This is a genomic window from Actinoallomurus sp. CA-150999, assembly GCF_050942425.1.
Taxonomy (GTDB): domain Bacteria; phylum Actinomycetota; class Actinomycetes; order Streptosporangiales; family Streptosporangiaceae; genus Actinoallomurus.
The window spans coordinates 11,690,388-11,745,757 of record NZ_CP192063.1; the positions used below are offsets into that span (position 1 = coordinate 11,690,388).

Consider the following 55,370-nt stretch of genomic DNA (forward strand, 5'->3'; position numbering starts at 1 on the left):
CCCCAGGGGTGGGGACGTCCATGCCGGTCGGTCGTCGCCGACCGGCGGCCGGCTCAGTCCTTCTTGACCGGCCAGCTCATCGTGATCTCGACACCGGAGGGAGTCGACGTGATGTCCACGTCGTCGGCCAGCCCCGCGATGACGGCGAATCCCAGGTTGAGGTCGCCGTTCAGCTCCACGAGGTCCACCGACGACCCCGGGACGCCGCTGCCCGCCGGATCGTCGTCGGGCACACGGTCGGTCACGACCACCTCGAACCGATCCGCGCCGTCCCGCAGCTCCACCCGTACGGGCTCCTCCGGACACTGCTGGCGATGAGCCTCCACCGCACGGGAGCAGGCCTCGCCGACCGCCAATCGCACCTCGTCGAGCAACGTCTCTTCGACCCCGCCCCGCCGGGCGACGGCGGTCGCGATCAACCGGGCGGTGCGTACGTGGGCCGGCAAGGGGCTGAACGTGAGCTCGACGGTGGCTGTCTCGGGCGCCATCCCGGCCCTACTTCTGCTTCTTGCGGTGCTCTCGCGCGTCGTCGACCGAGTCGAAGATGCCGAAGACCTTGGTCAGGCCGGTGATCCGGAAAATCTTCAGGATGCGCTCCTGCGTGCAGACGAGCTCCAGCGAGCCGTCGTGCGCCCGAACCCGCTTGAGCCCGCCGACCAGCACCCCGAGGCCGGTGGAGTCGAGGAACTCGACCTTCTCCATGTCGACGAGGAGGTGGTACTTGCCCTTGTTCACCAGGTCGATGAGCTTTTCGCGGAGTTTCGGCGCGGTGTAGACGTCGATCTCTCCCTCCACGTTGATGACGGTGAGGTCATCGTCGGTGGTGTAGTCGTTCACCTTCAGGTCCACAGATCCTCCTGCGCCGTGCCGCGTATGGAAGTCGGGGCCATGGAACCCCGCCGTGATTCAACCACGCTCCGCCATCGTGTCTACACGAAATCACCACACAGGGCGACCCTGCCCAGCGTGACGCGCCCGCGCGTGCAGGGGGTAGCACGGATGACGGTCCATGCGTTGTGCCCAGGATGCCAGACTGGAAACCTCCGCATGGCGGACCACTTTCAACCGAAGGGGTGACGCAGGCCATAGAAACGGACTCCGCACTCCCCTCTGATGACGGCACCTCGGCGGCCAACGGCTCGCGAGGACGAGCTCCCTTGATCCTGCGCCGCCTGCGCGACGACCCGCGCCGCCACGGCCGCATCACCCACGTCCAGAACGTTCCCGCAGGTGAAGGCCGCACCGCCGCCTGGCCCACCTGGGTGCCACCGCTCCTGGTCGAGCGCCTGCGCCTGGCCGGCGTCGAGCGGCCCTGGGAGCACCAGGCGCGGGCGGCCGAGCTCGCGCACGACGGCCGGTCTGTGATCATCGCCACGGGGACCGCCTCGGGCAAGTCGCTGGCCTATCTCATGCCCGCTCTGGAGGCCGTGTTCGGCGGCGGCTCCGTGCTGTATCTCGCGCCGACCAAGGCCCTGGCCGCCGACCAGCTCCGCTCGCTGCGCGGCCTCAAGCTCGCCCAGCTGCGCGCCGCGACGTTCGACGGCGACACCCCGGCCGACGAGCGCACCTGGGTCCGCCAGTTCGCCGACTACATCCTCACCAACCCCGACATGCTGCACCGCACGGTCCTGCCCGGCCACGCGCGCTGGGCCCCGTACCTTCGGCGACTCCGCTACGTCATCGTCGACGAGGCGCACGGCTACCGCGGCGTGTTCGGCTCCCACGTCGCCCAGATCCTCCGGCGGCTGCGGCGCGTCTGCGCCCGGTACGGCACCGAGCCGGTGTTCATCCTCGCGTCGGCGACCGCCTCGGACCCGGGCGCGTCGGCCTCCCGGCTCACCGGCGTCGACGTCGCGGAGGTGGCCGAGGACGCCTCGCCGCGCGGCGCGACGTCGTTCGCGCTGTGGGAGCCGCCGCTGACCGAGCTGCGCGGCGAGCACGGCGCCCCCGTACGCCGCACGGCCACGGCCGAGGCCGCCGACCTCCTCGCCGACCTCGTCATCGAGGACGTGCAGACCCTGGCCTTCGTACGCTCGCGGCGCGGCGCGGAGGCGGTCGCGCTCGGCGCCAAACGGGCCCTCGCCGAGGTCGCCCCGGACCTGCCCGCCCGCGTCGCCGCGTACCGGGCCGGATACCTGCCCGAGGAGCGACGGGCGCTGGAGAAGGCCCTGCGATCCCGGGAGCTCGTCGGGCTCGCCTCCACCAACGCCCTCGAACTCGGCGTCGACGTCTCCGGACTCGACTCGGTGATCATTTGCGGCTGGCCCGGCACCCGCGCGTCGCTGTGGCAGCAGGCGGGCCGCGCCGGCCGCTCCGGCCAGGACGCCCTCGCGGTCCTGATCGCCCGCGACGACCCCCTCGACACCTACCTCGTGCACCACCCGTCGGCGATCTTCGGCACGCCCGTCGAGGCGACCGTCCTCGACCCCGACAACCCGTACGTCCTGGCCCCGCACCTCTGCGCCGCCGCCGCCGAACTCCCGCTCACCGAGAAGGACCTGCCGCTGTTCGGCCCGTCGGTCAAGGACCTCCTGCCCGACCTCGTACGCCGCGGGCTCCTGCGGCACCGCCCCACCGGGTGGTACTGGACCAAGCGCGAGCGCGCCACCGACCTGGCCGACATCCGCGGCGCCGGCGGCCCGCCCGTCCAGGTCGTCGAGGCCGCCACCGGACGCCTCCTCGGCACCGTCGACGAGCCATCCGCGCACACCACCGTCCACCAGGGCGCCGTCTACCTCCACCAGGGCGAGTCGTACGTCGTCCAGACCCTCGATCTGGAGGACTCGGTGGCGCTGGTCGAGGCCGCCGACCCCGACTACACGACCACCGCCCGCGACGTCACCGACATCTCCATCCTGGAGACCCTCCGGTCGACGTCCTGGGGCGAGGCGACCCTGTGCTTCGGCACCGTCGAGGTGACCCAGCAGGTCGTCTCGTACCAGATGCGCCGCCTCGCGAGCGGTGAGGTCCTCGGCGAACGCCCCCTCGAGCTGCCGCCCCGTACGCTCCGCACCCGCGCGGTCTGGTGGACACTGCCCGACGAGGCGCTGCGGGTCCTGGGCGACGCCGACGTCGGCGGCTCCGCGCACGCCGCCGAGCACGCCTCCATCGGCCTGCTGCCGCTGTTCGCGACCTGCGACCGCTGGGACATCGGCGGCGTCTCCACGGCGCTCCATCCGGACACCGGCCGGATGACGGTGTTCGTGTACGACGGCCACGACGGCGGCGCGGGCTTCGCCGAACGCGGCTACGAACAGGCCGGACGCTGGCTGCGCTCGACCCGCGAGGCCATCGCCGACTGTGAGTGCGACCACGGCTGCCCGTCCTGCATCCAGTCGCCCAAGTGCGGTAACGGCAACGATCCCCTGGACAAGCAAGGCGCGCTCGACCTACTCGACGCCCTGCTGAAGCAGGCGCCCTCCCGCTGATCACGCGGCCTGTCCCACGCTCCGGGGAGCCCGGCGGCGTCGTTCGCTCATGCGCTGTCGGGTGGACGCTCTGTGACCGCTGTGGCAGTGGTGGCCCCTGTTGAAGCCGTCCACTTCCCGCTAACTTGGCCAATCCGACAAATCGCCGATGGCACCGGTATGCCGCCAAGAGACGTGGCTCGCGCCCCGGGGTCATGGGAGAGGAGACGTATCGATGGTCATCCTGGGAATCGTGCTGGCCGCCGCGGCGGTGGCCGTAGGCATCGGCGTCATCGCCGGGAACTCGTCATCCGCCTCGATCGAAATCTTCGGCAAACACGTACCAGGCGTGCAGACCGACGGGCAGGTCTTCGCCGCGGGCGTGCTCGTCGCGTTCGTGTTCCTGATCGGCATGGCGCTGGCCTTCCTGACGATGGGCCGCGCCATGCGAGCACGCCGCGAGATCCGCGACCTGCGGGACCGGCACCGCGAGTCGCTCAGCACGCTGGAGATGGAGAAGCAGCAGCTGCAGCGCGAACTGGCCCGCGCCCGCAGCACCACCGGCGGCCCCGCGACGACGGCCAACGACATCCCTGTCGCCGGCGTCCAGCGGTCCAACCGCGACCCGGTCTCCTCCTTCTTCGACCGCACCGAGTGACCGCCCCGCCCCGTACGACGGCGGGGTGATCCCCTCGGTCATCGCGAGTCTCCCCCCAGGTGTACAACGGGCGCATGGACCCCAAAGCGCACGCCGACGGAACGAACAGGCGCAACGCGGTCGTGGTCGGTGGTGGAATCGGCGGGCTGGCGGCCGCCGTCGCGCTGATCCGCTGCGGATGGCAGGTGGAGGTCCTCGAACGCGCCCCCGCCTTCGAGGAGGTCGGCGCGGGACTGTCCCTGTGGCCCAACGGGGTACGTGCCCTGGACGCGCTGGGCCTGGGCGAGAACGTTCGCAGGCGGGCCATGACGGAGACCGAAGTGGGCATCCGGAACGCCTCCGGCCGCTGGCTGGCCCGAACCGACGTACGCGAACTGGGACGCCGATACGGTCCGGTCGTCGCCGTGCATCGCGCCGATCTGACCGAGGTCCTACGCCAGGCCGTGCCCACCGCCGCGCTCCGCATGAACGCCGAAGTCACCGGCGTCGAGGCCACAGCTTCCTCGGTCGAGGTCCGGCACACGGCAGGGGTGTCGCGAGCCGACCTGCTGGTGGGCGCCGACGGAATCCGAAGCGTCGTCCGCCAGTCCCTCTGGCCCGGCCATCGCGCACCCCGCTATGCCGGATACACGGCCTGGCGCCTGATCGTCGATACGGGAGGTCATCCGTCGACGGTCGGCGAGACCTGGGGACGCGGCCAACGAGCGGGAATCGTGCCACTCGCCGACGGCAGCACCTACTTCTTCGGCGCCGCGAACGCTCCCGAGGGGCAGCGCAGCCCCGACGGCGAGCTGGCGGAGATGCGGCGGCGTTTCAACGGCTGGCACGCACCGATCCCCGAACTCCTCGCCGCCGCCTCCGCGGACGCGGTGATGCGTCACGACATCTACGCACTGCCGGCATTGCGCACCTTCGTCCATGGCCGCACCGCCCTGCTCGGCGACGCCGCGCACGCCATGACTCCGGACCTGGGGCAGGGCGCCAACCAGGCTCTGGAGGACGCCGTCACGCTGGCCGCGATGCTCGCCGCACATCCGGACGTGGAGCCCGCTCTCGCCGCCTATGACCGGCAGCGCCGCGCCCGAGCGCAGATGATCGCCCGCCGCTCCCGCCTGATGGGAAGGGTCGCGCAATGGAGTTGGCAGCCCGCCGCCTTCCTGCGGGAACGGGCCCTGCGCCTAAGCCCGCCCTCTTCCCTGCTGGCGGCGCTCGCTCCGGCGATCTCCTGGCAACCGCCGGCTCTGGAGCCCGCGAACCGTCCCTCGTGAAGCCGGTACCGCGCCCGCCCCACCGCACGCGCGCGTGGCGACGGACGAGGTCGTCCGTCTGAGGTCAGCTCCGGCGCCGCCGCCCACGGTAGCCGCGGCGGGCGGGAGCAGCCTCCCGGTGGCTGGCTTCCTGCCGGGCGTCCCCGCGGTCCACGGCGCGATCCGGTGCCACCTCGGCGTTCTTACGCGGGTCCGCGGCGGCTTCCGCAGCCGGAGCAGCAGCGTTGGAATCACCCGTCCCGGCGTCTCGGGCGTCACCGGCCGCTCCGGGCAGGTCGGCGCCCGTGGCGAGCTCGGTCACCGGCGCCCTTCGCCGCTTCCGACCGGCCGGTGCCCCACCACGCGGCGACTTCCCACCGGCACGACCGGCCGGACCGGTCTGCGCGACGCGGGCATCCGCTGCCAGTCGCTGACGGCGGGACCACATGCCGAAGTGCGCGGACAGCAGCAGGAGCACCAACGCGGCCGCGATGCTCTGACCCCACTTGATCGGAGTGGTCGCGGAGACGTTTTCCGCCCGCACCTGCTTGGTGTTCGGAGCGGCGATCTGCGGATCCGGCGTCGGGTACTGGAATCCCGCCCCCGAGCCATTTGGACCCAACGACGGAAGGTTGAACGGCGAGTTGCTGTTCAGCGACGGTGTCGGGACGCCGCCGGCGCCGATCCCGGTGCCACCGGGCAGTGTCGGGCCCGCCCCCGGAACCACCGTGTTGCCGCCGGACTTCGGCGTCTTGCCCGGCGTCGTCTTGTGATGCGTCGGCTTGGGCTTCGGCGACGCCGACCGGGCGTTCACCGAGAACCCGCTCGTGTCATACGTGCAGGTGGTGAGATTTCCGATCACGGCCAGCGTGAAGTATCCGGCCTCGGGGACCTTTACGTCTCCCTCGATGACACCGTCGGAGAGGCTCGGACCCACCTGCCGGTCCAAACCCGGCCCCGAAATCTGAAGATGCGCCTTCGCCAGCATCCCGCTGACCGTGGCACTCACATGGACGCTCGAGCCCGCGGTAACGGACTCGGGCGGCTGGGTGATCGACGCGTGCGCGAAGAGCCAGCAGGGACTGTCGGCGTGCACGGGGCCGCTCGTCCCGAAGGCGATGGCGGCTGCGGTCAGCGGAGTCATCAGGGCGACTGCGGCGGCCTTGGCGACCTTCCTCACGACGTCGTCCCTTCCTCGACAGCTCTTCCGTCCCACCGGCTCGGAACACCGGAGGCAACGCTCATCCCTTGATCGAAACGCCGGACGGGAAGAGCGTCACAGCCGTTCCGAGTGACTCTAGGGGTTTCTGAAGCCGATGGTGGTAATTGTTCGCAGCAGCTTATCGGACAGTATCTCCAATAGAGTCACAGATCCATACCGATGCCCCACTTTGCGTGGGACATCGGTATGCATCCCATGTGACGTATCAACGAGCCAAGCCGCCTCCGGTCACGCCCTTCCCCAGCGGATCAGGTTTCGGCACGCCACCGCCGTCCACCGGGCCGGCGCGGGCCCGGGCGGTGGCGGTCAGCCGACCCAATCGCGGCAACGACCTGACCTGGGAAGTGACGATGACCTCCGCGACCGAGCCATGGACCTCACACTGGTGGAGCCGCGCCTGAGAATCGCGCGCCACTCGTGCCGCGAGCAGGCAGGCGCGCTCAGATCCTTCGGCCACGTGTGCGGCCGCCGCGAGGGCCGCGAGATCGGCGGCGGCGTGCGCACGATGCCGAGCGGCGCGCGCTCCGCCCACGGCCATCGCCATGGCGGCCACCGTCCAGACGGCCCCGATCAGCGCGACCGTCCACACCGTGCCCGAACCTCGGTCACCGGGTTCCGTTTCCACGGACCGGCATGCGCTCTCGATCGTCCTGCACGTCACCCGCACCGATGCCGACACCATTTCCCGCAGCACCTCCGCTCCGCCCCGACCCGGCTACACGCCCACCCTCTCCGCCCCCTGCCCCTCTCCGCCCCTGCCCCTTTCCACCTCCATCCCTGTCCGACCTCCCATCCCTCTCCCGCCTTCCGCTCCCTCTCCCGCCTTCCGCGAGTCACCGGTCAGCTCGATCGCAACGATCCGGTAGCCGACCTCGCGGGCGGCGCGCGCGGCGTTGGCGACCGGGATGGTCGGCTCCCAGGTGATGAGGCATATCCCTCTCGAGACGTCGCGTCCCCCTCAGCACTCCGGCGTCGTCTCGCTCTGCCCTCGCTCTGCCCTCGCTCGCGCCCACCTTGCGGGTCGCCGAGCGGTCCGCGGCGGGCCAGGTGAAGGCCGTGGGCAGGCTGATCTCGGTGAACAACGGGTCGTTCCCGCCGTACGAAATCGCCGGTTCGGACGGGAAGACGCTGACCGGCGCGTCGGCCGATGCGCGACGCCGATGCCGGCGGCCTCAGCCGCGGGTGGCCGACGTCTGGGTGCCTCCTTCCGGCTCGGTGGCGGTGGCGACCTGCGCTCGCAGCTTCAGGGGTGGGAAGAGGCTCCGCACCGGAGGGCTCACCGTTGCCCGTACGACCACGCGGGTGATGCGAGAGTCCCGATGGATCCAGACGCTCGCGCCTGAAGGAGCCGCGCTCCGAGCGGCGGCCCGGACCTCGCTCATCGGCTCTCCTCGGGCTGCGGCACGGGCACCGGCTCTCGCGGCATCCACACATGCGACCTGGGCCGCCGCGGCGCTCACTCCCCACATCGCGGTCGCGAGGATGAGGACGAGCGCAGGGAAGGCGACCGCCGTCTCGGCGGTCACCGATCCTCGGTCGCTATCGGACGCGACGAGGCCGCATCGCCCCACCGGACCACCGGGCGGTGCGGTGCGGGCCGTGTGGCCCGCATCCGCCGTGCCCGCTCGGTGTCGGATCGGTGTCCCGCCTGGACCACCAGAGCCTCCAGCGACCGCCGCAGCCGAAATCCGGGCACCCGTCGGCGCATCGTTCCCCGCGCCATCTCGTTCGGCTACGGCCGGACCGGACTCGGCGACACGCCCACGCCCCATCGCGGCGCTCCCGAATCCGGTCACCGCCCCCACTCCGATGAGCGTGAGGCCCGAAGGCACGCGTGCGCCCCGCCCCCGCCGATCGTCGCTCCGCATGGCAGTCGGTCAACCGACGAGGTTGAGTGCCCGATGGATGATCGCTAAGAGCATTCGCCGGACTTCGGGACTGGTCACGATCTTGAACAGCAGACCGGCGAAAGCGGCGGCCGCCACCGTGCCAACGGCGTATTCGGCGGTGGACATGCCGTCGTCGCTCCCATGGCGACGCCAACGGCTACTCAGCGCAGAGATCATGCGCATGTGATCCTCCTGTTCGAATGATGGACGCGAGAACGTCCCGGCATCAGCGTCGCGGAATGCTCAGAGACCGACCACCCCAGAACACCGTTCTGTGGAAAACCCACTCCAGCGTCGGCGTGCTCCTGGAGATGCAGCGGCGAGTGCCGACAATCGTGCCGACTCGTGACTGCCGCCCTTGGTCGAGGTGCCGGCGGTCGGTGGGCTTTGTGTCGGAGCTCCTATTCACGCTGCCAGCCATGGATCTTGAGCTTTCGGGGCGACGCGCACTGGTGACGGCGAGCAGTGGTGGTATCGGCGCGGTGGTGGCTCAGCGGCTTGCTCACGAGAGCTGTGCGGTGCTCGTGCACGGCCGTGACGCCGCGCGGGCAACGGCGGTCTCCGACGAGGTGCGCGCTGCGGGTGGTGAGGCCGAGGTGGTGCTGGGCGACCTCACCGACGACGAGGCCGCTGTGGAGGTGGCCGCGCGGGCCCGTTCCTGGGGCGTGGACGTACTCGTGAACAATGCAGGGCCGTTCGTCGAGCACGACTGGGACACCGTCGAGCCGTCGGCGTGGCTGGACGCGATGAACGGCAACCTCGTCTCGGCGGTACGGCTGATTCACGCGCTCATCCCATCGATGCGCGTGTTGAGCGCGGCCAGCAGGTCGACCACCTCGGTGCCGCGCACGTCGCCCAGCAATCCAGCCCCAGCCGCACTCGGGGCATCACGGCGGCTGCGCCACCCCACACGTCAACGCCCCCGCCGACGTACCCGCCCGGCTCAGGGGAGGAGCAACGTGGCCGCGATACCGGCGACGGCAGGGACGATGCCCAGCAGGATGAATGCCGGCAAGAAGCACAGGCCGAGCGGGGCGACCGCTCGGACCCCCGCGGCCCTCGCTCGTTTCGCGGCGGCCACCCGTGCGACGCGCCGCTGGTCCCGCGCCAGACGGGCGAGAGTGGCCGCGAGGGGTGCGCCCCCGGACGCGGCGCGGGCCGCCGCACGCCCCAGAGGCGCCAGCACGGGGTCCTGGGCGAGCGCCAGCCACTCCGCGGCGGGGTCCGCACCGAGTCGGATACGGGCGGCCACGCGAGCCAGTTCGGTGCCGAGCGGTCCGCCGACCGCATCGGCCACGGCCTCGACCGACTCGTGCCACGCGCCGCCGCCCCGAAGGCACGCCGCCAGTAGATCGATCGCGATGGGCAGTTCGGCGACGACGCGACCTCGGCGTTCGCGAGCCGCCTTCGGCTCCAGCCGCGCGAGAAAGCGCATGAGCCCCACCGCGACCAGGACGCCCGCCACCCAGCCCACCGGACCTCCCAGCAGCAGCGCGAACGCGATGCCCGCCAGCACGCTCGCCCCGAGCATGAGGCGATCATTTCTCCGCCCTTCGCTCGTGTCCGAGCGACCCTCGGCCGGTCTACCGTGCCCGCCGACGGCCGTCGAGCCGTCCACCAGGCTCCTCATGCGGCCCGCGACCGTTCCAGAACGGCCCCAGGGCGACTGATGAGAGCGGCGTGTGGTCGATCCACGAGAACGGCGCGTGGCCACGCCCGTAGGGCTCACAAGCGGCCATGAGCGGCTCTCGGTCCGCGCCGTCTCGGCCGCTGTCTCGGCGGGCCGACGCCCACCGGCGAACAGCCTGCCGAGTCGCTTACCCGCCGGATCTCCCGAGACGGCGATGAAACCCGCGAGGCCGGCGCAGCCGATGACGGTCAACTCGAGGAACATCGATGGCCCCTTCTCACAGTTCGGGTGCGCTCCGCTTCGGCTTCGACCAGGGAACTCCGACAGGCGGCGTGTCCGAGGACGGTCGCCGGTGCCGCAAGGAAGACCCGGCACCGGCAGGAGCGGTCATGGCCGCGCGCTCCGGAAGGCAGACGTCCGTGCCCCACGCAAGACCCGCCACCCGCAGAAGCCGTCCTAGCCGCGCGCTCCAGAAGGCGGTCGTCGGTGTCCTGCGGAGTCCGACGACGAGAGCCTCGGAACACGCCGCGATGCACGCCCGCACGAGCGGCCTGGCCGACACATGGCCGCCGACGAGCACGACGCGCTCCGAATCGGCCGCCGCGTCGTCGCCCGGCTCGACTGGCGCAAGGAGAGTCGCGAACCGCTGCCCGTGAAGACTCGGCACCGGCAGGAGCCGTCGTGGCGGCGTGTCCGAAGGCGGTCGTCCGCGCCCTGCGGAAGACCCGCCGCCGGTCGGGAGCGGTCCTAACGGCGTGTGCTCGGGCCGGGCAGAACCAGCCGCCCTCGGCGCGCGTCGGGCTCCACCGGCGGATCGGGCAGAGCCGCACGCCGGTGGCGCGGGTCGGGCTCCCTCGGCGGGTCGGGCTCCGTCGCGTCACCGGAGCTCCTCGGCGGCGGTGGCCAGGCGCTTGGTCCACCAGAGGCCGAGGATGTCCAGGGCGACGCCGAATCCGAGGCACAGCGCTCCGGGGATCGTGCCGAACAGGAAGGCGAACGGTCGGGCGCCCAGGGCGACGGCCATGAGCAGGCCGAGAAGGGGTAGCCCGGCTAGCAGCCGGGCCGTCGCGCGCGGGCCGGCGAGTTGGAGGGCGACCTCCTCCCGGTGTTCCTGCTCGTCGCGGAGCGCCGCGGCGAGGCCGTCGATGACGCGGGCGAGCATCCCGCCACGGTCGACCCCGATGCGCCAGCAGCCGGCGAGCAGGCGGAGTCCCTCGCAGCCAGGGGTCTCGGCCGCTCGTTCGAGGCACGCGGCGACGTCGTCACCCGACCGGGCGGCGTCCATGACGGATTCGAGCCGGGGAAGGGACTGTCCCTCGGCGGCAGCGGACAGCGCGGCTCCGGGTGGGCGTCCGGCCGCGAGTTCGGCTGCGATCCCGTCGCACAGCTCGACGATCGCGGCTCGCCGTGCCGCGAGGTCGCGTCGCCCGCCGGAGAGCACGGCGCGCAGGTGGAGCATCCGGTCGATCAGGCGGGGACCGGAGGCCCGCTCGGACGCCGCCCCGGACCGCGCCGGCATGATCGAGGTCAGCCGGAGCGCGGCGGGCGGGGGCAGCGACAGGATCCAGACGCCGGCGGACACGCACGCCACGGCCAGGAGGGCGATCACGGCGACGGATCGCCGAGCCGGGCGGCCAGAGCCGGGGCACCGAGGCCCTCGTGGATCGCGCCGTCGGCCCCGTAGGAGACGGCCGGGACCACCTCCACGAGGCCGTCCGGGCGCCGCTGGAACACGCAGATCTCGGCCACCCGGCGCCGCCCGCCGGGTGCCTCGCGAACGAGGTGCACGACGACGTCGAGGGCCGCGGCGAGCTGACTGTGCACGGCCTCTCGGCTCAGCCCGGCCGCGCACGCGAGGGCCTCGAGCCGCGCGGGAACGTCGGCGGGGGCGTTGGCGTGCAGGGTGGCGCAGCCGCCCTCATGCCCCGTGTTGAGGGCGGCCAGCAGGTCGACGACCTCGGCGCCGCGCACTTCGCCCACCACGAGGCGGTCCGGTCGCATCCGCAGGGCCTGGCGGACGAGGTCGTGGAGGGTGACGCCGCCGGCTCCCTCGATGTTCGGCGGGCGGGTCTCCAGGCCCACGACGTGCGGGTGCGCGGGCCGCAGCTCCGCGGAGTCCTCCACGAGGACCAGGCGCTCGCCCGGATCGGCCAGCGACAGCAGCGCCGACATGACCGTCGTCTTCCCCGTGCCCGTGCCGCCGGTGATGAGGAAGGCCAGTCGGGCGGTGACCAGGGCGTCCAGTAGGTGGGCTCCTTCCGGGGGTACGGCCCTGGCGGAGACGAGCTCGGCGAGGGTGAAGGCCCGGCGCCTCGGGAGGCGCAGCGACAGCGTGGTGCCCCCGGAGGCGATCGGTGGCAGCACCGCGTGCAGCCGGATCCCGCCGGGCAGTCGGGCGTCGGCGTATGGGGCGGTGTCGTCGAGCCGTCGGCCGGCCGCGGCGGCGAGCCGCTGGGCCAGTCGGCGCACCGCGGCGTCGTCGGGGAACCGCACGCGGGTCAGGCGCAGACCCGCGCCCGTGTCGACCCAGACCTCGCCCGGGCCGTTGACCAGGACGTCGGTCACCTCGGGGGCGCGGAGCAGAGGCTCGAGACGGCCCGCGCCCACCAGGTCGGCCCGGACCTCGTCGGCGAGGGACAGCACCTCCGTGTCGCCGAGCATCCGCTCTTCCGCTCTCAGTGCCGCCGCCACGTGCGCGGCGGTCGGGGCCACGCCCGTCCCGACGAGCCGCCCGCGGACGGCCTCGGTCAGATCGCTCATGACGCCCTCCCATTCGTGATCGCTGTGCGGACCGTTCGAGGCCGGGCGGCCCGAAGGTGCGGGTCCCGGCCGGGGAGACCTAGGGCCTGTCTCGAAGTCCCCGTCCGTAGCGAGCGGCGTCCAGGTGGTGCCTCGCAAGGCGGAGGTGGGAAGCAGCCCGGTGTTGGCCGGCGACTCTTCCCCGGGCCCCGCGGAATCGCGGCGGCCGGCGAAGCCGTCCCTGCGCGTTTCCGCAGGGTGGGGCGGCAACACCGCGAGGCGCCGCCTGAGCACCGCGCAGGAGGACCTCCGGAGAGAAGTCCTGGGGCCGACCCGCTCCGAGACAGCGGGAGCGGCCGATGAGACGCGGTCGGAACCGGGCGTCGCCGACGACCACCCAGTCGTTTCCGCCGCGGGCGGGTCCCAGGCGGCCGCGTCGGCCGGCCGTCGGTGGGGGGCCGGGCGGCGGTCACCCGGTCGCCGTCGAATTGAGCCGTCTGCACATCGCCGCCGCGGGCGGGCGAGGCGCCGAGGTGCCGCCCCGGGGTCGGCGGCGCCCATCAGCGGGCCTCTCCGCGCAGCGGCCGGTCGTGCGCCAGGTCGGTGAGGAAGCGACGGCAGAACCCGTCGAGTGCACCGCCCCTCCCCGGACGGTCGCCCCGCTCGATCGCGCTCGCCAGTCGCCGGTCCGTGGACACGACGCCGGCCAGGGGCAGGCGCAGCGACTCGGCGATGACGGCAGGCTTCAGACCGCCGGGCGCGGGACCGCGGACGACGACCCGAAGGTCGCGTGAGTAGGCGCGGGCCAGCCCGGCGACCCGGTCGGCCGCGACGGTGGCGCGCACCTCCGCGGGGACGACGAGCAGCGTGGTGTCGGCGGAGGCCAGGACCTCCGCGCTCGCGTCGGTGACCTGCCGGGGAAGATCCGCGACCACGAGGTCGTAGCCGCGGACCGCCGCGTCGAGCACCGATCGCATCGTCTCGGCCGAGACCGGCTCGGCCGCCCCGCGATGCCACGAGAGCACGGCCAGCCCGTCGCGCGCCGGCAGGGAGTCGTGGAGCGCGGCGGTGCTCAACCGCCCCTGCCGGTCGGCGTAGTCGGACCACCTGGCCCCGGGCGTCCCCTCCGCGCCCAGGACCAGGTCGATGCCGCCGCCGAGCGGATCCCCGTCGAGGAGCAGCGTGCGAAGGCGGCACCGCGCGGCGACGCCGGCCAGTGCCGCGGCCAGGACGCTCGCGCCCGCCCCGCCGCGCCCGCCCAGGACGCCGACCACGGCCGCCCGCCCGCCGACCGGCTCCGAGGCCGCCGCCATCTGGTCGACCAGCCAGGTCTCGGCCTCGGGCAGGGCCACCACCTGCTGCGCCCCGATGTCCACGGCGAACCGGTAGACGTCGTCGCCGTCGGTCTCGACCGTGGTCAGGATCACGCCCGGCCGCCGCTCAGGGGACCACCGGGCCAGATCCGCGGCTAAGTCGGCGCCGACCACGACGAGCGCGGCGTCGCGCCAGGCGGCCCGGGCACCCGCCGGGTCGGCGGCGAGCCGGGTCTCGACGTCCGCCGCCGCGGCCAGGCGCAGCAGGTCGTCGACGAGCACGGAATCGGCAGAGGCGATCAGCACGATGGCGGACATGGCATCTCCTCGCTTTCGCGAGGTCAACGATGCGCCCGTGACTGTCGGCGCCGAAAGAACCCCTCCCCAACCTGTGGATAACTCCGTCGCCGACGGTTCCGGCGGGAGACGAAATGGCTGGGGATACGAGACGACCCCCGCCGGGGGGGAGAGCGGGGGTCGCCGGACGGTCCGGCTCCGGGGGGGTAGAGCCGGTCCCGTTTCCCGGGAGGTCTCGAAGGTCAAGTCGCGGCCAGGCACTCGTCAGTGGACGTTAAACCCGGCGACCCCCAGTGTATGCAGATTCAACATAATGTCGCCCGATCACTCGGTGTTCCGTCGAAGTGGCGACCAATTCGTGATCATTGGCCGACCGCCCATAACGGGAGTATTCGGGCGTTTCCCACGTGGGGGGTACGTCGAGAACGCCTTCCGCGAGTGGCTGCAGCGTAGCGGAAGCAGACGAGATCGTTCTGCGCTCGGGCACGCTTGATTGATACAGAGGTAGATCACACTGCGTGATCTTTTCTCTGTCGCCGAAGCGATGTCCGAACACCGCAGCCAATGTCGTATTTACCCAGTCGATCTCTTGTGCGGGTTCGCTGGTCCACCCTCGAAGATCTTCTCGCGCACCTCGGCTCGGCGAATCGAGGGCTTGCCAACTGGGCTAATTCGGCGTAGACAGGTTGCACGGACCAAGTGTCCGAGCACGGCAGCCGGGCACCCACGCGCGACCAGCCGCGGGAGGCGCGTCGAGACGGGCTTGACCCGATCCGACGATCAGAGGTGCACGCTTGGTAACCCGGTGTGACGTGTCGGCGACGGCGTTCCTCCGGGAGCGCCGTTCGCTTTGTGCCGATCCGTTCACTCTGCGCCATCCGCTCGCCCCCCGTGCCACCGCGCCGATATCGATTACGGGCCGTCCATCGACCCGTCGGCGCCCGTACACGGGTTACCGGAGCGTCTGAACACTCTCACCCGACAACGGCGCGGAGATCACCCCTCGCGTCCTGACACCGCCTTGACGGACGGCCGACTCCGAGCCTCCCCGCGCCTTCTCCGACGACGGGTAAAGGGCGCCGAGCCCGAAAAGCGAAGGGCGCGGCCTCCCGTCGACCGGAGCACCGGCCGCGCCCGTCGACACCCGCGCCCCGCCGACCGCAAAGCACCGTCTCAACCGCGAGGCGCCGTCTCCGACCCCAAGTCGTCTCCGACCGCGTGGCACTGTCTCAACCACGCGGCACCATCGCGGACCGCGAGGTGCCCCATCTTCGAGGTGCCGTCCCGTACCGTACGGAACGCCTCAGCCGCGCTGGAACGCCTCGCAGACCGCGAGCGCGTCGCGCGCGCCCAGTTCGACGGCCTCGGCGCAGTGGCGCACCCAGCCTGCGACGCCGTCCGGAGTGCCCGCCGTATAACCGCGCAGGGCAGCCCCGTACGTGTCCTGGAGCTCAAGATGTCCGACCTCCGGGGCGGTCAGCGACTTGGGATCGAGGCCCCGGTCGACCAGGGTCAGCCGCGCCGCCGCCCGGGCCACGATGCCGTCGCCCCAGCCGAACGGCCGCAGCGCCAGCAGCTCGCCGTGCACGACCGCGGCGACGACGACGGCCGGTGCCTCTGTCGGAGCGGTCAGCAGATCGCTGAGCACGTCGAGGCGCGCGACGACCTCCTTGGCCGAGGGCGGCGGGCCGAGTTCGAGGGGGTCGGCGGCGTCGTCGTCCGGGCGTGGCCGTCCCAGCACGTCGGGGTCGACGGCGTCCGCGGCCGCCAGGGCGTGCAGCCGCGCGAGCGCCTGGCGCGGGGCCTTCCGCCAGGTGTCCGCGAGCGATCCGAGCTCCGCCGACACCCGCAGCGCGCCCTGCACGACCGGATCGTTCGACAGGCCGCCGCGAACCTCCTCCAGAGGCGCCGAGACGCCTTCGAGGGCGGCCGAGGCCCGGGCGCCGCGCAGGGCCGACTCCGCAGAGACCTCGGCGCTGCGCCGCCGCAGGATCCGGTGGCCGAGCAGCCGGTCGACGGCCTCCCGGGTCCGCGCGACGGCCTCGGGCACGTCGGGCAGGGTCGCGACGTTGGCAAACGCATCGCTCATCGGACGCGCGGCGCTCGAAGGTCGCCCGGTGGCGGGCCGGTGCGGGAACGCCGCTTCCTCCTTGGAACCATTGGTGGCCGAAACACGGCACGGCGCGGGGTGGGACGTGGCGCGATCCCGCAGCGGGCGGAGACGGCGCCATCGCATGACCCTACGCGGCGCGCGCCCCTTGTAACGACACGTACGAAGCTGGTGAAGTTGGCATGGACCTACCTGACCTTCTGCTCGATGGAGGAGCGCCGTGACGCAGGAAACCCCACACGAGACCCTCTCCAACCTTCTCCAGGAGAGCCGGCGGTTCGCTCCCCCCGCAGATCTCGCCGAGGCGGCGAACGTCACCTCGGCGGCGTACGAGGAGGCGGCGGCGGACCGGCTGGCGTTCTGGGAGAAGCAGGCGAAGCGCCTGCACTGGAGCACCGAGTGGGACACCGTGCTGGACTGGTCGAATCCGCCGTTCGCCAAGTGGTTCGTCGGCGGGAAGCTGAACGCCGCGTACAACTGCGTCGACCGGCATGTCGAGGCGGGTCTCGGCGACCGGGTCGCCTACCACTGGGAGGGCGAGCCCGGCGACACCCGCACGATCACGTACGCCGATCTGCAGCGCGAGGTGTCCAAGGCGGCGAACGCCCTGCTCGAGCTCGGTGTCCAGAAGGGCGATCGGGTCGCGATCTACATGCCGATGATCCCCGAGACGGTGTTCGCGATGCTGGCCTGTGCCCGCGTCGGCGCGCCGCACACGGTGGTCTTCGGCGGGTTCTCCGCCGACGCGCTGCGCGGCCGCATCGAGGACTGTGACGCGCACGTCGTGATCACCTCGGACGGCGGCTACCGGCGGGGCGCGCCGAGCGCGCTCAAGCCGAACGTCGACGAGGCCATCGCGGGCATCGACCACGTACGGAACGTCCTCGTCGTACGCCGCACCGGCCAGGACGTCGCCTGGACCGAGGGCCGCGACGTCTGGTGGCACGACATCGTGGACCGGCAGAGCGAGGAGCACGAGCCGGAGCCGCACGACGCGGAGCACCCGCTGTACGTCATGTACACCTCGGGCACGACCGCCAAGCCGAAGGGCATCCTGCACACCACCGGCGGCTACCTCACGCAGGTGTCCTGGACCCACCACGCGGTGTTCGACCTGAAGCCGGAGAGCGACGTCTTCTGGACCGCGGCCGACATCGGCTGGGTGACCGGCCACTCGTACATCGTCTACGGCCCGCTGTCCAACGGCGCGACCAGCGTCATGTACGAGGGGACGCCCGACACGCCGCACCGGGGTCGCTGGTGGGAGACCGTCGCCAAGTACAAGGTGTCGATCCTGTACTGCGCGCCGACCGCGATCCGCACGTTCATGAAGTGGGGCGAGGACATCCCCGCCCAGCACGACCTGTCGTCGCTGCGGCTGCTCGGCTCGGTCGGCGAGCCGATCAACCCGGAGGCGTACGTCTGGTACCGCAAGAACATCGGCGGCGACCGTACGCCGGTGGTGGACACCTGGTGGCAGACCGAGACCGGCGGCATCATGATCAGCCCGCTGCCGGGCGTGACGCACGGCAAGCCCGGCGCGGCGATGCGGCCGCTGCCCGGGATCGAGGCCGACGTCGTCGACGACCAGGGCGAATCGGTGCCGAACGGCGGCGGCGGCTTCCTCGTCGTCAAGGAGCCGTGGCCGTCGATGCTGCGCACGATCTGGGGCGACGACGAGCGGTACATCAAGACGTACTGGTCGCGCTTCGACAACCTCTACTTCGCCGGCGACGGCGCGAAGAAGGACGACGACGGCGACTTCTGGCTGCTCGGCCGGGTGGACGACGTCATGCTCGTCTCCGGCCACAACATCTCGACCACCGAGGTCGAGTCGGCGCTGGTGTCGAACGCCAAGGTCGCCGAGGCGGCGGTGGTCGGCTCCACCGACCCGCTCACCGGGCAGGCCATCGTCGCGTTCGTCATCCTGCGCGGGGAGACCGTCGACAACGGTGAGGCGCTCGTCGCCGAGCTGCGCGACCACGTCGCCAAGCACCTGGGCCCGATCGCCAAGCCCCGCCAGATCATGATCGTTCCGGAGCTGCCCAAGACGCGGTCCGGGAAGATCATGCGGCGGCTGCTCCGTGACGTGGCCGAGAACCGCTCGCTCGGGGACGTGACCACGCTGACGGACAGCACGGTGATGGACCTCATCGCGGAGAAGATGCCCTCCGCGCCGGGCGACGAGTAAGGACGACCGGGCGCGGCCTCGCCCACGCGGGGCCGCGCTCTCTCATTTCCGCCGTACCGCCCGGCCGCGCCGGGTGACGGCCACGCGACGATAAGGGCCACGCCGCCCGGATCGGCCCGCCCCATCACCGGTAATCTCGGACAGTCCTGTGCCGAGAAGCCGTTCTTTCGCCGGGAGTTCGCTGGTTCACTTCCTCATCGGCGATTCGGCCTATTCGGATCACGTGCCATCCGAGAGAGTGGCGACCGGCACTGAGAGGAGAAACATGACCGAGGTACGGCCGGACGGGCAGTATCCGAACGGGCAGTATGACGACAAATCACTCGGCGAGCTGGTCGCCATCGCCACGGGCAGTGTGTCACGCCTCGTCAAGTCGGAGATCGAGCTCGCCAAACTGGAGCTGAAGGGCGACGCCAAGAAGGCCGCCCTCGGCGGGACCCTCTTCGCCGTGGCCGGGGTCATCGGCGGCGTCGTCGTCATCCTGCTGTCGATCGCCGCCGCGTACGGCCTGGTCGCGGCCGGTATCTGGCACTGGGCGGCGTTCCTCATCGTGGCGGGTTTCTACGTCCTGCTGGCGGCCGTGCTCATCCTCATCGGCCTGTGGCGGATGAAGAAGATGAGCGGCGCCAAACGGTCCCGGCAGTCCGTGATGGAGGACTTCGCGATGCTGCGGCGGGGCGGCGGTTCGGACGAGAAGCCCGCGCTGACCGAGTGACGTCCGTCGGCGGGGCGACTGCGGGCTGATGAAGAGGGGGCCGGACATGGCCGACGAGTCCGTCGTCCAGATCGATGGTCCGTGGCGGCACCGGTCGGTGAGCGCGGGAGGCACGCGCTTCCACGTCGTCGAGGTCGGGGAGGGTCCGCTCGTCCTGCTGCTGCACGGGTTCCCGCAGTTCTGGTGGTCGTGGCACCGTCAGCTGGTGTCGCTGGCCGGCTCGGGGTTCCGCGCGGCAGCCGTCGACCTGCGCGGATACGGCGGAAGCGACAAACCACCGCGCGGGTACGACCTGATCACGCTGGCCCGGGACGCCGCAGGGCTGGTCCGCGCGCTCGGCGCGGCCAGCGCCACCGTCGTCGGGCACGACTGGGGCGGCCTGCTGGCCTGGACGATGGGCGTCTACCAGCCCCGCGTCGTCCAGCGGCTCGCCGTGGTGTCGGCGCCCCACCCACTGCGCCTGCGTACCGCGATCGCGACGGATCCACGCGGTCAGGGCTGGGCGGCCCGACACACGCTCGGCTTCCAGCTGCCGATGGGCCCGGAGCGGCTCCTCGTCCGGGACGACGCCGCGCAGGTGGGCCGCCTGCTGCACGCGTGGTCGGCGCCCGGCTGGCCCGACTCCACCGGCGAGCGGCTGTACCGCTCGGCCTTCCAGATCCCCGGAGTCGCGCACTGCGCGCTGGAGTACCACCGCTGGGCGGTGCGCTCGGTCGTGCGCCCGGACGGCCTGCGGTACGCCCGCCGGATGCGCGCCCCCATCCGCGTCCCCACGCTGCAGTTGCACGGCTCGCTGGACCGCTGTGTGCTGCCCCGAAGCGCCCAGGGGTCGGGCCGGTACGTCGACGCGCCCTACCGATGGAGGCTCCTCGAGGGAGTCGGGCACTTCCCCCACGAGGAACGCCCAGAGGCCTTCGACGCCGAGCTCCTCTCCTGGCTAGCCGACGCCGAACCGGGCCGCCACACGGCCTCCGAGGGCCACCGTCCCGGATGAGGGCCGACACCGGCCAAGCGATCGCGACGAGGACGGACCCCGACAAGGGGGCGTATGCCATCTCGATGAGGGCCGACACCGACAAGGGGGCGTACGCCATCGTGATGGACAATGGGGCGTGCACGATCGGGATGAGAACTGACACCGGACAATAGGGGCATGCGCGATCGCGATGAGGCGGGACGAGCACGCAACGCACGGCCCCGGGACGCGTACGGCCGGCCGCTGCCGCACGGCGCCGCCGGAGAGGACCGTGTCCCCGACGACTACGCCGCGGAGCCTGCCGAGGCGCTGACAGAGGCACAGCGGCTGCTCGACACCGACCGTCCCTTCCACGCTCACGAGGTCCTGGAAGCCGCCTGGAAGGCCGCTCCGGACGCCGAACGCGCCCTGTGGCAGGGTCTGGCCCAGCTGGCCGTCGGATTCACGCACGTACGGCGCGGCAACGCGCGAGGAGCCTGTACGTTGCTGCGCCGCGCCGCCGATCGCATCACCCCGTACGCCGGGAGCGCGCCGCACGGGATCGCGGCCGCCGAGCTCGCCCGCGCCGCCTACGCGCTGGCCGACCGCGTCGAACGCGACGGCCTGGGCGCGGTCACGGACGTGGACCTGACTCCCCGGCTACGCGCCGCGCCCTAGCCCCCGCAGGCCTCCCGGCTGGACGCAGAGGCCCGTCCAGACCCTTCCGGCTGGACGCTCGGTCCCCAGAGGCCCGTCCAGACCCTCCGGCCGGACGCTCCGTCTGCGGAGGCCGGATCCTCCGTCCATGGCGGCCCCGCCCGGGGGGCTCAGTCCGAGCAGGCTTCCGTTGAGACGCTTCCGCTGGCGCTGACGCCCGCCTGGGCGTCCGGGGCGACCTCGTGGGCCGTCAGGGCGTATCCGGTGTCCTTGTTGTCGAGGGCGGCGGCGAAGACCACGCCGTACACCTTGCCGTTCGACGCGAGCAGCGGACCGCCGGAGTTGCCCTGTTCGACCAGCGCGCGGATGGCGAAGATCTCGCGGGTGACCTGGCCGGAGTGGTAGATGTCCGGGCCCTTGGCCTTCTGCTTGGCGCGGATCCGGGCGGCACGCGGGGTGAACTTCTGGTTCTTCGGGAAGCCGGCGACGACGGCGTTGTCGCGGCTCTGCCCGCCCTCGTCGAACTTCAGGGCGGGGAGGCGCAGGCCCGGGACGTCGAGAATGGCGATGTCGCGCTTGTCGTCGTACAGCACGACCTTGGCGCGGTAGTTGCCCTGGCCCAGGGTGTAGACGGTGGGGCCGCTGTCGACGCCCGCGACGACGTGGGCGTTGGTCATCACGCGGCCGGGGGCGTACACGAAGCCGGTGCCCTCGATCCGGCGCTGGCAGCTGTGCGCCGTCCCCATGACCTTGACGATGCTCTTCTCGGCCGCCTGCAGCTCCGGGGTGTTGAGGATCTTGGTGTCCGGGGGCGGCACCTCGGTGATGGGCTCGCCGCCGAGCCCGCCGAACACCTGGGGGAACTCCGTCTTCGAGACGAACCCGCGGAAGGAGGAGAACCAGGTGGTGGCCTGCTGCGGCATGAACGCGTCGACGCCGTGCAGCACCTCGGAGTTCTTCACCTGCCTGCTCAGCCAGACGACCGGGGAGGAGACCACCGCAGTGCCGATGAACCACGCCACGACGAGCAGCGCGACGCTGCTGACGCACGCCCCGCCGACGGCGTCGACGCTGCGGGCGGACTCCCAGGTGACGCGGCTGCGCAGCGCGGAGCCGACGGAGGACGCGATCAGCTGCCCCAGGGTCGCGGCCAGGAAGGCGATGACGACGGCGAGCAGCGCCTGTTGCGCGGCACCGTCGACGACCGCCTTGACCAACGGGGGGGCGATCAGCATGCCGAGGACGACGCCCCCGACGAAGCCGACGAAGCTGAGCACGCCCACGATGAAGCCCTGCCGGTAACCCGAAATGGCGAACAGCACGACGAGCACCAGCAGGATGAGATCAAGGATGTGATCGCCCAGCACCGGTCAACCGTATAGCGCATCGGGGCCTGCGGACGTCCCCTCCCCGGACCAGTTCCGATTCGACGGCGTACGTACGGAGGACTACTCGCCGCCCGCGAGGTCGATGACCTCGGTGGGAAGGTCCTCGACCTGGGTCGTGTCCCAGGGGCGGCCCCAGCCGGCCGTCTCGAGCACCGTGTCGAGAAGGTTGGCGGTGAACCCCCACACCAGCATCCCCCGGACGCGGAACGCCGGGCCGAGATGGCCGGAGGGGCTGCGGACGCGCAGCCGGTTGGCGGGATCCGTCAGCTCGGACAGCGGGACCCGGGCGACCGAGGCGACCTCACGGGGGTCGGCGGCGGTGACGGTGGACGGCTCCCGCCACCAGGCGACGACCGGGGTGACGCGGTACCTGCTGTACGGGATGTACAGCTCCGACATGGCCGCGAGGACGGTCACGCCGGTGGCGTCGAGACCGGTCTCCTCGACGGCCTCGCGCAGGGCGGCTCCGACCGGCCCGCCGTCGCCGGGGTCGACGCCGCCGCCGGGGAAGGCCGGCTGCCCGGGGTGCTTTCGAAGGGTGTCCGCACGCTGGAGGAGCAGGACGTCGGGGCCGTCGGGCCCCTCACCGAACAGGATGAGCACCGCGGCGGCGCGGGCGCCGTTCGCCGGGGGACGGAACAGAGTGGGGACCTGCATGCTGGGTGCCGTGGCCGCGAAGTCGCGCAGCCACTCCGGGCAGTCTGTCGCTACGGGGGGTTCGACCGACATCATTGAGGGTTCAACGGAGTCGGCCTCCGGATCCTTCCCGATCACGAGAAGGGGCCGGACTTGACCAGCTTGCGCGCGGTCTCCTCGTCGGTCGGGCCCTCGCCGTACGACGGGCAGAGCCGGGCGAGCGGGCAGGCCCCGCAGGCCGGGCGCCGCGCGTGGCAGATGCGCCGGCCGTGCCAGATCAGCCGGTGGGACAGGATCGTCCAGTCCTTGCGCGGGATCAGCTCCCCGACCTCGTACTCGATCTTCACCGGGTCGGTCTCGGTGGTCCAGCCGAACCGCCTGGTCAGCCGCTGGAAGTGGGTGTCGACCGTGATGCCCGGGACGTCGAAGGCGTTGCCGAGCACGACATTGGCGGTCTTGCGGCCCACGCCGGGCAGCGTCACGAGCTCCTCGAGGGTGTGCGGCACCTCGCCGCCGAAGCGGTCGCACAGCTCCTGGCCGAGTTTGAGCAGGCTGTTGGTCTTCGCCCGGAAGAAACCCGTCGACTGAATGATCTTCTCGACGTCCTCGCGGTCGGCCGCCGCGAGATCCGCCGCGGTCGGGTAGCGCGCGAAGAGGGTCGGGGTGACCATGTTGACCCGCTTGTCCGTCGTCTGAGCGGACAAGATCGTCGCCACCAGCAGCTGGAACGGGTCGGCGAAATTCAACTCACAGTGTGCGTCCGGGTACACTTCCGCCAGTTCTCGGTTGATCCGGCGAGCCCGGCGTACCAGGGCGAGACGCGTCTCCGGTTTGCGTGGCACGAACGCAAGGGTAACGGGGGGGTCGACCAAAACTCATCCTGCGATGTACGTCACACTGTGGACGTACGTTAGCGAGGAGGAAACGTGAACGACCGCGACGTGGAGGTTCTGGGACGGGCCCCGCTGTTCGAAGCTCTCGACGAGGAGGGGGCCAAGGCGCTGCGCGCCATCGTGTCAGAGGTCCATCTGTCCCGCGGTCAGACCCTCTTCTCTGAAGATCAGGAGGGCGACCGACTCTACGTCGTCCTCGAGGGCAAGATCAAACTGACTCGGACGGCGCCCGACGGCCGGGAGAACCTCCTGAGCGTGCTCGGCCCCAGCGAGATGTTCGGCGAGCTGTCCCTGTTCGACCCGAGGCCGCGCACGGCCAGCGCCATCGCCGTGACCGAGGCGCGCCTGGCGGCGCTGGGCCACAACGACCTGTGGCCGTTCCTCAAGGGGCACCCGGAGATCAGCATCCACCTGCTGCGGGCCCTCGCCCAGCGGTTGCGCCGGACCAACGAGAACATGGCGGACCTCGTCTTCACCGACGTGCCCGGCCGGGTCGCCAAGGCCCTGCTCGACCTCGCCGAGCGGTTCGGTCAGCCCAGCGAGAGCGGACTGCACGTCCACCACGACCTGACGCAGGAGGAGCTCGCCCAGCTCGTCGGCGCCTCCCGGGAGACGGTGAACAAGGCCCTCGCCGACTTCGCCCAGCGCGGCTGGCTGCGCATCGAGGCCCGCGCCGTGCAGGTCCTCGACATCGAGCGCCTCCGCAAGCGCTCGCGCTAGGGCTGGATCGCGCCGCGCTCGGCGAGGTAGTCGAGCTGCGCCTGGACCGCCCACTCGGCGGCCGGCCACAGCGATCGGTCGACGTCGGCGTACACCCGCTCCACGACCTCCCGGGCCGTACGCGCCCCGGCCGTGACCGCGGCCTCGACCTGCTGGAGGCGTTCGCGCCGGTGGCCGATGTAGTGGTCGAGCGCCGCGACGGGGTCGTCGAGCTTCGGTCCGTGGCCGGGCAGGATGACGCGGGTCCCCTCGGCCATCGCCCGTAGCCGGTCGAGGGAGCCGAGGTAGTCCCCGAGCCGGTGCACCACGGTGGTGCCGTAACCGAGCACCGTGTCGCCGGTGAGGACGGCCTGGTCGCCCGGCAGCCAGAAGCACAGCGAGTCCGGCGTGTGGCCCGGCGTCTCCATGACCCGCAGCTCCAGCCCGTCCAGCGCGACGACGTCGCCCTCGGCCAGTCCCTCCTCGCCCAGCCGCAGTGCCGGGTCGAGTGCCCGGACGGGCACGGGACGGGAGCCGTCGGCGGCCAGCTCGGCGAACCGCCGCGCGCCCTCGGCGTGGTCCGGGTGGCCGTGCGTGAGCAGCACGAGGGCCACACGCCCCGCCTCGGCGACGACCCGGCGCAGGTGCTCCTCGTGCTCCGGCCCCGGGTCGACGACGATGGACCGCTCGGCGCCCGGTTCGCGCAGCACCCAGGTGTTGGTGCCGTCCAGCGTCATGGGCGAGGGGTTCGGGGCCAGCACGCACCGCGCTCGCTCGGTGCCCATCCCGTCGATGTCCGTCACGGCCGCGCCCCCGGGACGTGCCCGTCGAGCTCCGGCGGCAGGATCAGATAGGCACCGTCGTCCGTCACGCGGGTCTCGGGCAGCCGGGGGCGTACGGCCCGTTCGGCGGCCAGCACCGCGGCGACCGAGTCGTACACCGCCAGTTCGGTGAGCGTGACGAAGGTCGGCGGCAGCAGCGCCATGTCGCCGCGCCGGGCGGCCTCCACCGCCTCACGCGGGCGTACCCACGCGACCTGGTCGGACTCGGTGCTCACGTCGCGGGTGCGCTGCCCGGCCGGCAGAGCCGCGACGAAGAACCGCGTGTCGTACCGGCGTTCCTCGAACACCGGCGTGATCCAGTGCGCCCAGGGACGCAGCAGGTCGCCGCGCAGGACCAGGCCGCGCTTGTCGAGCAGCGCGGCGAGCGACAGCGAGCGATCGAGCAGGGCCAGGCGGTCGGCCTCCCAGTCGTCGCCGCTGATGTCGCCGGCGATCGTGTCCGGGGCGGGCCCGGCGAGGAGGACGCCCGACTCCTCGAACGTCTCGCGTACGGCGGCGCACACCAGCTCGCGGGCGAGGGTCTCGCCGGCCCCGAACGCCGCGCCCCACTCCTCCGGTGACGGACCGGACCAGCCCACCGTACGGTCGCCGTCCCGCGCGTCCACCGAACCGCCGGGGAAGACGTACGCACCGGGCGCGAACGGCATCGACGTCACCCGGCGCAGCATGTACACCTCGATGCCGCCGTCGAGGGCGTCGCGGAGCAGGACGACCGTCGAGGCGTCCCGTGACGCGGCCGGCTCCGCCCGGCCCTCTTCGATGTCGCGCGCGCGTTCGGCCAGTTGATCCGGTAGCCGAAGGCCGGGGACGTCCGCCAACGGGGCCTCCTCGTTCAGGCGTGGGCCGGGACGCCGTCCGCACAGGACGACGCCCCGCCGGGCTTCCAGACCGAACGCTATTCGACTTCGGCGATCAGTTCGACCTCGACCGGGGCGTCCAGCGGCAGCACCGCCACGCCCACCGCGCTGCGCGCGTGCCGGCCCGCGTCGCCGAACACCTCGGCCAGCAGGTCACTCGCGCCGTTGATCACCTTCGGCTGGCCGGTGAAGTGCGGCGCGCTGGCCACGAAGCCGACGACCTTGACGATGCGGCGCACCCGCGACAGCTCTCCGACCTCGGCCTTGAGCGCGGCGATCGCGTTGAGCGCGGCCGTACGGGCGAGCTCATTGGCCAGCTCCTCGCTCACCTCGGCCCCGACCTTGCCGGTCGCGGGCAGCTTGCCGTCGACCATCGGCACCTGCCCCGATGTGTAGACCAGGTTCCCGGTCCGGGCGGTCGGGACGTACGACGCGACCGGCGGCACGACGTCCGGGACCTCCAGCCCGAGTGCCCGTACGCGCTCCTCCGGCGTCGTCACTGCTTCTCCCGCTTGAGGTAGGCCACGAGGTTCTCCGGGTTGGGGCCGGGGATGACGGTGACGAGCTCCCACCCGTCCTCACCCCAGTTGTCGAGGATCTGCTTCGTCGCGTGGACGAGCAGTGGAACGGTCGCGTACTCCCACTTCTTCATGGGCTGAACACTAGTAGCGCGCCGATTCGCTAAGCCTGCGCGGGCGGCTCCTCGTGTCGTACGGGCGGGGCGATGCCCGGCTGTTCCTTCGTCTCCATGCCGGCCACGGGCGGCACCTCGGCGGCCGAGTCGATCGACACCGGCTCACCGGCCTGCGCGAGCTCCTCTTCGGCCTTGGCGAGGCGCTCGGCCAGGTCGGGCCGGCTCGTGCCCTCGCGCGGCGTCTGGTCGCCGCCGGCCGCGCGGTCGAAGAAGCGCAGCAGCTCGACGGGGAAGGGCATCACGAGGGTGCTGTTCTTCTCGGCCGCGACCTCGACGACCGTCTGGAGGAGCCGCAGCTGGAGGGAGGCGGGGTCCTGGGCCATGACCTCGGCCGCGGCCGCGAGCCGCTTGGACGCCTGGAACTCACCGTCGGCGGCGATGATGCGGGCCCGGCGTTCCCGCTCGGCCTCGGCCTGGCGCGCCATAGACCGCTTCATGCCCTCCGGCAGCGAGACGTCCTTGATCTCGACGCGCTCGATCTTGACGCCCCAGGGCGCCTCGGTCATACCGTCCATGATCTGCCGGAGCTCGACGTTGATCGATTCACGGTCGGACAGCAACTGCTGCATGTCGGCCCGGCCGATGACCGCACGCAGCGACGTCTGGGCCACCTGCGAGATCGCCCACTGGTAGTTCTGCACGTTGACGATCGCCTTCACGGGGTCGATCACGCGGAAGTAGACGACGGCGTCGACGCGGACGCTGACGTTGTCCTGCGTGATGCCCTCCTGCGCGGGGACCCCCATGGCGACCGTCTGCATGTTGACCTTCGTCATGCGGTCGATCGCAGGGAAGATCAGCGTCAGGCCCGGCGGGCGGAACTGCGGCTGCACCTGGCCCAGGCGGAAGACCACGCCGCGTTCGACCTGCTGAACGACCTTGATCGACGACAGGACGACGAGCAATATCAGGAATCCGAGGATTCCTAGGAGCACGAATGCCGCTTCAGCCACGGCGCTCACCTTTCTGACGGCCGATTCCCTCATGTCCGACACTAGTCGTCGGATACCCCGAGGTGTCAGATGTCACTTTCCGGCGCTGCGAACGCGTCGGCGGACGGACGATAACCTCACAAGGGTGAGCGGGAGAGACACCGACTGGGACGGTGTACGACTGCACGTCGTCACCGGCAAAGGCGGCACCGGGAAGACGACGGTGGCCGCCTCCCTCGCGCTGGCGCTGGCCGCGGGCGGCCGGAAAGTCCTGCTCACCGAGGTCGAGGGCCGCCAGGGCATCGCCCAGCTGTTCGACTGCCCGCCGCTGCCGTACGAGGAGCGGAAGGTCGCGGTCGCGCCCGACGGCGGCGACGTCTACGCCCTCGCGGTCGACCCCGAAGAGGCGATGCTCGACTACCTCGAGATGTTCTACAACATCAAACGGGCGGGCAAGGCGCTCACCAAGCTGGGGCTCATCGACTTCGCGACCGCCATCGCCCCGGGCCTGCGCGACGTCCTGCTGACCGGCAAGGCCAGCGAGGCGGTCCGCCGCCGCGACAAGAGCGGCCGGTTCATCTACGACGCGGTGGTGATGGACGCCCCGCCCACCGGCCGCATCGGCCGGTTCCTCAACGTCAACGCCGAGGTCGCGGGGCTGGCGAAGGTCGGCCCGATCCGCAACCACGCCGACACCGTGATGAAGGTGATCCGCAGCCCGGAGACCGCGGTCCACTTCGTCACGCTCCTGGAGGAGATGCCGGTCCAGGAGACCCTGGACGGCATCACGGAGCTGCGGGAGATCGGCCTGCCCGTCGGCGGCCTCGTGGTCAACATGGTGCGGCCGCCGCTGCTGGACCCGGAGGACCTCGCCCTGGCCGCCCGCGACGAGCTCGACGTCGAGGCGATTCGCATGGGGATCAAGGCGGCCGGCGTCGAGGACCGCACCGCCGAGATCGCCGACGCCCTCGCCGTCGAGGCCGCCGACCACGCGCGCCGCACCGCCCTGCAGGAGCGCGAGAAGGCGCGCCTGGCCGAGGCCCACGTGCCGCAGTACGAACTACCGATGCTCAGCGACGGCATGGACCTCGCCGGCCTGTACGAGCTCGCCGCCGATCTGAGGACGCAGGGAGCAGCGTGAGCGCCGCAGCCGTGAAGGACCCGCCGGCCTTCTGCATCGACGACCTGATCGACGACCCCGACACGAAGATCATCGTCTGCTGCGGGTCCGGAGGCGTCGGCAAGACCACGACGGCCGCCGCCGTGGGCGTCCGCGCCGCCGAGCGCGGCCGGGACGTCGTCGTGCTCACCGTCGACCCGGCCCGCCGGCTCGCCCAGGCGCTCGGCCTCACCGAACTGGACAACACCCCGCGCCTCGTCGAAGGCGTCGACGGCGAGCTCTACGCGATGATGCTCGACATGAAGCGCACCTTCGACGAGATCGTCGAGGCGCACGCCGAGCCCGAACGCGCGCAGCAGATCCTGGCCAACCCCTTCTACCAGTCGCTGTCGTCCAGCCTGTCGGGCACGCAGGAGTACATGGCGATGGAGAAGCTGGGCCAGCTGCACCGGTCCGGCGACTGGGACCTCATCGTCGTCGACACGCCGCCGTCGCGGTCGGCCCTGGACTTCCTCGACGCGCCGGAGCGGATGGGGCGGTTCCTCGACGGCCGCCTGATCAAAATCCTGATGGCCCCGGCCAAGGCGGGCGGGCGGTTCGGGATGAAGGTCGTGACCGCCGGCTTCGGGATGTTCACCAGCGCGATCACGAAGGTGCTCGGCGGGCAACTGCTGAAGGACGTCCAGACGTTCGTGCTGGCCTTCGACACGATGTTCGGCGGGTTCCGCGAGCGGGCGGAGCAGACCTACCGCCTGCTGCAGGCGCCCGGCACGGCGTTCCTCGTCGTCGCCGCTCCGGAGCCCGACGCGCTGCGCGAGGCGTCGTACTTCGTCGAGCGCCTCGCCGAAGAGCAGATGCCGCTGGCCGGAATGGTCGTCAACCGGGTGCACCGCTCGGACGCGTCGGAGCTGTCGGCCGTACGCAGCCAGGCCGCCGCGGAGACGCTGGACGACCGTGGGACGCATCCGCTGACCGCCGCGCTGCTGCGCCTGCACGCCGAGCGGATGCAGGTCACCGCGAGGGAGACGCGGCTGTGCGAGAGCTTCACCTCATCGCACCCGACGGTGCCCCGGGCCACTGTCGCGGCCATGGCCGAAGACGTGCACGACCTCGAGGGGCTCCGGTGCATCGCGCGAGAGCTCGCGGGTGAACTGGAGGAACCGGCCGCCTGAGGGGCCGGCCCGTGTGCTGAGCCTCGCGGGTGAGCTGGAAGAACCGGCCGTCTGGGGCCGGTTCATGTACTGAGCCTGGCCGGCCGGGTGCGGCCAGGCCGTCGATCCGCCGATCAGCTCGCGACGAGCTCTTCGTCCGGGTCCTGCGTCGCCTCGTACTGCTCCTTGGCGGTCTCCAAGAGCTCTCGCCACGACGAGACGTCCGGGCGACGGCGGAGCAGCGCGCGGCGCTCGCGCTCCGTCATGCCACCCCATACGCCGAACTCGATGCGGTTGTCGAGAGCGTCGGCAAGACACTCGGTGCGCACTGGGCAGCCGCGGCAGATCAGCTTGGCCCGATTCTGAGCCGCCCCCTGCACGAACAACGCGTCGGGATCCGCGTTACGGCAGGCGGCGCGGGCGGTCCAATCCGTGATCCACATCTTGGCCCCACTCCCCTTGGGTCGGTTGTCGTTTGCGAGCCCCGGCCGGACGGGCGCGGACGTCAGGCCGCCATACGAAAGCCGTGGGGAGAAACTTACGGAAGAGCGCGGCGCTTCAACAGCCCCCGTAGGGTCCATTCTTGAGATAGCCCCTACGGGCCATAGGAAGGCAACGAACTAGTCATCCCTCTTCACGGGGCGTCCCATATGCACCTCTCGTCCCGCGTAACCTATGTCCCGTGACTCAGAGATCAGATCAGGAACACGCCATCATCAAGCTGCTACGCCTCCTCGGGGCAGCGATCGTGGCCGGGCTTCTGGTCGGTCTCATCGCCCTGCCGGCCGTCGGGAGCGCCGGCATGGCGACCCGCGACGCGGCCGACGGGTTCAAGAACCTCCCGGACGACTTCAACATCCAGCCGCCGCCGGAGCGGACCACGGTCTACTCCGCGGACGGCCAGGTGATCGCGACGTTCTTCCACCACAACCGCGAGTCCGTGAGCCTCGACCACGTCGCGCCGATCATGCAGAACGCCGTCATCGCGATCGAGGACTCCCGCTTCTACCAGCACGGCCCCCTCGACATGAAGGGCTCCGTCCGGGCGCTGATCACCAACGCCCAGGAGGGCGGTGTCAAGCAGGGCGGTTCCACGCTGACCCAGCAGTACGTCAAGAACCTGCTGGTCGAGGCCGCGGACACCCCGGCCGAGCTGAACGCCGCCAACGCCCCGAACGTCGGGCGGAAGCTGCGGGAGCTGCGCTACGCCGTCAACATCGAGAAGCGGCTCACCAAGCAGCAGATCCTGCAGGGCTACCTCAACATCGCCTACTTCGGCGCGGGCGCGTACGGGGTCGAGGCGGCGTCCCAGCGCTACTTCAGCAAGGACGCCACCCAGCTCACGCTCCCGGAGGCGGCGCTCCTGGCCGGCATCACGAACAGCCCCGTCGCCTACGACCCGACGCTCCACCCGGACCACGCGCTCCAGCGGCGGAACACCGTGCTCTACCGCATGGCCGAGCTGAAGATCATCACCAAGCAGCAGGCCGACCAGGCCGCCGCCACGAAGATCAAGCTGCACCCCAAGCTGCCCAAGAGCGACTGCGTCGACAGCAAGGCGCCGTTCTTCTGCGAGTACGTCAAGACCGAGATCCTCGGCAACCCGGCGTTCGGCAAGACGTCCGCCGACCGTGTGAAGCTGCTCTACCGCGGTGGCCTCACGATCCGCACCACGATCGACATGAAGGCCCAGAGGGCCGCGCAGCAGGCGCTCTCCCGGCGCCCGAGCCACAGCCGGACCGCCACCGAGGCGATGGTCAAGCCGGGCACCGGCGAGATCAAGGCGATGGTCGTCAGCAAGACGTACGGCGACAGCATCAAGCACGGCGAGACCACGCTCAACCTCGCCGCCGACTACGCGCACGGCGGCAACCTCGGCTACTCGGCCGGGTCCACCTTCAAGGTCTTCACGCTGGCCGCAGCGCTCGACAAGGGCATCGACGTGGGCACCTCGCTCCCCGCGCCGTACAGCACGACGGTCTCGGGCTTCCGCGACTGCAAGGGCAACGGCTCCGAACCGTGGCCCGTGCAGAACGCCGAGAAGTCCAAGGGCAAGACCGCCAACCTGCAGACCGGCACCTGGGAATCGGTCAACACCTTCTACGCCGAGCTCGAGCAGAGGGTGGGCCTGTGCGACTCCGTCAAGATGGCGGAGAACTTCGGCCTGAAGCGCGCGGACGGCAAACCGCTGAAGCAGGTGCCCTCCCAGGTGCTCGGCGCCAACGAGATCGACGTCACGCACCTCGCCGCCGCCTACGCCGGGTTGGCCGCCCGCGGCGACTACTGCACGCCGATCGCGATCACCGACGTGACCGACAGCGCTGGTAAGAAGATCCGGGTGCCGAAGTCCAAGTGCTCCAAGGCGGTCGACACCGAGACCGCCGATGAGGTCACCAAGATCCTGCAGGGCGTTCTCACCAAGGGCACGGCGGCGGGCATGGGTCTGGGCCGTCCCGCGGCGGGCAAGACCGGCACGTGTGAGAGCTTCACCTGCGCGGTGTTCGCCGGGTACACCCCCGACCTCGCGGCGGCCGTCTGGTACGGCGACCCCGCGGCGCCGTGGGCGAACCGGAACTACGGCGTCTACGGCAAGGACGTCGCACCGATCTGGCGGGCGTCGATGAACGGCGCGCTGAGCGGGGTGCGCGCGTCGTCGTTTCACACGCCGGTGAACGACTTCGGCAACCTCGACCAGGCGAAGGTCCCGGACGTCCACGGCATGCCCGTCGGCCAGGCCAAGCAGCAGATCGAGAAGGCCGGGTTCACGGTGCAGGTCTCCCCGCGCGCGGTCGACTCGACCCAGCCCGCGGGCACGGTCGTGTACACCTCGCCGAGCGCCGGCAACCAGGTCGACCAGACCACCACCGTGATGCTGTTCGTCAGCAACGGCAACGGCGTCCCCAGCCCCGGCCGAGGCAAGAAGAACGGCAAACCCAACAAGGGCTGGCCGTTCCCGTTCGGCAACTGACCGGAACGGGAAGGTCCCGCGCGCGGCTCCGACCGCGCACGGGACCTTCTCTTTTGGTCCGTCAGCCGGCGAGCTGGCGCTTGACCTCTGCCGACACCCGCTTGCCGTCGGCGCGGCCGGCGACCTTCGGCGTCACGGCCTTCATCACCTGGCCCATGGCGCGGGGCCCCTCCGCGCCCGTCTCGGCGATCGCCGTACGGACGAGCTCGGCCAGTTCATCGTCGGACAGCTGGGTCGGGAGGTAGTCGTCCAGGACGACGCCCTCGGCCCGCTCCGCCTCCGCCTGCTCCGTACGGCCCGCGTCGGCGAACGCCTCGGCCGCCTCACGGCGCTTCTTGGACTCCCGCTGCAGCACCTTGACGACCTCGTCGTCGGAGAGCTCGCGCGCCTGCTTGCCCGCGACCTCCTCGTTGGTGACGGCCGTCAGCGCCATGCGGAGCGTACGGGTGCGCACCTCATCGCGTGCCTTCATCGCGGCCGAAAGGTCGGCCCGCAGCTTCTCCTTCAACATGAGAACAATCTTGCCCTGCTCACGGGCTTCGGCGCCCGGCAATAATCGGGGCGCGGTTCTGGCACGATGGAAGCGTGCGAAAGAGATACGGGGTCCCCCTGGGCGTCGTCGGCACCGGGATCGCCGGAGTCGGTTACGCCTCACTGATCGAGCGCAACTGGTTCCGGCTACGCCGCTACGACGTACCGGTGCTCGCCCCCGGCCGGCGGCCGATCAAGATCCTGCACATCTCTGACACGCACCTGACCCCGGGCCGCCGCCGGATGATCAAATGGGTCAGCGCGCTCGACGCCCTCGAGCCCGACCTCGTCGTCAACACCGGCGACTCGATCTCACACCCCGACGCCATCGGCCCGTTCCTGGACCTGCTCGGGCCGCTGCTGGACCGCCCCGGTGTGTTCGTGTACGGCTCGAACGACATGTACTCCCCGGTCCCCAAGAACCCCGCGCGCTACCTCTGGCGCACCAGCCGGACCGACTACAACAGGCGCACCGTGCCCGACCTGCCGTACCGCGAGCTCGGCGCCGCGATGACCGCCGCGGGCTGGCTCGACCTCAACAACGCCACCGGCACTCTCAAGGCCGGCGACACCGAGATCTCGTTCGGCGGCATCAACGACTCCCACATCGGCAAGGACCGCTACGACGCGATCGCCGGCCCGGCCCAGGGCCCGCTCCGCATCGGCGTCATGCACTCACCCGAGCCGCGCAACCTCGACCGGTTCGCCAGCGACGGCTACCAGCTCCTGCTGGCCGGCCACACGCACGGCGGCCAGCTCTGCGTGCCGATGTTCGGCGCGCTGGTCACCAACTGCGGCATCGACCGCGCCCGCGTCAAGGGCCTCAACCGGCACGGCCCCGCCTGGCTGCACGTCTCCGCGGGCCTCGGCACCTCCCCGTGGGCGCCGGTGCGCTTCTGCTGCCCGCCGGAGGCCTCCCTGTTGACGCTGGTCCCGTCCGCCTGAACCTCCCGTCGTCCACGCCGTACGGTCAGTGCGGATCCTCCGCAGCCCTGACCGTACGGCGTGGACGACGGCGGTCGCCGATGCGCACCGCACGGCGGACGGCCGCCTGCCGTGTCGGGTGGCTCCCACCGCCCGATGAAGGTGTCACTACGTCCACCCCCGATCGGCGTGTTACGCCGATCGTCCCGATCGTCGGCCGTCCGTAGCGTCTTCCATGTACGGCGCACGGGGCGCCCACCGGGAGGTAGACGATGGCAGGAACAGGGCGCGGAGGCACCGCACAGCACCGGACGGCCGAGGCCCTCCGGCTCTTCGCGGTCAGCAAGACGTACGGTGAGGCGAGCACCCGGGTCACCGCGCTCGACAACGTGTCGCTGACGCTGCCGTCCGGAACGTTCACGGCGGTGATGGGGCCGTCGGGCTCGGGCAAGAGCACGCTGTTGCAGTGCGCCGCGGGCCTCGACCGGCCGACGCGAGGACAGGTCCTCGTGGCCGGGGCCGAGATGACCGGGGACGATGAGACGGCCCTGACGAAGTTCCGCCGGGAGCACGTCGGGTTCATCTTCCAGCACTTCAACCTGCTGCCGACGCTGACCGTCCTACAAAACGTCATGCTCCCGATGCGGTTGGCCCGGCGGAAGGTGGACCGCGCGTACTGCGAGACGATCCTCCAGCGGGTCGGACTCAGCGGCCGGCTGAACCACCTGCCGGCGGAGTTGTCCGGTGGGCAGCAGCAGCGCGTCGCGATCGCCCGGACTCTGGTGTCCCGGCCGAGCGTGATCTTCGCCGACGAGCCGACCGGGGCCCTGGACACTCAGAGCGCCCGCGAGGTCCTCGCCCTCCTCCAGGAGGCCGTGCGCGCGTTCGGGCAGACGGTGGTGATGGTGACCCACGACCCGGTCGCGGCCTCCTATGCCGACGCGGTGCTGTTCCTGGCCGACGGCCGGATCGTCGGACGGATGACACACCCCACGGCCGAGGCGGTGGCCGAGCGCATGACCCATCTCGGTGACGCCGTCGCCGACCGGCACGCGATGGCGGCGGTGTGACCATGTTCGCTCTCGCACTCCGATCGTTGCGGCGACGTGCCGGCGCGTTCACGGCGACCTTCCTGGCGATCTTCCTCGGCGCGACGATCCTCATGGCCTTCGCCTCCCTCCTCGACACCTCCCTGGGCGAGGGAGTGTCGTCGGCGAACCGGGAGACGTTGGTCACAATGGCGAACGTCGTCGGCGGCTGGGGCCTCCTCATCGTGATCTTCGCCGTCGCCTCCACCCTGACCCTGTCGGTGCGCCAGCGCGGCACCGAACTCGCCTTGCTGAAGAGCATCGGCGCGACACCCGCCCAGATCCGCCGGATGATCGTCGGTGAGGCGGCCGTCGTCGCCGTCATCGCGGCCGCATCGGCCATACCTCTCGCGCTCCTGGCCGGCCACGGGCTCTTCGCCATGCTCGTCCACACCCACCAGCTCGCGCCGAACGTCGAGTACGTCTTCGGGCCGATCGCCCTCAGCATGGGGCTCGGCATCACGTTCGTCGCCGCGACCGCCGCCGCGACGCTGGCCGCCCGACGTGCAACCCGTGTACGTGCGGCGGAGGCCATGACCGAGGCCACGACCGAACCCGGCCGGATGACCAAGAAGCGGATCGTCGCGGCATGCGTCTTCCTCGCCCTCGGCGTGTACCTCGCCGTGCTGACCGTCACCGTGATGCGCGACAAGGCCACGGACGCGATGTCAACGGCCGGCTCGGCCGACGGCCTCGCCGCCATCGGGTTCGCGCTGCTCGGACCGGCACTGATCCGGAAGGTCATCGCGATCGCGGCCGTACCGCTGGAGCGCCTGGGCGGAGCGAGCGGCCACCTGGCCGTACAGAACCTCCGCCGGCGCAGTAACCAGATGGCGACCGCACTGATGCCGATCATCCTGTTCACCGGCATCAGCGTCGGCACCCTCTGCATGCAGAGCACCGAGAACGCCGTCACCGCCACCGCAGGCGTCGCCAAGACCGCCGATCAGAAGAACATCGAGACCCTCAACCTCGTCGTCATCGCGATGATCGCGCTGTTCGCGGCCATCATGCTGATCAACACCCTCGTCGCCGCGACGACCCACCGCCGCCGCGAATTCGCGCAACAGCGTCTGGCCGGCGCGACGCCCGTGCAGGTCCTGCGCGTGGTCGCGCTCGAAAGCACCGTGCTGACCGCCACCGGCGTCCTGTTCGGCGCGATCGCCTCCCTCTTCACCAGCATCGCGTACAGCAACGCCCGCGCCGACACCTTCCTCCCGAACTCCGGCGCCGGCATCTTCCTGGGAATGGTCACCCTCGCCGCGGTCCTGACCTTCACCGCGAGCCTCGGCACCGCCCGGCGGACCATCCGTACCCCCGCGATCGACGCCGTGACCGCCTGACCTCCATCGATCCCGTACGAGCCGATTCGAGGGCCGGCTCGTACGGGCGTCGTCGAGACGGTCGCGGGGGATACTGTGGCGCGAGCATGGTCGAATGTCCGCTAGACTCGTCGAGGCGCAGGCGTTGAAGACGACCTGTGACCACCGGGGTGTAGCGCAGCTTGGCAGCGCGCTTCGTTCGGGACGAAGAGGTCGTGGGTTCAAATCCCGCCACCCCGACAGAGAAGGCCAGGTCAAGGGCCGGTTTCCACTAAGTGGAGACCGGCCCTTGATCATTTGTCCGCGGTTCGTCCGTGGGATTGAACGTCCCGAGGGGGCACGATCCGGGCGCAAAGAATCTTGAGGAGCGCTGACGCGGTTGGCGTCGTCGCCGTCGATGTTCAAAGCGCGACGCAGCTCGGCGCACCCGAGACGCGGTAGTTGCGGCCGATTTTGGTGACCTTGCAGGGGAAGCCGCCCTCGCGGGCGAGGCGGTAGGCCTTGGCCCGCCCGAAGCCGAACGCTCGTCCGGCGGTCGGGACGTCGACCGTCGCAGGCAGGCGGCGTACTTCCTCGATACTCATCGGTTCCATCTGTGCTTCCTTCCCTCGTCGGACCCGAGGCGGGGTCGCTTGGGGAGCGGTACGGCGCTTGAGTGCGCTGACAATCGGTGTCCGCGGATTGTCCGCCGATCGTGCGGCGCTTGGTGGAGACGTGCTCGGCCATCCAGATGTTGGTCGGGAGCTGGTCGGTCTCGATCAGGTTGGCGATGAGGCGGTCGGGCTCCAGGTCGCCGGCGCCGAGCCATCCGTAGGTGAGCGTCAAGATGGCGAAGTCGCCGTCCTCGTGGAGGTCGATCTGCGCGGCGAGCCGGATCTCGCCACCATTGCCTGCTCACGCGCCGCCCCCAGGGCAGAAGCGACGAGAAATAACTGCGTCATTCGTCTGGTCTCTCATAGCGTCCAGACAGTAGAGGGCGGAAATCAGGGGGCCGTTAGCTCAGGGTCAGCGGAATCGTCCCTCGGTCGGCCGTGTCTTTGTGGGTCAGTTGATCGCGTCTGGTTCGAGAGCGTGCAACCGTCTTGGCTCATGTCCCTGGACGGTCGGTCACGGCATCGGCGCTCGGCCAGACCACCGACCGCCTGTCGGGGGCAACGGGTTCACGAACGGGGAGCTATACCGAGAAGTCCAATACGACGACGGCAGCACCGACAAGTTCCTCCGCCGGTTGTGGCGCGACCTCTATCCCGACGAGCCGTTTCCCGGCAGCTGAGCCATCATCGGGAGGCCTGTGCAACCGGAGCCTCACGGCCTCACGGCCGGGTGTTTTACGAATTTCCCTACACATGTCAAGAACGCCCTGACAGGCGTGTCCCACCCACTCGTGCTGGGACACGCTCGCAGTAGGACGGAAGCGGCCGGACCTCGGCCTGTGGGCGGCGCTGCGCGCCGTCCTCGGCCGGGCCGGCCACCCGGTCACGGTCTTCACACAGGTGCACGACCCGATGGCCACAGGTGCCGACCCTCCGGGCCCCTGACCAACCGGCTTTGGCCACCCGCTGGAACACGAGCCTGACCGGAACTGTTGAGCCCGGCCCTGGTGGCTCCCCCCATTCCGCAGTCAAGACCACGCGCCCAGACAGGCACGTGTCACCACCGGTGATGGGGACACGTTCGCGGCAGGCCAGGCCCTGCCGGACCACGGCCGCTTGGCTGCTTGGGACGGTCATATATGCCAGCGCCGACTGTGGCGTGTCCGTACCCGCGCGTGCCATGTCCGCTGGCCACGGCCGCGCCGCGATCCACACGATCCATTTCCTGCCCGCATCGGCGAAATGTTCTCGCGGCTCGAGTGAACCGACCGGGTCTAATCTCCGTAGTCGCAAGTGAACAAACATGCCCGAAGCGCGTCCAACCGCGCCCACGCCGGAGTCGAAGACCTCATCCGTACCAACAAGGCCATGGACCTATCCAAACCGCCCAGCCAGTCTGGACGGTCAACGCCGACTGAATCCTGGCGGCCAACCTCGCCGCCGGCTTGGACGGCTGGACGCGCTTGCTCGCCATCGAATAGGTGGCCTCCTTTTGACAAAGGAGGCAATCATCGCCGTTTTTGGTGCCCTGAGCTGCGATTGCTATTGCATAGAGCCGCGTTTCGGTGCGAGGCCTGAATCCTAGAAGTAAAGTTCGCGGACGAGCGCCCTCCTCTCATCCCTTCGAAAGAAAGATCACCTGCAATGGACGACATGTTGCTGGATGCTGCCCGTAAAACGGTGCCGATACTGTCGGCGAATGCGGCACGAACTGAACGCGAGCTGCGGCCCGCGCCGGACAGCGTGGCGGCGGTGCGGGACGCAGGCTTGTTCGCTCTGGCGGTGCCCGGCGAAGCCGGTGGCCTTGACGCCGACCTGCGCACATTCGTCGAGGTACTCGCCGAATTGGGACGTGGCTGCGCCTCGACCGCCTGGGTCGCCGGGCTGTCCGCCGCGACCAAGAAGACGACCGCGTCGATCGTCTCTGACGCGGCCCGCGAGGCTCTCCTGGCCGATCCGGATGCGGTCGTGTGCGGCTCCACTGTGGCCCAAGGCGTCAGCGGTGAGCGCGTGCCCGGCGGCCTTCGGATCTCTGGGCGGTGGGCGATGGCCTCCGGCTCCGAACTGGCGTCCTGGGCCATGGCCATGGTGCCGCTGACGGGCGACACGCCGCCGACTGTCTGTATCACGGTCATACCGGTATCGGACTTGTCGATCGAACGTACGTGGAAGGCGGCGGGCCTGGCCGGGACGAGCAGCCACACCCTCGTGGCCGAGAACATCGTCATACCCGAAAGGCTCGTTACGTTCCCGAACGGGTCCGGCCCGCAGATCCCGCAGGAACTGGTGTTCATGGGCGGCCTAGCGGCGCTCGCGCCGATGATCGGAGCAACACGCGGAGCGCAGGATCTTGTCGCGGCAGCGATCGCCGGCAAACGGGCACCGTACGCGACCACCTACGCCCGAGTCGCGGATTCCCCATTGGGCCGGTACTGGTTTACCGAAGCGCTACGGCGCACCGAAACGGCCATGCAGCGGACATTGCAGGTGGCAGACGTCCTGGATGCGTTGCGTCCAGGTGCGGCGATGCCGGTGGAAGAACGGATCAGGCTGAGAGTGGAGCTGTCGACAGCCGCACGGGAGTGCCGCGAGGCGATGGAACTGCTGCTCGATCTACACGGTGCGAGCGGATTCGCCGATGACAACCCGCTGCAGCGCTTCTGGCGCGACGTCGCTGTCGGCACCCGGCACCCGTACTTCACGCCGTACATCCTCGCCGAGGACCACGGCCGTGTCGCCTTCGACGTGATGCCCACTGTCTCGCTGACCCTGTGATGACCTCGGAACTGTTCAAGGACATCATGCGCTACCAGGCCGCCACGGTCGTCCTCATCACCACGGACGACGGCCGGGTCGGCCTGACGGCGACATCACTCACCTCGGTGTCTGTGAATCCACCGCTCGTACTTTTCTGCGTGGCCGGAACGGCGTCCGCGTGGCCGGCCTTGTCCGTGACGGACCGAATAGGCATACATCTGCTCGGCGAGAATGGCCAGGAGTTGGCCCGCAGATTCTCCACCACGGGGATCGATCGATTCGATCACCCGGCAATCGGTTACGACAACGGTCTGACCTCGGTCGCCGGCGCTGTCGCCTGGCTCGAATGTCGGATAGTCGACCGTATCCCGGCGGGTGATCACCACATCGTCCTGGCCAGGCCGGTCAGGGGCGGACACGGCGGCCGAGACCAGCGCAAACCGCTGCTGTATCACGACCGCCGGTATGCCTGGGTCACGGAGCCGAAGGAGGAGACGAGGCCCGGTGAGGCATTAGCGGACGGCGCCGAAATCGCCGGGATCATCGACGAAGCGGTTTAACGCCGATTGCTGAGCCTGTTTAAAGGTCAGGCTGCTCGGTTTGGCTGGCCAGATGTTAATGGCTTGTGGCTTTTCCTGCCAGTGCACGAACAGCTCGATCCCACCATCGTCGTACTCTGACGCCCCCCTGAACAACTTGTCGCGGCGGACCCTCGACACGGCAAGACACAAGCTCGGCTGGACCGAGCCCAACGGCAAGGGCGGTCGATACAAGCACGGCTCACGCCGCAGAAGGCTGGACGAGTTGGTCACTACGACGCTGGCGGCACATCACATGTGAACGTCTGCGACGCACCATGCGCGGGCGCTGCGGGGGGCGAGTTCGACGGTCCAGGTGCTGGTCTGTCCATCGTTCTCCAAGGACAGTTTCGCCTGGGCCTTCGTGCCGTTGACCGTTGGCGTGCCCTCGACGTTGGCGAGGTAGTACTGGTGCAAGACCCGCTGTTCGAAGTCCGTCACGTACGGATCAGCGTCGGGACAGGTGACGGCGTGCAGGGTGACGGCGTCCCGGGATTGGATCCCGTCCACGAGCGTGGTCGCGGTCGAGAGCGCGCTGTCCTTTCCCGGGCCCGGGTTGCGGACAAGCCAGCCGGGCCAGACCAGCGCGGTCACCAGCACGACGGCGAGGAGTATCAGGGCAGCGCCAGCACCGCCGATCAGCAGCAGCGGGACGGGCCGGGGCGGGGCGGGCGGTCGCGGGCCGGGCGGTCGCGAGCCGGGCAGGTAACCGGGGCCGCCCGGACCGGGTGGCCCACCCGGGCCCGGATGCCATCCCCCGCCGTCCGGCTGCTCTCCTCGGGATTGGACTTTCTGCTTCTCCTCCCTCTTCTTCGCCCTGCTGGCCCTGAACCAGACACCGAGGGCACCGGCCAGGGCGATAAGACCACCCCTGAGGGCCCCGCTGACAACCACATGCGCAAGATCAGTCATTCCAAAAAGACTAACGTGTCTGTTTGAGTGCACGGAAGCCTTCTCACCTTGTGGCTGGGCCTGACCAGTAGTACATGTTGGCTTTGGCGATTGGTTGAGACCCGTTCGCCGTTACGGAATGCGAGCGGTGTATCCAGCGGCCCCAACCAGGCTGCCCACCAACAGAACACCTGACCGCGTTGCTCGTCGAGACCGTGCGCGGCACGGGCGTCTACGTCGTCGACCAAGCCGCCAGCGACGAGTAGTGCTCCGCACACTCACAGAGCACGACCGGCCAAAGCGCTCTCCGGAGGACCAAGATGCATCCCCTGTATCTTATGTATCCCTAGCGCGCTGACCAGGCAAAACGTGGGATACATCAGGGATACACGGCGGGGTACACGTGAGCTCTGCGGCCGATCGTCGGCACATGACCGGGCCGCCTAATACTCCAGTTGTAGATCGTGATCAGCCGTCAGGCGTCGAAGCGGTGGCGGGCGGCCTCGATGTGCCCGAAGTAGCGTTGCGTCCAGTCGCACATGCCGTCGACGGTTGTGCGTAGGCCCTGCCCCGGCTCGGTGAGGGTGTATTCGACACGCGGCGGGACGGTGGGGTGCACGTTTCTTTCGACCAGGCCGTTGCGCTCCAGCATGCGCAGGTTCTGGGTGAGCATCTTGTGACTGATGCCCTCGATCTCGTTCCGCAGTTCGCTGAAGCGCAGAGTGCGTTCACCGAGAGTCTCGATGATCAGGAACGCCCACTTGTTGGCGACGTCGGAGAAGATCTCTCGCGCCAACGAGTCCGCGCGCCTGAGGTCTGCTTCCTGGGATGGGCCCTTGATCTGTTTGGTCACCATCGGGTTCCCCAGTCACTGGAAAGTGCGTTCTTCCATGTCAGCGTCCACTCTCCTATGGTTCCTGAGTAACCACAAGAGACCGAAGGCGCCTTGGTTGGGTGGACAGGAGCCCACAGGCGCTCAGGACAAGGAGGCGGGCAGTATGGCCATCAACCTGGTGAACCCGAGTGGATTGCCCAAGATCGATGTCTACCGGCAGGTGTCGATCGCAACGGGGTCGAAGCTGGTCTTCATCGCCGGGCAGGTCGCGTGGGATGCCGAGGGGACCACGGTCGGCGAAGGCGACCTCGCCTCGCAGGTCGAGCAGTGCTACCTCAACATCGCCACCGCTCTGGCCGAGGCCGGCGGCTCCTTCGACGACGTGGCGAAACTGACCTTCTACGTCGTCGACTGGACCCCCGACAAGATGCCCCCGCTCCTGGAGGGCATCTCCCGGGCATCCGCAAAGCTGGGCATCACCCCGGTCCCGCCGGCCACGCTGCTGGGTGTTGCCGCCCTGGACGTGCCCGACCATCTGGTCGAGATCGAAGCCACCGCGATCCTCGACTGAACAGATCCCCTTCGCCCACTGAGCACGGAAATGCCAGCGAGCATGCTCAGTGGCCACCAGCCTGCTCAGCACATCATGTCTGATGCGCGGCTTGCCGATGGTAATGGCCGACGCGGGACCGGGCCTGATGACGTCGCCGCCAGTCGGACCAGCCCAGCCAGTGGGCGGCGTCGTGCACGGGTCGCACGACCAAGGCGACGAACACGCGCTGGATCGCGGGGACTTCTCCCCGGCCCACTCGGCGATCGTCCAGCAGTTCTATGGTCCACCACGAACCTCCACGAACGCCGCTGGAATGCTCGATGCTGGTCACAGCCTGCGGGCGCAGCTCAGGTGAGGAGTTTCGCTAGCTGGGCCATCTCGGTGGGTGGGTCGATCACCGGTTGGATGAGCAGTTCTGTGATGCCGGCCTGTTCCAGGGTGGTGATGCGGGCGAGCAGGTCGTCGCGGGTGCCGACCAGGGCCAGGGTGTTCATCAGCGAGGGCAGGATCAGGTCCCGGTCCTGTGGTGCGATGCGTCCGAGGTAGCCCGGGTAGATCTTGGTGTGGCGGTCGGGTGCGGTGGCGGTGGTGCCGCGCCGGTCGAGGAGTCGCTGCACCGCCTCGCGTTCGGAGGGGCTGAGTTGCTCGACGAAGGCGGGTGTCTCGGCGGCGGTATCGGCCGCGAAGGCCAGTAGCGACAGAGCGAGGTGGCCGGTCGCGTCCCGGGCCGCGTCGCCGTGGGGGTCTTCGTCCTCGTCGAGTATGTGCAGCGCGGTGACCACGTAGGAATCGGGGTCGCGGGGTGTGCCATCGGCGGCGTGGCGGCGGGCGTTGTGCAGCGCGTGCCAGGCAGTGGGGTCCAGTAGGCCGAAGGAGATCAGGCCTGTGCCGAGGCGGCCGGCGACGGCGGCGGCCTTCGGTCCGAGCGCGGCCACGACGAACGCGATCGGGTCGGTGGTGTTCATGTGCGGCCCGGTGTGCAGGAGCCGGATGTCGCGGACCTGGTCACCTTCGCGGTAGGCGGTCGAGCGTCCGGCGCATAGGTCCTGCAGCGCGGCGGTGAAGTTCTCCAGCGTGGCCACCGTGGTCGGCCGCATGCCCAGCGTACGCCGGGCGGTGTTTCCGGTGCCGACCCCGCAGATGATCCGGCCCGGCGCCAGGGCGTTGAGGCCGGCGAACCCGCTCGCGGCGGCCGGGGCCGAGCGCAGCGCCGGTGAGGTCACGCCGATGCCGAGCCTGATGCGGCTGGTGGCCTTCGCACACAGTCCCAGGGCGATGAAGGGGTCGCCGTGGACCATCGGGGTGTCGTTGACCCAGAAACTGTGCAGGCCCAGCTCCTCGGCCTGTACGGCGAGGTCCTCCACGCCGGGCTGTGCGCTGACCACGACGCCTGCACGCATCAGACCTCCAACACGCAAGGGGTCGAATCCAACGCGCTCAGCCTGACAGCCCGACAGCTCTGCACGTTTACCCGTACCCAGCTCTGCACGCAAAGAGTACGCCGACAGCGAGACCATGAGGCAGCCGCGAGCCTCAGACGAGACACCGGCGTTCTAGGGGCCGAATGGCCGGACATTGTGCGACCTCGGTTGACCGCCCCGGAGATCGCGGGCCGCCGCGAGTATGGATGATCGCTGCTCGGCGAGGGCTCCGGCATGGTCAAATAGACAATTATGTCTGCATCACTGCAACCCGACGATCCCGAGCGGCTGGGACGGTACGAGCTGACCGGCCGTCTCGGGGAGGGTGGCCAGGGCGTCGTGTATGCCGGGCGCGGGCCGGACGGCGGGGAGGTGGCCGTCAAGCTGCTGCGCACTCATGTCGCACGTGATCCGAAGGCGCGTGAGCGGTTCGTGCGTGAGTTGGGGTTCGCGGAGAGGGTCGCCGAGTTCTGTACTGCCCGGGTGCTGGAGGCCGACATCCATGGCGATCAGCCCTACATCGTCAGCGAGTTCGTGCGCGGCCCGTCTTTGTACGAGCTCGTCCGTGACGAGGGGCCGCGGACAGGTGCGGCTTTGCAGCGGCTGGCCATCGGCACCGCCACCGCGCTGGCGGCGATCCACCAGGCCGGAGTCGTGCACCGTGATTTCAAGCCACCGAACGTGCTGATAGGTGAGGACGGTCCGCGGGTCATCGACTTCGGCATCGCCAGGGCTCTTGACGGCACCTCCACCATGACGAGCCAGGTCGTCGGAACCCCCGCCTACATGGCGCCCGAACAAGTGAGCGGCCAGGAGCCCGGCACATGGACCGACATGTTCGCCTGGGGAGTCACCATCTTGTTCGCTGCGACCGGCCGTTCCCCTTTCGGGGACGACACCGTACCCGCGGTGATGCATCGCATCCTGCATGCCGCCCCCGACACCAGCTCGCTCCCCCAGCCCTTGGCCGGGCTGGTCACCGCATGCCTGTCCAAGGAGCCCGCCCACAGGCCGACCGCACCGCACGTCCTGCTCGCCCTGCTCGGTCTCGGCACGGCACCGGGAGGCGCCGATGGTCTCCTGGCGGCCGGCGCCACCGCGGTCGAGAGCGTCATGCCGCCGCTGTTGGCCGCGCCGAGCCCGCCGTTGGCGCCCAGCCCCAACCCCAACGGTCAGACCGCCCGCGGCCCCGGCCAGTTCGCCTGGCACCCGTCCAGTCCGCCCCCGCACCCTCACATGCCGCGGGCGAACGCCGAGGCGGCGGTGATAGCTGGCATCCTGGCGCTGCTCACCGCCGGCATACTCGTCTGGTTCGCGCTCTACAACGTCGTCTACGCCAACGGGCCGACCGGTCGCTGGTCCAGCCTGATGTTGGAGAACGTGTTCGGCGGCGTCATCGGCGCCGGGTCGCTGTTGGTCGCAGCGGGGTTCACGGTCGCCCGCAGGATTTCCGGCGCGTGGACACTGTGCGCGCTTTGCGGGCTTTACGTAGTGGCGATCTTGGTCGCGCAGCCGCTACTGGGGAGCACGACCTTCGGTGCTCAGCTCACGTGGGTCTTCGGCTTCCACAAGAGCAACGGCGTCGCCATGGGGCTGGCGGTCATCTTCGGCGTCCTGACGGCGATCATGGCGGCGATCGCCGGCGGCGTGAAGTCGTACGGACCAACCACCGCCACGCCACTCCGTCCGTGATCACCTCGCTGTTCGGCCGGCGGATTCGCGCACCGAGCTCAGCCGATCGTCTCGCGGAGAATGCGAACGGCCCTCGGCTAGGCCGTCTTTGGCGCGAACGCCTTGCGGCAGCTCATGACGGTAGGCCCTCGCGTAGCTTCTCGACCACTGTGATGAAGAGCGAGAAGTTGGGAATCCTGGCGACCTCCTGCTTGTGCAGCGGCCGGAACTTACCTTCCTGCTTGATGGTGATCCAGCCCTTCTCGACCTTCACCTCCTGGATCGACACCCATGGTGCTGCGTGCCTTCCGCGGCGAACTCCGTTGCGATCGATGGTCACATCGCCGAAGGCCAGGCTTTCGCCGCGTTCCAGGGATTCCAGGGCGCCGGGCAGCTTGGCCCGGGTGACGTAGTTGGCCACCGCCCTGCCGAGGTCGGCGTATTGGCGGCCCCGCGGGTTGGCGCTGATGGCGAATTCGGGATTGCGGTGGAGCTTCGGATCCCGGTAGAAGCCATCGAGCTTGGTCGACGCTCCGTTGGCGAGGGTCAGGGTGTAGGTGAAGTACGTGGCGTCGTAGGTGCCGTTGTTGTACCGGTTGGTGACACGCTCGTGGACGGTCGCGAGCTGATCCCATCGGAGGGCTTCGGGGGCCTTGCCGTGGTTCTGCCGCACCAGGCCCGCTTCGAACTCATACACCCGGTTGACCTTTTCACGAGAGAGTCCGGCCTGGATGGCGAAGATCTCGCGGAGCCTCCCGAGGTGATGCTCCTGGGCGACTCGCTCCGCCTCGGGGGTGAGCTGCGCCCAGGGCCCCTCTGCGGAGAGCACCATCAAGTCCATCCCTGCCCACCCTTCACCGCGCAGATGCCAAGGAGGCTCACAAATATACACACGCGTCTATATGACGGATGACCGCTCGGGTGCTGAGACGGTGGTGGACGCTTGATGCCCTTGGTCGTACGAGGTGGTTCAGGAACGCATCGCCTGGCGGATCAAGGCGGCACGGTCGGCGAGTCCCCGGCGTTCGGCTACCGCCAGTTGGATCTTGAGGCTGGGCACTCGTATTCGCCTGCCTCGCCAGGGGATCAGTTCAAGATGGTCGGCGGCCGCTTCTTCCTGTTCATGGGGCGGGTCGGTTCCCGTCGGGCAGGCGCCGGCCAGCCACTCGATGAGGATCCCGGTGTAGGCGCGGCCGCCGGCGTCGGCTACCCATCCGTGCATGCGAGTGACCGGCTCGACCAGGAGGTCGGCCATGAGCCGCCCGGCCAGGCCCGCGTCGTTGACGTGCACGTCCAAGTCGCCCGGTTCGATGTCGAGACCCCGTACTGCCAGGGCGCCGCTGCCGTAGAGCCACCAGCGCAGGTCGCTGCCCTCGGCCCGGTCTGCCAGCTCCGCCAGGCCGGTTTCCCAGTCGGCTGGTTCCAGCCTGGCGCTCTGGCGGATCATCGTCTCGATGTGCCGGGTGAAGCGCTCGAAGATCGCTTCCACGTCGGGCGCGTCGTCGAGGCGGCGGGTGAACAGTCCTGGCTCGTCGGCGGGCCGCCAGCCCATCTTGGGCAGCCTGGCCTGATAGATCGGCACATCAGTCCGCACCATGAACTCGACGCGGTCGCCGGCCGGCTCCGCGAGCCGTCCGAGCCTGGTCCCGATCACTGACATGGCTCCACCCTGAATCTGTCAAAGACACCGAATGCGAAGCTGTCGTCGAGAGGTGCGGAGCGCGCTAAACGCAGCTGTCGAATGCGACGTCGACAGGGGTGGGAGAGAACGTGCCCGAGGCGGTGCCGGCCGAGATCGATGCGGCGATGTCGACGTGCGGGCAGCGGCTGACGCCGGTTATGTGGCTCCAGTTCATGGTGTTTCCGGTGACCGTGGTCTTGAGCATGCCGGTCACGCCGATGCCGGTGACGACGCGGGCGCTTTCCGAGCCTGTCGTGTTGCCGGAGAAGGCGCCGCCGGTACCGGTGTTGGACTTGGGACCGAACCAGGATCGGGTGCCGTCGGCGAGCGCGATCACGTAGTGGGTGTTCGGGCTGGTCCACATCGTGTTCTGGGTGACGGACGCGCCTTCGAAGCCGACCGCCCTCGGAGTATCGCCGAAGAGGGGATCGATGCCGAGACCGCCGTAGGCGGAGTTGCCCGCGTTCAGCACCGTGTTGCCCTTGACCTGGGACTGCTGGGCGACGGCGGTGCCCTGAACCGGGGAGGACTGGTAGAGCACGATCGGGACGTCGGAGGCGTCCACCACCTGGTTCCCGGTCACAGTGGCGTGCTCACACCCCACCGCCACTCCGTCGCTCCAGGTGTTGGTCTTGACGTGGTCGCTCGAGTAGGCAGTGATCACGTTTCCGCTGATCTTGGCGTCGGCGCAGCCGTAGCCGTCGAAGGCGCCCAGCGCGTACACGGCCTGGGGGCCGGCGGAGTTGGAGATCTTGCTGTCCGTGACGGCGGTGCCGGTGCCGCCGTACAGCACGACGTTGTCGCGGCTCGGATCGGAGTTCTCGGGGGTGTTGCGCGCTCCGTCGACCCACACGTTGGTGAGGTGGGAGCCGTTCCCCAAGACGACGAGCCGATCGTTGAAGGAGCTGTCGCGGACCAGGCGGCCCATCAGCGCGTAGTGGCGGGGATCGGGGCTGTCGATGGTGGCCAGGGTGACGCCGGGGGGAATGGTCAGCCGGGAATCCAGGCGTACGACCGCCTTCTGCGCGAGATAGACGGTGCCGCCCTTCGCCGTGGCGTCCAGTTTCTTCTGCAGCTCTTCCCCTGAACCGGTGAATCCGGTGCCGCCGGTCGGCACGGTCAGCGCCGGGTACGTGCCGAACTGATACGAAGAGCCGCTGCCGTCCTTGACACCCGTGCAGATCTTCGGGACCAGAGCGTTGAACTCGTCACTGCCGAAGAACTTGTCGACGACGGTCGCCCAGACCATGCCGCCCTTCAGCAAGCCGGTCCAGTTGTCGAAGCCCGCCTTATCCGGTTCCCGGTTGAGCGACCCACGGTACAGCGCGAGCACTTTGGCGTCGTTGTCATACCCGAGGCCGGTGAACTCCGATGAGGTGTAGATGGAACGGCCGACGTTCGCGAGCGTGGTGGCGTTACATCCGTCGGATTCGAAATAGCCGACGTCACCCCGCCAGCCGGCCTGGTCGGAAACGCGCCCGAGAGCCTCGGTGTACTGCTTGGCGATGAACTGCCCCGGCACATAGCCCGTATCGGCGTGGGCCGCGACCGGCGTGAGCACCGCCGCCCCGACCACGAGCACCGCACCCCAGCGTCGAAACACCACTGCCGCCTCCCTGAAAACGACCGTGGGAGGACGCTATCCAGGCGCGATCACCGGGGAGGGCATTTCATCGATCGTGTAAATGTTCAGGTCCGCTCGCGCCGTCGACCGTGCCGTGCGGAACGATGTGTGGCGCCGATGGGAGCGAGACGCGCGCGTGGCCAGGGTCCGGGAGCACAGCGAAGACCTGCGAGGCGATTTCCCTTCGCCGGCATTGTCCGGTTCAGGTATTGGGGGTCGCCGTCTTAAAGGGGCGTATCGCCCCCGCCGGCCTCTCAGCCCTTCCCTGCGAATCCCCGTCCTGGCGGATTCGTACGGTCGAGCTCCCTCGCCCGTCTCGCAGGCCAACTTCCACTCTGCCCTGCTGGTCGGTGTTCCTCCCAGGGACGAACGTCCCTGAGGAGGCGGGACCATGGTCCGTCGGCCATGCCCACGGCGGATGCCCACCGCCGCGTCGGTCCGCGCGGCGGTGAGCTCAGCCGTCGTCGGTCAGTCGACCGGGGCAGCGACCCGTAGGACCTTGAGGAACTCGCGCATCCAGGCCGGGTGATCCGGCCAGGCGCGGCCGGTGACGATGGAGCCGTCGATGTGCGCCTCGCTGTCGACGAAGGAGCCACCGACCGCCTCGATGTCGGGGGCGAGCGCCGGGTACGCGCTCGAGGAGCGACTCGCCAGGACACCCGCCGCGGCGAGCACGAGGGGACCGTGGCAGAGCGCCGCGATCGGCTTGGCCGCCTCGGCGAAGTGCCGGACGATGCGGCGGCAGTCGGCGTCGCCGCGGATGTACTCGGGCGCGCGGCCACCGGGCAGGACCAGCGCGGCGTAGTCGGCCGGGTCGACGTCGGCGAACGCGATGTCGGCGGGCCAGGTGTGGCCGGGCTTCTCGGTGTAGGTGTCGAAGCCGTCGACGAAGTCGTGCACGACGAACTGCAGCTTCTTCTTGGTCGGAGCGGCGATGTGCACGTCGTAGCCCTCTTCCAGCAGCCGCTGGTAGGGGTACATCACCTCGAGATCCTCGGCCGCGTCGCCCGTGACGATCAGCACCTTCGGCATCGTGCAGCACCTCCGTGACATTGTGAAAACACCGTACGGCCGATCGTGTCCGCCGATCCTCCGCAGGGTCAACCGCGGAGATTCCACCCGCCGAATGGTCCCCGGGCGCAGCGGTCTGGTCGAGCCCCCGTCAGCTCACCGGTCCCGAGGCCGCGGGGCGTGGGCTGCTGGAGGCCAGGTCCAGCAGTTCGTCGACGGACCACTGGTCGTAGGCGTGTTCTCCGTACTTGCAGGCCACCACGGTGCCGTCCTCGGCGATCAAGAAGTCGGCGGGCAGGCCGAAGCGTCCGCCCCGGGGGCGGGCCGCCGGGCCGCGCTCACGGCCGCGGACGATGGCCCACGTACTGCGCAGGACGGCCCGGAGGATCGGCCCCCAGGCGCGCGGGTGCAGGAGTGCCCGCCGCGCCGATTCGACGCCGAACTCCACGTACAGCCGCTTGTGCGGGTCGGCGATGACGGCGAACGGCAGGTCGGCGGCGTGCTCTCGTAGCTCGTCGGCCGGCGAGTGGAAGACGACGACCTCGCGGACGCCGGCCGCTTCGATCTCGGCGTGGCGACGCACGATCGATCGCAGGTGCAGGTTGCACACCGGGCAGCCGGCGAAGCGGCGGAACTGCAGGTGGACGAGGTGCCCGGGCGACGGGACGCGGATCGGCGGGCCGGAGATGGGGGTGAACTCGCGCTCGTCGATGACGGTGCCGGGGCGGGGCCTGCGCGGATCGTCGTGGGTGGCCATCGCGTCATCCTTCCTGTAGGCGTACAACATACGCTAACACGCGTAGGCGTACCTTGTACGCTGTCGGGACCATGCCACGCCCACGCTCGCTCACGGAGACGCAGATCGCGGCGGCCGCGCTCGCCGTCATCGACCGCGACGGACTCGCCGCCCTCACGATGCGCGCGGTCGCCAAGGAACTCGGGATGGGGACGATGTCCCTGTACCGCTACGTCGACGACCGCGAACAGCTCGAGGGCCTGGTCGTCGACCTCGTCCTCGGCGCCGTCGACACCACGCCCCCGACGGGCTCATCCTGGCGGGAGCGGGTCGCGACCATGGTCGAGCGCGTCCGCGATGCCGTCGGCGCCCACCCGAACGTCGTGCCGCTCACGCTGACCCACCGGCAGGGCGCACCGAGCAGCCTGCGGTGGGGGGAGACGGTGCTCGGCATCCTCACCGAGGCGGGCATCGAGGGCCGGCGGCGCGTCGTCGCCCTGCGCACTCTGGTCGGCTACCTGGTCGGGGCCATCCAGCTGGAGCACCTCGGGCCGCTGTCCGGCGAGGGCACGCGGGCCATGGCCACGCTGCCGGGCGCGGACTTTCCCCTGCTGGCCGAGACGGCGCGGCAGGCCGCGAAGGTCACGGTGGACGAGGAGTTCCGTCAGGGTCTCACCGTCCTGCTGAAAGGCCTCTAGCTCAACGGGCGTCGGTGTGGTCGAGCACCGGCCGACGGTCGCCGCAGCCGACGCCGCGCGACGCCTCGTCTCCGTACGCCTCGGGCAGCAGCGGCGGGATCAGCGCCGGCAGATCCATCCTCGCCCAGTCGATCCGGACCTCGAGTGACCGCTGCTCGGTGGGCGGCGCGACCTCCTCGGCCGACAGCACCCGGAAGCGCCGTTCTCCGGTGCCGTCCGGCGTGGTGAGGAACGCGTAGGAGCCCACCGGCTCGGGCTCCCCACCGTGGATCCGCCGCTCGGCGTCCCAGGTGACCTCCGTCAGCCCTGGGATCTTCAGTCCCAGGAACGGATGAATGTCGTACGCCGCCGATTCCTCGCCCCGCTGGTGGACGCGGATGGCGAGGGTGCCGCCGGACTGCGGGGACCAGCCGGTACGGAGGAAGTCGCCGACGGCGTCCCGCATCCTCGGCAGGTCGGTGAAGGTCCACACGTGTCCCCGGCCGCCACTTCCTGGGAAGGACGACTCCTCGAACACGTAATAGCTGTACATAGGGCGGTCTCCGACGAGGGGCGCGGCCGGGTGGACCGGAGGCTAGCCGACCAATCCGTACCTATTGGTCACGATTGAGGGTTCGTTCATGGCCTGCGGCGGAGTTGGTGCTGGGGTCCTAGGACCGGGGCACTAGTCAGAGCGGATCGGCGAACGTCCAGCCCTTCTCGAGGAGGGCGTCGACCTCGGTGACGGCGGCGGCGAGGCGGTCCTCGTGCGGTCCGGTCACGACGACGTACGGCAGGCCGCGCCGGTCGAGCTCCTCCCGGAACCGCCCCGACATGCGCTCCCGGATCGACTCGCCGTCGCGCCAGCCGTCCTGCTCGAAGGGCACACCGGCGGTGTCGGTGAGAATCCACAGATCGTGGCGGGTACGGGCGTGGACGCGTTCGACGTCGGGCGACAGGGTGCCGAGGTAGCGCTCGTGCCACAGCGAGGTGGCGAAGGCGTCGGTGTCGCAGATCAGCAGGGGCGAGCCGGAGCGGGCGGCGGCGTCCTCGAGGGCGAGATGCCGCTCGGCGATCAGGGTGAACTCCTCCGACGCCCACGGGAGATCGCCGATCCACCGGTCCGGGTCGGTACGACGCGCGAGGGCGAGCTTCTCCTCGCAGTACAGGCGGCCGTACTCCGGCACCCACCGGGTCGCGGCCCACACCCCGCCGCGCGCGGCGTAGTGCGCCGCGAGGGCGCGGCTCAGCGTGGTCGTGCCCGAGGACTCCGCGCCGACGATGACGACGCGCCGGGCCAGGTACGCGCGTACGGCGGGCGAGAGCCACTCCCAGCAGGCGACCGGGTCTCCCCGCACGGCGGTGCCGCTCACCGGGAACCGGCCGCGCGGCGGATCCACCGGGACGTGCGCGGCGTCGAACCGGCAGGCCAGCTCGGGCCCGTACTCTTCCGAGCTGAACACCGCGTCCACCGGCGGGTGGTCGAGCGCGCCGATGCCCTGCCCGGTCACCGCGCCCGCGCCCTTCCCCGACGCCACCCCCACGTCCTGCCCCGACGCCGCGGCCAGGCCGGCCCGGAACGCCGCCACGTGCGCCGCCCAGATCTCCTCCGAGTCGTAGTCCACCTCGACGTCGTCGACGACCGGAACGATCTCGACGTGCGGCTGCGGGTGCCGTTCGCGGAGCCAGGCCGTACGGAGGGCGAGCGGGATGCTCTCCACGGTGGAGGCGGCCACGACGACGGTCACGCGCTTGCAGGCGCCCGCCGCGGTGTCGATCAGGTGGTGATGGCCGGCGTGCGGCGGATAGAACTTCCCGATCACCAGTCCGTGCCGGAACGTCATGAGGTCACCGGGACGGCCGCCGCCTGCCGCTCCGCGTAGTCCTTCCGCCAGGCGAGCAGTCCGGCGACGCACAGCGCCAGGAAGACGACGTAGAGGGCGCTGGTGAGGTAGAGGTGCTTGTAGGCGTACAGCGGGATGTAGATCAGGTCGGCGGAGATCCACAGCCACCACGACTCGAGCAGCTTGCGGCTCTGGCCGTACGTCGCGGCCAGCGAGATGGCGGTGGTGAGCGCGTCCCAGAACGGCACGGTCGAGTCGGTCCAGGCGCTGAGCGCCCACGTCAGCAGGCCGGTGGCGGCGATCCCGGCGACCGCGAGCCCGGCCCATTCCGTGCCGGAGGTGCGCTGGACGACGCGCTCGGTCCGCTCCCGTCCGCCGTACAGCCACTCCCACCAGCCCCACACCTGCAGGACGACGTAGACGACTTGCAGGCCCGCGTCGGCGTACAGGCCTCCGTCGACGAAGATCAGGCCGAGGAGGACGACGTTGGCGATGCCGATCGGCCAGTTGGCGATGTGCTGCCGGACGACGAGCCAGACGTTGACCACGCCGGTCGCGAATCCGAGCACCTCCGCCCAGGTCGTGGGCGTGCCGCCGAGCGTGATGGCGGGATGGAGGAGGGGACCCAGCAGGCTGTGCAGCGACAATGCGACCGCTCCCGTGATCAGGCGATGGCCAGCAGAACCTAACATTTCGTGCATTGATCGCACGAGGGCTTAATCCTGACGACGCGTCGCTTGAGAGGTCTTTCCGCTCACCTCGTGCTCACCGCCGCCGAGATTAGGGCTGTGGGCCCTATTCCCCCCTGCCCGCGACCGCGAAGATGATCAACGGCTCCGGCCCCGACGAAAGGGCGTTCCATGTCCCGAGCACTTACGATCACCAAGGCTGCCGCGCTCGGCGGCCTGGCGGTTGCCCTCACGGCGGGAGCGGCGGCTCCGGCGATGGCCGAGACGCACGCCAAGAAGCCGTTGACGCGACCCTTCGACACGAAGCTGGGCAACAAGAAGCCGACGCGTGGTGGCTGCACCATCAAGAGCAACCACAGCAAGGACATCAAGGACATCAAGATCCGCGTCACCTACCGGGCGAAGAACGCGCCGCTCAAGGTCCGTGCGTACAGCGGCGCCTGGAAGACGCCGCTGACGCGCGACTGGGTGGCCATCAAGCACAAGGGCCAGTGGTACAAGCTCAACACCAGCCCGGTCCGCACGGGCACGACGATCTGCTGGTCCTGGGCCCCGACGAAGGCCGTCCGGGTCAAGGGTGACCTGAGCTACTAGCCCTCTTCGGCTCGCAGGGGCGGGCACCGCACGTCCCGTACCCGGGTGGCTGGCGCGGCCCTCGGGTACGGGACAGGTCAGCGGAGGCCGGCGAACAGGTCGTCCTCGTGGTCGGGGCTCGGCACGGCGCTGAAGCGGCG

General features: G+C 70.2%; 54 protein-coding genes, 1 tRNA gene and 3 pseudogenes (1 of these 58 only partly in view). 23 read left to right on the plus strand and 35 right to left on the minus strand.

Annotated elements, in window-relative coordinates; all coding sequences use genetic code 11:
- Positions 1-53: 53 nt before the first annotated feature.
- Together ACQP2O_RS54095 and ACQP2O_RS54100 are read right to left on the minus strand one after the other, a co-directional pair.
- Positions 54-488 carry an ATP-binding protein gene (locus ACQP2O_RS54095; protein ID WP_360900013.1) on the minus strand — a complete coding sequence of 145 codons (435 nt, stop codon included), beginning with the start codon at positions 486-488 and terminating at the stop codon, positions 54-56.
- 7 nt (positions 489-495) lie between these two features.
- Complete coding sequence (locus ACQP2O_RS54100; RefSeq protein ID WP_252843406.1) at positions 496-849, minus strand: STAS domain-containing protein; 354 nt, start codon at positions 847-849, stop codon at positions 496-498.
- A gap of 308 nt (positions 850-1,157) precedes the next feature.
- On the opposite strand from ACQP2O_RS54100, the gene ACQP2O_RS54105 reads away from it, so the two are divergent.
- The 3 genes from ACQP2O_RS54105 (at position 1,158) to ACQP2O_RS54115 (ending at position 5,333) form a co-directional block, all read left to right on the plus strand.
- A complete protein-coding gene (locus ACQP2O_RS54105) occupies positions 1,158-3,428 on the plus strand; it encodes a DEAD/DEAH box helicase (RefSeq protein ID WP_433178461.1) in 2,271 nt (756 codons plus the stop codon).
- A 214-nt stretch (positions 3,429-3,642) separates the two neighbouring features.
- A complete protein-coding gene (locus ACQP2O_RS54110) occupies positions 3,643-4,065 on the plus strand; it encodes a hypothetical protein (protein WP_433178463.1) in 423 nt (140 codons plus the stop codon).
- A 74-nt stretch (positions 4,066-4,139) separates the two neighbouring features.
- Positions 4,140-5,333, plus strand: coding sequence for an FAD-dependent monooxygenase (locus ACQP2O_RS54115; RefSeq protein ID WP_433178465.1), 1,194 nt, complete (start codon positions 4,140-4,142; stop codon positions 5,331-5,333).
- Between the two features lie 64 nt (positions 5,334-5,397).
- Here the strand turns inward: ACQP2O_RS54115 and ACQP2O_RS54120 are convergent, their stop codons facing one another.
- The 4 genes from ACQP2O_RS54120 to ACQP2O_RS54135 form a co-directional block, all read right to left on the minus strand.
- Positions 5,398-6,492, minus strand: a complete 1,095-nt coding sequence (locus ACQP2O_RS54120) for a hypothetical protein (RefSeq protein ID WP_433178468.1) — start codon at positions 6,490-6,492, stop codon at positions 5,398-5,400.
- Between the two features lie 247 nt (positions 6,493-6,739).
- Positions 6,740-7,159 (minus strand): Rv3654c family TadE-like protein, encoded by a 420-nt coding sequence (locus ACQP2O_RS54125; RefSeq protein ID WP_433178470.1) that lies wholly within the window; start codon positions 7,157-7,159, stop codon positions 6,740-6,742.
- A 547-nt stretch (positions 7,160-7,706) separates the two neighbouring features.
- Positions 7,707-8,060 (minus strand): TadE family type IV pilus minor pilin, encoded by a 354-nt coding sequence (locus tag ACQP2O_RS54130; RefSeq protein ID WP_433178472.1) that lies wholly within the window; start codon positions 8,058-8,060, stop codon positions 7,707-7,709.
- A gap of 351 nt (positions 8,061-8,411) precedes the next feature.
- Complete coding sequence (locus tag ACQP2O_RS54135; protein ID WP_433178474.1) at positions 8,412-8,606, minus strand: DUF4244 domain-containing protein; 195 nt, start codon at positions 8,604-8,606, stop codon at positions 8,412-8,414.
- Positions 8,607-8,842: 236 nt separating this feature from the next.
- Here ACQP2O_RS54135 and ACQP2O_RS54140 point away from each other — a divergent pair.
- A pseudogene (locus ACQP2O_RS54140) lies at positions 8,843-9,169 on the plus strand (SDR family NAD(P)-dependent oxidoreductase); the annotation flags it as partial.
- Between the two features lie 197 nt (positions 9,170-9,366).
- Here the strand turns inward: ACQP2O_RS54140 and ACQP2O_RS54145 are convergent.
- Positions 9,367-9,954: a type II secretion system F family protein gene (locus tag ACQP2O_RS54145; RefSeq protein WP_433178475.1), complete on the minus strand. Its 588-nt coding sequence runs from the start codon at positions 9,952-9,954 to the stop codon at positions 9,367-9,369.
- 595 nt (positions 9,955-10,549) lie between these two features.
- On the opposite strand from ACQP2O_RS54145, the pseudogene ACQP2O_RS54150 reads away from it, so the two are divergent.
- A pseudogene (locus ACQP2O_RS54150) lies at positions 10,550-10,705 on the plus strand (carboxyl transferase domain-containing protein); the annotation flags it as partial.
- Positions 10,706-10,930: 225 nt separating this feature from the next.
- On the opposite strand, the gene ACQP2O_RS54155 reads toward ACQP2O_RS54150, so the two are convergent.
- The 4 genes from ACQP2O_RS54155 to ACQP2O_RS54170 all read right to left on the minus strand — a co-directional run bounded on the left by ACQP2O_RS54155 (position 10,931) and on the right by ACQP2O_RS54170 (position 16,491).
- Positions 10,931-11,662, minus strand: coding sequence for a type II secretion system F family protein (locus ACQP2O_RS54155; RefSeq protein ID WP_433178477.1), 732 nt, complete (start codon positions 11,660-11,662; stop codon positions 10,931-10,933).
- A complete protein-coding gene (locus ACQP2O_RS54160; RefSeq protein WP_433178479.1) occupies positions 11,659-12,813 on the minus strand; it encodes a TadA family conjugal transfer-associated ATPase in 1,155 nt (384 codons plus the stop codon). Before ACQP2O_RS54160 ends, ACQP2O_RS54155 begins: the two co-directional genes overlap by 4 nt.
- Positions 12,814-13,352: 539 nt before the next feature.
- Positions 13,353-14,423, minus strand: a complete 1,071-nt coding sequence (gene ssd, locus ACQP2O_RS54165; protein ID WP_433178481.1) for a septum site-determining protein Ssd — start codon at positions 14,421-14,423, stop codon at positions 13,353-13,355.
- Between the two features lie 1,282 nt (positions 14,424-15,705).
- Positions 15,706-16,491: an oxidoreductase gene (locus tag ACQP2O_RS54170; RefSeq protein WP_433178483.1), complete on the minus strand. Its 786-nt coding sequence runs from the start codon at positions 16,489-16,491 to the stop codon at positions 15,706-15,708.
- A gap of 241 nt (positions 16,492-16,732) precedes the next feature.
- Between ACQP2O_RS54170 and acs the strand changes: the two genes are divergently transcribed.
- The 4 genes from acs to ACQP2O_RS54190 all read left to right on the plus strand — a co-directional run bounded on the left by acs (position 16,733) and on the right by ACQP2O_RS54190 (position 21,051).
- Positions 16,733-18,703 (plus strand): acetate--CoA ligase, encoded by a 1,971-nt coding sequence (gene acs, locus ACQP2O_RS54175; RefSeq protein WP_433178485.1) that lies wholly within the window; start codon positions 16,733-16,735, stop codon positions 18,701-18,703.
- A gap of 265 nt (positions 18,704-18,968) precedes the next feature.
- A complete protein-coding gene (locus ACQP2O_RS54180; RefSeq protein WP_433178487.1) occupies positions 18,969-19,418 on the plus strand; it encodes a phage holin family protein in 450 nt (149 codons plus the stop codon).
- Positions 19,419-19,464: 46 nt separating this feature from the next.
- The gene (locus ACQP2O_RS54185; protein WP_433178489.1) at positions 19,465-20,412 is read left to right on the plus strand and encodes an alpha/beta fold hydrolase; all 948 of its coding nucleotides are present in this window, start codon (positions 19,465-19,467) and stop codon (positions 20,410-20,412) included.
- 159 nt (positions 20,413-20,571) lie between these two features.
- Entirely contained in the window at positions 20,572-21,051 is a 480-nt protein-coding gene (locus tag ACQP2O_RS54190; RefSeq protein ID WP_433178491.1) for a DUF309 domain-containing protein, read from the plus strand.
- A 149-nt stretch (positions 21,052-21,200) separates the two neighbouring features.
- On the opposite strand, the gene ACQP2O_RS54195 is transcribed toward ACQP2O_RS54190, so the two are convergent.
- From ACQP2O_RS54195 to nth, 3 genes are all read right to left on the minus strand, one after another.
- Positions 21,201-22,382, minus strand: coding sequence for a MarP family serine protease (locus ACQP2O_RS54195; RefSeq protein ID WP_433191521.1), 1,182 nt, complete (start codon positions 22,380-22,382; stop codon positions 21,201-21,203).
- Between the two features lie 96 nt (positions 22,383-22,478).
- The gene (locus tag ACQP2O_RS54200; protein WP_433178493.1) at positions 22,479-23,075 is read right to left on the minus strand and encodes an NUDIX hydrolase; all 597 of its coding nucleotides are present in this window, start codon (positions 23,073-23,075) and stop codon (positions 22,479-22,481) included.
- A 113-nt stretch (positions 23,076-23,188) separates the two neighbouring features.
- Positions 23,189-23,896 (minus strand): endonuclease III, encoded by a 708-nt coding sequence (gene nth, locus ACQP2O_RS54205; RefSeq protein WP_433178495.1) that lies wholly within the window; start codon positions 23,894-23,896, stop codon positions 23,189-23,191.
- 84 nt (positions 23,897-23,980) lie between these two features.
- On the opposite strand from nth, the gene ACQP2O_RS54210 reads away from it, so the two are divergent.
- Entirely contained in the window at positions 23,981-24,667 is a 687-nt protein-coding gene (locus ACQP2O_RS54210; RefSeq protein WP_433178497.1) for a Crp/Fnr family transcriptional regulator, read from the plus strand.
- Here ACQP2O_RS54210 and ACQP2O_RS54215 read toward each other — a convergent pair.
- The 5 genes from ACQP2O_RS54215 to ACQP2O_RS54235 form a co-directional block, all read right to left on the minus strand.
- On the minus strand, positions 24,664-25,431 hold the full coding sequence (locus ACQP2O_RS54215) for an MBL fold metallo-hydrolase (protein WP_433191524.1): 768 nt from the start codon (positions 25,429-25,431) through the stop codon (positions 24,664-24,666). The genes ACQP2O_RS54210 and ACQP2O_RS54215 overlap by 4 nt on opposite strands.
- Before the next feature lie 14 nt (positions 25,432-25,445).
- Positions 25,446-26,306, minus strand: a complete 861-nt coding sequence (locus ACQP2O_RS54220; protein WP_433178499.1) for an NUDIX hydrolase — start codon at positions 26,304-26,306, stop codon at positions 25,446-25,448.
- Positions 26,307-26,383: 77 nt separating this feature from the next.
- Positions 26,384-26,845, minus strand: coding sequence for a RidA family protein (locus ACQP2O_RS54225; RefSeq protein WP_433178501.1), 462 nt, complete (start codon positions 26,843-26,845; stop codon positions 26,384-26,386).
- Positions 26,842-26,997, minus strand: a complete 156-nt coding sequence (locus ACQP2O_RS54230; protein WP_252781158.1) for a DUF4177 domain-containing protein — start codon at positions 26,995-26,997, stop codon at positions 26,842-26,844. The genes ACQP2O_RS54225 and ACQP2O_RS54230 overlap by 4 nt, the downstream gene beginning before the upstream one ends.
- 29 nt (positions 26,998-27,026) lie before the next feature.
- Positions 27,027-27,992: an SPFH domain-containing protein gene (locus tag ACQP2O_RS54235; RefSeq protein WP_433178502.1), complete on the minus strand. Its 966-nt coding sequence runs from the start codon at positions 27,990-27,992 to the stop codon at positions 27,027-27,029.
- 124 nt (positions 27,993-28,116) lie between these two features.
- On the opposite strand from ACQP2O_RS54235, the gene ACQP2O_RS54240 reads away from it, so the two are divergent.
- Positions 28,117-29,112, plus strand: coding sequence for an ArsA-related P-loop ATPase (locus ACQP2O_RS54240; protein ID WP_433178504.1), 996 nt, complete (start codon positions 28,117-28,119; stop codon positions 29,110-29,112).
- Positions 29,109-30,263, plus strand: a complete 1,155-nt coding sequence (locus ACQP2O_RS54245; RefSeq protein WP_433178506.1) for an ArsA family ATPase — start codon at positions 29,109-29,111, stop codon at positions 30,261-30,263. The genes ACQP2O_RS54240 and ACQP2O_RS54245 overlap by 4 nt, the downstream gene beginning before the upstream one ends.
- A gap of 113 nt (positions 30,264-30,376) precedes the next feature.
- On the opposite strand, the gene ACQP2O_RS54250 is transcribed toward ACQP2O_RS54245, so the two are convergent.
- The gene (locus ACQP2O_RS54250) at positions 30,377-30,685 is read right to left on the minus strand and encodes a WhiB family transcriptional regulator (RefSeq protein ID WP_360900099.1); all 309 of its coding nucleotides are present in this window, start codon (positions 30,683-30,685) and stop codon (positions 30,377-30,379) included.
- A 239-nt stretch (positions 30,686-30,924) separates the two neighbouring features.
- On the opposite strand from ACQP2O_RS54250, the gene ACQP2O_RS54255 reads away from it, so the two are divergent.
- Positions 30,925-33,210, plus strand: a complete 2,286-nt coding sequence (locus ACQP2O_RS54255) for a penicillin-binding protein (protein ID WP_433178509.1) — start codon at positions 30,925-30,927, stop codon at positions 33,208-33,210.
- A 61-nt stretch (positions 33,211-33,271) separates the two neighbouring features.
- On the opposite strand, the gene ACQP2O_RS54260 is transcribed toward ACQP2O_RS54255, so the two are convergent.
- A complete protein-coding gene (locus tag ACQP2O_RS54260; RefSeq protein WP_433178511.1) occupies positions 33,272-33,721 on the minus strand; it encodes a GatB/YqeY domain-containing protein in 450 nt (149 codons plus the stop codon).
- A 74-nt stretch (positions 33,722-33,795) separates the two neighbouring features.
- On the opposite strand from ACQP2O_RS54260, the gene ACQP2O_RS54265 reads away from it, so the two are divergent.
- The 4 genes from ACQP2O_RS54265 (at position 33,796) to ACQP2O_RS54280 (ending at position 37,315) form a co-directional block, all read left to right on the plus strand.
- Positions 33,796-34,686, plus strand: a complete 891-nt coding sequence (locus tag ACQP2O_RS54265; protein WP_433178513.1) for a metallophosphoesterase — start codon at positions 33,796-33,798, stop codon at positions 34,684-34,686.
- Between the two features lie 251 nt (positions 34,687-34,937).
- Positions 34,938-35,735 (plus strand): ABC transporter ATP-binding protein, encoded by a 798-nt coding sequence (locus ACQP2O_RS54270; protein WP_433178515.1) that lies wholly within the window; start codon positions 34,938-34,940, stop codon positions 35,733-35,735.
- Positions 35,736-35,737: 2 nt separating this feature from the next.
- Positions 35,738-37,096 (plus strand): FtsX-like permease family protein, encoded by a 1,359-nt coding sequence (locus ACQP2O_RS54275; RefSeq protein WP_433178518.1) that lies wholly within the window; start codon positions 35,738-35,740, stop codon positions 37,094-37,096.
- 145 nt (positions 37,097-37,241) lie between these two features.
- A tRNA-Pro gene (locus ACQP2O_RS54280) sits at positions 37,242-37,315 on the plus strand.
- A gap of 161 nt (positions 37,316-37,476) precedes the next feature.
- Here ACQP2O_RS54280 and ACQP2O_RS54285 read toward each other — a convergent pair.
- Positions 37,477-37,668, minus strand: a complete 192-nt coding sequence (locus tag ACQP2O_RS54285; RefSeq protein ID WP_433178520.1) for a DNA-binding protein — start codon at positions 37,666-37,668, stop codon at positions 37,477-37,479.
- Positions 37,669-39,312: 1,644 nt separating this feature from the next.
- On the opposite strand from ACQP2O_RS54285, the gene ACQP2O_RS54290 reads away from it, so the two are divergent.
- A complete protein-coding gene (locus ACQP2O_RS54290; RefSeq protein ID WP_433178522.1) occupies positions 39,313-40,443 on the plus strand; it encodes an acyl-CoA dehydrogenase family protein in 1,131 nt (376 codons plus the stop codon).
- Positions 40,443-40,985 (plus strand): flavin reductase family protein, encoded by a 543-nt coding sequence (locus ACQP2O_RS54295; protein ID WP_433178524.1) that lies wholly within the window; start codon positions 40,443-40,445, stop codon positions 40,983-40,985. Before ACQP2O_RS54290 ends, ACQP2O_RS54295 begins: the two co-directional genes overlap by 1 nt.
- 270 nt (positions 40,986-41,255) lie before the next feature.
- On the opposite strand, the gene ACQP2O_RS54300 is transcribed toward ACQP2O_RS54295, so the two are convergent.
- Both ACQP2O_RS54300 and ACQP2O_RS54305 read right to left on the minus strand, forming a co-directional pair.
- Positions 41,256-41,915: a hypothetical protein gene (locus ACQP2O_RS54300; RefSeq protein WP_433178526.1), complete on the minus strand. Its 660-nt coding sequence runs from the start codon at positions 41,913-41,915 to the stop codon at positions 41,256-41,258.
- Between the two features lie 454 nt (positions 41,916-42,369).
- On the minus strand, positions 42,370-42,750 hold the full coding sequence (locus ACQP2O_RS54305; protein ID WP_433178528.1) for a winged helix-turn-helix transcriptional regulator: 381 nt from the start codon (positions 42,748-42,750) through the stop codon (positions 42,370-42,372).
- A gap of 142 nt (positions 42,751-42,892) precedes the next feature.
- On the opposite strand from ACQP2O_RS54305, the gene ACQP2O_RS54310 reads away from it, so the two are divergent.
- Positions 42,893-43,300 carry a RidA family protein gene (locus ACQP2O_RS54310; RefSeq protein WP_433178530.1) on the plus strand — a complete coding sequence of 136 codons (408 nt, stop codon included), beginning with the start codon at positions 42,893-42,895 and terminating at the stop codon, positions 43,298-43,300.
- Positions 43,301-43,373: 73 nt separating this feature from the next.
- On the opposite strand, the pseudogene ACQP2O_RS54315 reads toward ACQP2O_RS54310, so the two are convergent.
- Positions 43,374-43,514 (minus strand): annotated as a pseudogene (locus ACQP2O_RS54315) (IS701 family transposase); the annotation flags it as partial.
- Between the two features lie 115 nt (positions 43,515-43,629).
- Positions 43,630-44,682: an LLM class flavin-dependent oxidoreductase gene (locus ACQP2O_RS54320; RefSeq protein ID WP_433178532.1), complete on the minus strand. Its 1,053-nt coding sequence runs from the start codon at positions 44,680-44,682 to the stop codon at positions 43,630-43,632.
- A 273-nt stretch (positions 44,683-44,955) separates the two neighbouring features.
- On the opposite strand from ACQP2O_RS54320, the gene ACQP2O_RS54325 reads away from it, so the two are divergent.
- On the plus strand, positions 44,956-46,395 hold the full coding sequence (locus ACQP2O_RS54325) for a serine/threonine-protein kinase (protein WP_433178534.1): 1,440 nt from the start codon (positions 44,956-44,958) through the stop codon (positions 46,393-46,395).
- Positions 46,396-46,507: 112 nt separating this feature from the next.
- Here the strand turns inward: ACQP2O_RS54325 and ACQP2O_RS54330 are convergent, their stop codons facing one another.
- The 5 genes from ACQP2O_RS54330 to ACQP2O_RS54350 form a co-directional block, all read right to left on the minus strand.
- Positions 46,508-47,215, minus strand: a complete 708-nt coding sequence (locus ACQP2O_RS54330; protein ID WP_433178536.1) for a DUF6585 family protein — start codon at positions 47,213-47,215, stop codon at positions 46,508-46,510.
- 129 nt (positions 47,216-47,344) lie between these two features.
- Entirely contained in the window at positions 47,345-48,034 is a 690-nt protein-coding gene (locus ACQP2O_RS54335) for a hypothetical protein (RefSeq protein WP_433178538.1), read from the minus strand.
- 64 nt (positions 48,035-48,098) lie between these two features.
- Positions 48,099-49,661, minus strand: coding sequence for a DUF4214 domain-containing protein (locus ACQP2O_RS54340; RefSeq protein WP_433178540.1), 1,563 nt, complete (start codon positions 49,659-49,661; stop codon positions 48,099-48,101).
- Between the two features lie 486 nt (positions 49,662-50,147).
- Positions 50,148-50,711, minus strand: a complete 564-nt coding sequence (locus ACQP2O_RS54345; protein ID WP_433178541.1) for a DJ-1/PfpI family protein — start codon at positions 50,709-50,711, stop codon at positions 50,148-50,150.
- 130 nt (positions 50,712-50,841) lie between these two features.
- Positions 50,842-51,447, minus strand: a complete 606-nt coding sequence (locus tag ACQP2O_RS54350) for a peroxiredoxin-like family protein (protein WP_433178543.1) — start codon at positions 51,445-51,447, stop codon at positions 50,842-50,844.
- A gap of 71 nt (positions 51,448-51,518) precedes the next feature.
- Between ACQP2O_RS54350 and ACQP2O_RS54355 the strand changes: the two genes are divergently transcribed.
- Positions 51,519-52,124: a TetR/AcrR family transcriptional regulator gene (locus ACQP2O_RS54355; RefSeq protein WP_433178545.1), complete on the plus strand. Its 606-nt coding sequence runs from the start codon at positions 51,519-51,521 to the stop codon at positions 52,122-52,124.
- A gap of 1 nt (position 52,125) precedes the next feature.
- On the opposite strand, the gene ACQP2O_RS54360 is transcribed toward ACQP2O_RS54355, so the two are convergent.
- From ACQP2O_RS54360 to pnuC, 3 genes are all read right to left on the minus strand, one after another.
- Positions 52,126-52,656, minus strand: coding sequence for a hypothetical protein (locus tag ACQP2O_RS54360; protein ID WP_433178546.1), 531 nt, complete (start codon positions 52,654-52,656; stop codon positions 52,126-52,128).
- A gap of 136 nt (positions 52,657-52,792) precedes the next feature.
- Positions 52,793-53,947, minus strand: a complete 1,155-nt coding sequence (locus tag ACQP2O_RS54365) for an AAA family ATPase (protein WP_433178547.1) — start codon at positions 53,945-53,947, stop codon at positions 52,793-52,795.
- On the minus strand, positions 53,944-54,594 hold the full coding sequence (gene pnuC, locus ACQP2O_RS54370; RefSeq protein ID WP_433178549.1) for a nicotinamide riboside transporter PnuC: 651 nt from the start codon (positions 54,592-54,594) through the stop codon (positions 53,944-53,946). Before pnuC ends, ACQP2O_RS54365 begins: the two co-directional genes overlap by 4 nt.
- A 213-nt stretch (positions 54,595-54,807) precedes the next feature.
- Here pnuC and ACQP2O_RS54375 point away from each other — a divergent pair, with 213 nt between their 5' ends.
- The gene (locus ACQP2O_RS54375; RefSeq protein WP_433178552.1) at positions 54,808-55,230 is read left to right on the plus strand and encodes a hypothetical protein; all 423 of its coding nucleotides are present in this window, start codon (positions 54,808-54,810) and stop codon (positions 55,228-55,230) included.
- 77 nt (positions 55,231-55,307) lie between these two features.
- Here the strand turns inward: ACQP2O_RS54375 and ACQP2O_RS54380 are convergent, their stop codons facing one another.
- Positions 55,308-55,370, minus strand: partial view of a PIG-L family deacetylase gene (locus tag ACQP2O_RS54380; protein ID WP_433178554.1) — the 3' end only. The gene runs 753 nt beyond the window's last position; only the last 63 of its 816 coding nucleotides appear in the window; the start codon falls outside the window, past its right edge — the gene reads right to left on this strand; the stop codon is at positions 55,308-55,310.

Coding starts and splice junctions, on each gene's coding strand:
- ACQP2O_RS54345 (WP_433178541.1), bottom strand. CDS start 50,711: ATGCCGAAGGTGCTGATCGTCACGGGCGACGCGGCCGAGGATCTCGAG.
- ACQP2O_RS54310 (WP_433178530.1), top strand. CDS start 42,893: ATGGCCATCAACCTGGTGAACCCGAGTGGATTGCCCAAGATCGATGTC.
- ACQP2O_RS54350 (WP_433178543.1), bottom strand. CDS start 51,447: ATGGCCACCCACGACGATCCGCGCAGGCCCCGCCCCGGCACCGTCATC.
- ACQP2O_RS54285 (WP_433178520.1), bottom strand. CDS start 37,668: ATGGAACCGATGAGTATCGAGGAAGTACGCCGCCTGCCTGCGACGGTC.
- ACQP2O_RS54170 (WP_433178483.1), bottom strand. CDS start 16,491: ATGAGCGATGCGTTTGCCAACGTCGCGACCCTGCCCGACGTGCCCGAG.
- ACQP2O_RS54190 (WP_433178491.1), top strand. CDS start 20,572: ATGCGCGATCGCGATGAGGCGGGACGAGCACGCAACGCACGGCCCCGG.
- ACQP2O_RS54230 (WP_252781158.1), bottom strand. CDS start 26,997: ATGAAGAAGTGGGAGTACGCGACCGTTCCACTGCTCGTCCACGCGACG.
- ACQP2O_RS54375 (WP_433178552.1), top strand. CDS start 54,808: ATGTCCCGAGCACTTACGATCACCAAGGCTGCCGCGCTCGGCGGCCTG.
- ACQP2O_RS54335 (WP_433178538.1), bottom strand. CDS start 48,034: ATGTCAGTGATCGGGACCAGGCTCGGACGGCTCGCGGAGCCGGCCGGC.
- ACQP2O_RS54355 (WP_433178545.1), top strand. CDS start 51,519: ATGCCACGCCCACGCTCGCTCACGGAGACGCAGATCGCGGCGGCCGCG.
- ACQP2O_RS54135 (WP_433178474.1), bottom strand. CDS start 8,606: ATGCGCATGATCTCTGCGCTGAGTAGCCGTTGGCGTCGCCATGGGAGC.
- ssd (WP_433178481.1), bottom strand. CDS start 14,423: ATGTCCGCCATCGTGCTGATCGCCTCTGCCGATTCCGTGCTCGTCGAC.
- ACQP2O_RS54305 (WP_433178528.1), bottom strand. CDS start 42,750: ATGGTGACCAAACAGATCAAGGGCCCATCCCAGGAAGCAGACCTCAGG.
- ACQP2O_RS54300 (WP_433178526.1), bottom strand. CDS start 41,915: ATGACTGATCTTGCGCATGTGGTTGTCAGCGGGGCCCTCAGGGGTGGT.
- ACQP2O_RS54320 (WP_433178532.1), bottom strand. CDS start 44,682: ATGCGTGCAGGCGTCGTGGTCAGCGCACAGCCCGGCGTGGAGGACCTC.
- ACQP2O_RS54290 (WP_433178522.1), top strand. CDS start 39,313: ATGGACGACATGTTGCTGGATGCTGCCCGTAAAACGGTGCCGATACTG.
- ACQP2O_RS54325 (WP_433178534.1), top strand. CDS start 44,956: ATGTCTGCATCACTGCAACCCGACGATCCCGAGCGGCTGGGACGGTAC.
- ACQP2O_RS54270 (WP_433178515.1), top strand. CDS start 34,938: ATGGCAGGAACAGGGCGCGGAGGCACCGCACAGCACCGGACGGCCGAG.
- ACQP2O_RS54360 (WP_433178546.1), bottom strand. CDS start 52,656: ATGTACAGCTATTACGTGTTCGAGGAGTCGTCCTTCCCAGGAAGTGGC.
- ACQP2O_RS54095 (WP_360900013.1), bottom strand. CDS start 488: ATGGCGCCCGAGACAGCCACCGTCGAGCTCACGTTCAGCCCCTTGCCG.
- ACQP2O_RS54200 (WP_433178493.1), bottom strand. CDS start 23,075: ATGCAGGTCCCCACTCTGTTCCGTCCCCCGGCGAACGGCGCCCGCGCC.
- ACQP2O_RS54365 (WP_433178547.1), bottom strand. CDS start 53,947: ATGACGTTCCGGCACGGACTGGTGATCGGGAAGTTCTATCCGCCGCAC.
- ACQP2O_RS54250 (WP_360900099.1), bottom strand. CDS start 30,685: ATGTGGATCACGGATTGGACCGCCCGCGCCGCCTGCCGTAACGCGGAT.
- ACQP2O_RS54110 (WP_433178463.1), top strand. CDS start 3,643: ATGGTCATCCTGGGAATCGTGCTGGCCGCCGCGGCGGTGGCCGTAGGC.
- ACQP2O_RS54160 (WP_433178479.1), bottom strand. CDS start 12,813: ATGAGCGATCTGACCGAGGCCGTCCGCGGGCGGCTCGTCGGGACGGGC.
- ACQP2O_RS54185 (WP_433178489.1), top strand. CDS start 19,465: ATGGCCGACGAGTCCGTCGTCCAGATCGATGGTCCGTGGCGGCACCGG.
- ACQP2O_RS54180 (WP_433178487.1), top strand. CDS start 18,969: ATGACCGAGGTACGGCCGGACGGGCAGTATCCGAACGGGCAGTATGAC.
- ACQP2O_RS54215 (WP_433191524.1), bottom strand. CDS start 25,431: ATGGGCACCGAGCGAGCGCGGTGCGTGCTGGCCCCGAACCCCTCGCCC.
- ACQP2O_RS54275 (WP_433178518.1), top strand. CDS start 35,738: ATGTTCGCTCTCGCACTCCGATCGTTGCGGCGACGTGCCGGCGCGTTC.
- ACQP2O_RS54115 (WP_433178465.1), top strand. CDS start 4,140: ATGGACCCCAAAGCGCACGCCGACGGAACGAACAGGCGCAACGCGGTC.
- ACQP2O_RS54330 (WP_433178536.1), bottom strand. CDS start 47,215: ATGGACTTGATGGTGCTCTCCGCAGAGGGGCCCTGGGCGCAGCTCACC.
- ACQP2O_RS54145 (WP_433178475.1), bottom strand. CDS start 9,954: ATGCTCGGGGCGAGCGTGCTGGCGGGCATCGCGTTCGCGCTGCTGCTG.
- ACQP2O_RS54295 (WP_433178524.1), top strand. CDS start 40,443: ATGACCTCGGAACTGTTCAAGGACATCATGCGCTACCAGGCCGCCACG.
- ACQP2O_RS54260 (WP_433178511.1), bottom strand. CDS start 33,721: ATGTTGAAGGAGAAGCTGCGGGCCGACCTTTCGGCCGCGATGAAGGCA.